A 44249-nucleotide genomic window follows, 5' to 3' on the forward strand; every position below is an offset into this window, starting at 1 on the left:
AAAATTAATAAATCGGGTCTATTAATTAAAATAATGGCTAATGATAAACGCTTTTTTTGCCCTCCAGATAATTTTTTTACTTTTAGTTTTAAATCGTCAAGTTTTAATTTTGATAAAATTTGTTTGTATTGTGTTTCAAAATCCCAAGCATTAAAGCGGTCCATATCGTCAAATGCTTTTTGATACTTTTCTTCGTCTTCCGGATTTTCTAATGCCTTTTCGTAGTTTCTAATTACCTGTAAAACCTCATTATCAGATGCAAAAATGCTTTCTTCAATAGTTAATTCGTCTTGTAAATTAAAATTCTGACTCAAAAACGCCATTTTAATGCCTTTTCTAATCACTACTTGTCCATTATCAGGTTCATCAAAACCATTAATAATGTTCATAATGGTAGTTTTTCCTGAACCGTTTTTAGCGATAAAAGCTATTTTTTGGTCTTTATTAATACCAAAAGAAATGTCTTTAAAAAGGACACGTTCGCCGTAAGATTTTGATATATTTTCTACTGAAAGGTAATTCATTTTTTAATTTGTCAATTAGACAATGTGGCAAAACGCCAATTGTTTTGCAAAAGTAGACTTATTATTTGAGATTTAAAATTTAGATTTTTGCATTTCATAAATAAAAATTGCAACTTTGACCTATCAACCAATTGGCACATTGACTAATTGAAAATTGACACATTAAAACAAAATGCAACTATCCGTAATAATCCTTAATTATAATGTGCGCTATTTTTTAGAGCAATGTGTGCGTAGTGTTCAAAAAGCACTGGAAAACTTAGATGCTGAAATTATTGTTGTGGATAATAATTCTTCAGATGCTAGTTGTTTGATGATGAAACAACTGTTTCCACAAATTACGCTTATCGAAAATAAAGAGAATTTAGGTTTTCCAAAAGGAAATAATATTGCTGTACAACAGGCTAAAGGCGAATATATTTGTATTTTAAATCCAGATACGGTTGTTGCTGAAGATACTTTTGAGAAAATTTTAAATTTTAAATTCCAAATTCCAAATTCCCAACTCGGAATAATTGGCTGTAAGTTAATTGACGGCACCGGAAATTTTCTTCCAGAAAGTAAGCGCGGACTTCCAACACCTTATGTGGCAACTACTAAGATTCTTGGTTTATATAAAATCTCTAATTTTTTTGGAAAATATTATGCGCAACATTTGTCTGAAAATCAATCTGGAAAAGTAGATGTTTTAGTCGGAGCTTTTATGATGATGAAACGGGATTTGTACATAAAAGTCGGTGGTTTTGATGAAAATTGTTTTATGTATTCAGATGATATCGATTTGAGTTACATGATTCAGAAATTAGGAATGGAAAATTTCTATTTTCACGAAACATCAGTAATACATTATAAAGGAGAAAGTACGGTTAGAGACGAAAAATATTTAGAACGTTTCCGAGAAGCGATGCAGTTTTTTTATAAAAAGCATTTTAAAAAATCTTGGTTTTTTGATAAGTTTCTTCAATTTGGAATGCGATTTTTAAACAAAAACAACCACAAAAATTAGTAAGAAAAATTGATAAGTATATTGTGTTTTCAAATAATAATATTCAATTAAAATTAAGTAAACCAATTGAATATTTTACTGATTTTGAACAATTTAAAAACACTAATAATATTAACTTCGAGTTGATATTTGACACCAATTCGTTTTCTTTTGCTGAAATAATTTATTTTATGGAAAAGCATAAATCGAAAAATATAACTTTTAAGAACTATATTTCGCAATCAAATTACTTAATTGGTAGTAATAATTCAACTGATAGAGGTGAAGTGCTAATTTTTTGATTTTTTGATTATTTCGTGATAAAACATCAAAATATTTATTAATTTTGCAGTAATAATTAAAGAACTCAACATTACAATAATAATATGGCAAGATTTGAATTGAAACTTCCAAAAATGGGAGAGAGTGTAGCAGAAGCAACCATTACAAATTGGTTAAAAAAAGTGGGTGAACATATTGATATGGATGAAGCGGTTTTAGAAATTGCTACAGACAAAGTCGATAGTGAAGTACCTTCTGAAGTTTCTGGTACTTTAGTTGAAATTTTGTTTCAAGTTGATGATGTAGTTCAAGTAGGGCAAACTATAGCTATTATTGAAACAGAAGGCGGAGCTATTGCTACAACCCCTGAAGTTAAGTTGGAAGTTCCAGTTGCGGTTGCAGAAGTTGCTAAAACGGTTGAGGTTGCTATTGAAGCAAGTGCTCCTGCAGATTTTTCAGGTTCAGATAAATTCTTTTCGCCATTAGTAAAAAATATGGCAAAAACAGAAGGTATTTCGTTAACAGAATTGGAATCTATTTCAGGTTCTGGCAAAGATGGTCGTGTAAATAAAGAAGATATTTTAAAATATATAGAAACTCGCAAGTCGCAAGTTACAAGTTCAAATGTTGTTGCGCCTGCAACTTCAACCCTACAGCCTAAAACCCAAAATCCTGCTCCAGTTTCAGTAAATGGTGGCGACGAAATTGTGGAAATGGACAGAATGCGTAAGTTAATTTCGGGTTATATGGTAGCTTCGATTCAAACTTCAGCACACGTGCAGTCCTTTATTGAAGTGGATGTTACTAATATTGTAAAATGGAGAGATAAAGTAAAAGCAGCTTTTGAAAAACGCGAAGGAGAAAAACTTACGTTTACACCAATCATGATGGAAGCGGTAGCAAAAGCCTTAAAAGATTTTCCAGGAATGAATATTTCTGTTGATGGCGATTTTATTATTAAACGTAAAAACATCAATTTAGGAATGGCAGCAGCTTTACCAAATGGAAACTTAATTGTTCCTGTAATTAAAAATGCAGACCAGTTAAATTTGGTTGGTATGGCAAAAGCAGTAAACGATTTAGGAGGTCGTGCGAAAGCGGGAAAATTAAAACCAGACGATACGCAAGGCGGAACTTATACAGTAACAAATGTAGGAACATTTGGGTCCGTTTTTGGAACACCAATTATCAATCAACCACAAGTGGGTATTTTAGCTTTAGGTGCCATAAGAAAAGTACCAGCTGTTATTGAAACTCCAGAAGGGGATTTTATTGGTATACGTCAGAAAATGTTTTTATCTCACTCTTATGATCACAGAGTTGTAGATGGTGCTTTAGGTGGAAGTTTCGTAAAACGAGTAGCTGAATACCTTGAAGCATTTGATATAAATAGAGATTTTTAAGAAAAAATAAATAAATAATAACTCACCCAATAGTTCATTTACTATTGGGTTTTTTTAACTTTGTACTTTAAAATATAAAAATGGAACTTAAACTCACAAGACCAATCTGTTTCTTTGATTTAGAAACTACCGGAATAGATGTTGGAAAAGATAGAATCGTTGAAATATCAATATTCAAGGTGTTTCCAAACGGAAATAAAGAAAGTAAAACTTGGTTAGTAAACCCAACCATTCCAATTCCGCCTCAGACTACAGCAGTACACGGCATTACAAACGAAAAAGTAGCAAATGAGCCTACTTTTTCTGAATTGTCTTCCCAAATTTATACTATGATAAAAGATTCTGATTTGGCAGGTTATAATTCGGACCGATTTGATATTCCGTTATTAGCAGAAGAAATGCTTCGTGCAGGTGTAGATTTTGATATGAAAAATCGTGTTTCAGTAGATGTACAAACTATTTTTCATAAAAAAGAAGAACGCACTTTGTCTGCAGCCTTGAAATTTTATTGTGGGAAAACATTAGAAAATGCACATACAGCCGAAGCTGATACTATGGCTACCTATGAAATTTTATTGGGACAATTGGAAAGATATCCTGATTTGCAAAATGATATGAAAGTATTATCAGAATTTACTACTCGTAAAAAATCTGTTGATTTTGCAGGTATGATTGTTATTAATGATAAAGGACAAGAAATGTTTAGCTTTGGAAAATATAAAAATGTTTTAGTAGATGAGGTTTTTGATAAAGATCCAGGTTATTTCGGTTGGATTCAAAACGCCGATTTTCCACTTTATACAAAAAAAGTGTTAACAGGTTTGAAATTAAGAAGATTAAATACAAAATAGTGACTTCGAGCACCTCAGTCACCATTTAGCTCAAGTTTTCTAAGTTAAGGGTTAGTTGAGGCTCTCGAAGCAAACTAAAAACAGAGATAAATTATACATATGAAAATCATTTGCATCGGAAGAAATTATGCTGATCATATTTCTGAATTACATAACGAACGACCATCTGAGCCGGTTATCTTTATGAAGCCAGATACGGCTATTTTGCCTAAAAAAACACCATTCGTAATACCAGAATTTAGTAATGATGTGCATCACGAAGTGGAAGTTTTGGTAAAAATTTGTAAAGTAGGGAAATATATTAGTCCAAAATTTGCTCATAAATATTACGATGAAATTGGTTTAGGAATTGATTTTACAGCTCGAGATGTGCAAACTACACTAAAAGAAAAAGGGTTACCTTGGGAAAAAGCGAAGGCATTTGACCATTCAGCGATTATTGGTGACTTTTTACCGAAAATACATTTTCCTTCTCTAGAAAATATTAACTTTGAATTAAGAAAAAATAATGAAATCGTTCAGCAAGGAACTACTTCAATGATGTTGTGGAATATTGATGAGATTGTTTCTTATGTTTCGCAGTTTTTTACATTAAAAAAAGGAGACATCATTTTTACAGGAACTCCAAAAGGAGTTGCAGCTGTGAAAGAAAATGATGTGTTAGAAGGTTTTTTAGAAGGCAAGCAAATGTTTAAAATACAAGTAAAATAATGGCTTTACAGTATAATTTATCAAAAGTATATGAAATTTCTGAAAATGATAACGAATTTGCGCTTCAAATTGCTTCTTTGTTTTTAGAAGAAGTTCCTTTCGAAATTCAGGAAATGAAAAATGCAATTGAACTAAAAGATTATTCGAAAACCTATGCATCTGCACACAAAATCAAACCAACATTAGATTTATTAGGAATGGATATGGCATACGAAGACGTGGTGTTCATTATGGATTGGACTCAAGAAGAAGGCAAGCGAAAAGAAATTAAAGAAGTGTTTAGAACGCTTAAAGCAAGAATAGTTGCTGCTGCCGATGAAATAAAAAAAGATTTTAAGTTATAAGAGTTACTTTTAATACATGTTTAGCCACGCCTTTAGCGTGGTTTTCTTATTTTTACAAAAATATTTAAAAATGAAAGCAGCAATTATTACAATAGGAGATGAAATATTGATAGGTCAAATTATAGATACAAATTCGTCTTACATTGCAAAAGCATTAGATAAAATCGGAATTGCAACTTATGAAATGCTTTCAATTTCTGATGATAAAAACCATATAGTAAAAACGTTACGAGAAGTTCAAAATAATTTTGATGTTGTTCTGATTACAGGCGGTTTAGGCCCAACAAAAGATGATATTACTAAAAAAACATTTTGTGAGTATTTTGATGATGTTTTAGTAAAAAACGATGCTGTTTTTGACCAAGTGAAAAGCATTATTGAAGGCATTCATAAAAAACCCATTACCCAATTAAATATAGACCAAGCATTTGTTCCTTCTAAATCAAAAGTACTTTTTAATAAAATGGGAACCGCTCCAGGAATGCTTATGGAACATCAAAACACTGTGTTTATTTCTTTGCCTGGCGTTCCCTATGAAATGAAGTATTTAATTGATAATGAAGTAATTCCGTATTTGGTAGAAAAATTTGAGCGTCCTTATATTGTTCATAAAACACTTATGACTTATGGTCGAGGAGAGAGTTTAATTGCAGAACAAATTGAAGATTGGGAAACTAATTTGCCAAGTTTTATCAAATTAGCATATTTACCAAGTCCAGGAAAAGTTAGATTACGATTAACAGCTAGGGGTCTAGACGAAGCAATATTAAAAGATTCTGTTTTAAATGAAATCGAAAAATTAAAACCTTTAATTGGTGATATTATTGTTGGCTACGATGAGGAGGAAACTATAGAAGTGGTTTTAACAAGAACATTATCCGAAAAGCACCTTACTTTGGCAACTGCCGAAAGTTGTACAGGAGGAAAAATCGCACAACTAATTTCATCTGTTCCTGGTGCTTCCACTTGTTTTAATGGTGGGATAGTGGCGTATTCTAATCAAATTAAAATAGATGTGTTAAAAGTAAATTCAGATACTATTCGTCAATTTTCTGTGGTTAGTAATGAAGTGGCCAAAGAAATGGCTTTAAATTGTAAGTCAATTTTCAATACAGATTATGCTATTGCAACAACGGGAAATGCAGGCCCTACAAAAGGAAATAGCGAAGCAGAAATCGGAACAGTTTTTATAGCAATAGCTACTCCAAATGAAGTTTTTGTTGAAGAATTTAATTTTGGTCAACCGCGCGAAAAGGTTATAGATAGGGCGGTTAACAAAGCATTAGAATGGTTGAATAAAGAAATTTCAAAAAACTAATTAAAAATAGTTGCATAGTAAAGTAAAAATTCTTTTCTTTGCACCCTTATTTAGAATAACGATATAAAAGTTTAGAATAATGTCAAGAGTTTGTGAACTAACAGGAAAAAGAGCAATGGTTGGAAACAACGTTTCTCACGCGATGAATAAAACTAAGAGAAAATTCTCAGTTAACTTAGTGAAAAAACGTTTTTACATTGCAGAAGAAGATAGATGGGTGAGCCTAAAAATATCTACAGCAGCATTAAAAACAATTAACAAAAATGGTATTGCCGCAGTTTTGAAAAAAGCTAAAGCTGATGGATTTGTAAAATCTGTTTAATCATTTAAAAATATATCAAAATGGCAAAGAAAGGTAATAGAATCCAAGTAATTTTAGAGTGTACTGAACACAAAGAATCTGGTCAACCAGGAACTTCTCGTTATATCACTACTAAAAACAAAAAAAACACACCAGATAGAATGGAAATCAAAAAATTCAATCCTATCTTGAAAAGAGTAACTGTTCACAAAGAAATTAAATAATTAGAAGCTTAATTCAAGTTTCAAATAAAACATACTAAGTCATGGCAAAGAAAACCGTAGCAACTTTACAAACATCTTCTAAAAGATTGACTAAAGCCATAAAAATGGTGAAGTCTCCTAAAACTGGTGCTTATACTTTTGTAGAATCAGTAATGACTCCTGAAGAAGTAGATGCGTTCTTAAAAAAGAAATAATCTAAAATTTTAGATATTAAAAAAGCTATTTTCATTTGAAAGTAGCTTTTTTTATTTTATTTTTGTTCCAATAATAATGAAAATCATATCATTATACATCAAATTCAATGAGCTTCTTTAAAAAAATATTTTCCTCTAACAAAAGCGAGCCTGTAATTACAGAACAGGAAAAGCAACAATTAGACAAAGGATTAGAGAAAACAAAATCTTCTTTTTTTTCTAAACTAACAAAAGCCGTTGCCGGAAAATCTAAAGTAGATGACGAGGTTTTAGATAATTTAGAAGAAGTACTTATTTCTTCCGATGTGGGTGTAAATACCACTTTAAAAATTATTCAACGCATTGAAAAAAGAGTCTCTCAAGATAAATATTTAGGTACAGATGAGTTAAATATTATATTGAGAGAAGAAATTGGTTCATTATTATCTGAAACCAATTCTGGAAACGAATCCGAATTCACAATTCCCAAAGATGTTAAACCATATGTAATTATGGTTGTTGGTGTAAATGGTGTAGGAAAAACAACTACCATAGGTAAATTAGCTTACCAATTTAAAAAAGCCGGATTTAAGGTTGTTTTAGGTGCTGCAGACACATTTAGAGCGGCTGCTATCGATCAATTGCAAATTTGGGCAGATAGAGTCGATGTGCCAATGGTAAGGCAGCAAATGGGTTCCGATCCAGCTTCTGTTGCTTTTGATACGTTACAATCTGCTGTAGCGCAAAATGCCGATATTGTTATTATTGACACAGCAGGACGTTTGCACAACAAAGTAGGTTTAATGCACGAATTGACCAAAGTAAAAAATGTAATGCAAAAAGTAGTTCCAAATACACCAAATGATGTAATGTTGGTACTTGATGGTTCTACTGGACAAAACGCTTTTGAACAAGCCAAACAGTTTACAGCTGCTACAGAAGTTTCTTGTTTAGCAGTTACAAAATTAGACGGTACCGCTAAAGGTGGAGTAGTAATCGGTATTTCAGATCAATTTCAAATTCCAGTTAAATATATTGGAGTAGGTGAAGGTATTGAAGATTTACAGGTCTTTAATAAAACAGAGTTTGTGGATTCTTTCTTTAATTAATTTTTTACATTATGATGGATTTTTTTAAAAATATGACCAATTCTAAATTGTTATTTATTGCTTTAATTTCTGCTGTTTTAGCGTTTCCTTTTGATTTAAAATTTTTAGGATTTATGCAAAGTGAAAGTATTTTTATGTCATTACGACTACTTTCTTTTGTATTGTTTATGTATGTAGCTATTAAAGTGATTAATGGTAAGACAAAAAAACCAACGGGAAAGAAATAGTTTTAATTTGGATAACATTTTGATACTTTATATAATAATTATTATATAAAATATCTATAAATTAAAAGCCCAATTTCATTTGAAATTGGGCTTTTAAATTTATCTAATTTAGAGTTTACTTCGCAATATTTACCGCTCGAGTTTCTCTAATTACTGTTACTTTAACTTGACCTGGATAGGTCATTTCTGTTTGAATTTTATGTGAAATTTCAAATGATAATGTAGCAGCTAAATCGTCTGAAACTTTCTCACTTTCAACTAAAACACGTAATTCTCTACCTGCTTGAATAGCATAAGCGTTTTTAACACCAGGGAAGCTATAAGCTACTTCTTCTAAGTCTTTTAAACGTTGGATATAAGAATCTAAAACTTGACGACGCGCGCCTGGTCTTGCCCCAGAAATTGCATCACACACTTGAATAATCGGTGAAATTAAATATTTCATTTCAATTTCATCGTGGTGGGCTCCAATAGCATTACATACTTCTTCTTTTTCACCATATTTCTCAGCCCATTGCATTCCTAAAATAGCGTGAGGTAATTCACTTTCAGTATCTGGTACTTTACCAATATCGTGTAATAAACCAGCTCTTTTCGCTAATTTTACGTTTAGCCCTAATTCTGCAGCCATTAAACCACATAATTTAGAAACTTCTCTGGAGTGTTGTAATAGGTTTTGTCCGTATGAAGAACGGTATTTCATTCTACCTACAATTTTAATCAATTCTGGGTGTAAACCGTGAATTCCTAAATCGATAACGGTACGTTTTCCTACTTCAATAATTTCTTCTTCAATTTGTTTTTTCGTTTTTTCAACCACTTCTTCAATACGAGCTGGGTGAATACGACCATCCGTAACTAATTTATGAAGTGCTAAACGAGCAATTTCTCTTCTTACAGGGTCAAAACAAGATAAGATAATCGCTTCTGGTGTATCGTCTACAATAATTTCTACTCCTGTTGCAGCTTCAATAGCTCTAATGTTTCTTCCTTCTCTACCAATAATTCTACCTTTTACATCGTCTGATTCAATATTAAATACAGAAACACAATTTTCAACTGCTTCTTCTGTTCCAACTCGCTGAATCGTACTAATAATGATTTTTTTAGCTTCTTGTTGCGCTTGCATTTTGGCTTCTTCAATAGTTTCTTGAATGTGCGCCATTGCATTGGTTTTAGCTTCTGCTTTTAAACTTTCAACCAATTGATTTCTTGCATCGTCTGCAGATAAACCAGAAATAACCTCAAGTTGTTCAATTTGACTTTTGTGTAATTTGTCAACTTCTTGTGATTTTTTCTCTAAGTTTTCAATTTTGTTTGTGTATTCTACAATTTTAGCTTCTGCATCATCGTTTATTTTCTTAGCTTTTGCCAATTCACTCGAAACTTGAGATTCTTTATCTCGTGTTCTTTTTTCGGCTTCAGCCATTTTTTTGTCTTTTGACAAAATTTCGTTTTCGTGTTCTAATTTTAATTCTAAAAATCGCTCTTTAGCTTGTAACAGCTTATTTCTTTTTTCAGTTTCAGCTTCTGCTTTCGCATCTCTTAAAATTGAACCCGCCTCTTTTTTAGCGTTTTTAATAAGATTTGAAACATTGCTTTTTTCTAAAAATTTAGCAATTGCAAATCCTATAGCCAATCCGACGATTCCAATTAGTATACTTGTTAATTCCATAGTTAGGTTTTGTTTAATAAAAAAGCCCACATTAGGTGTTTGAATAAACTCGATTCAGACAGGATTTGAGCTAAAACGATGTTCAAGGATTTCCGATAAATCGGAACGTGCTTTAGTATCGCAAATTCACTCATTTAATAGTTAGTGTTGAGTTTATCAAATATTTACTAATGTGGGCAGTACTTTAGTGTTTTGTATGAACGTTTTTTCTTATTTTGAAAGTAAACCTTCTATTTTTTCGTCGAGTTTTTTTAATCTCTCAAATGCTTCTACGGTATCTGTAGAAGTATCAATTTGGGTTTGTTCTATTTGAGAAGCAAATTGTAAGGCACACATTGCCAATACATCTTGTTTATCTCTTACTGCATAGTTGGCTTCAAATTTTTTAATTGTGGCATCAATTTTTTTTGATGCGGTTCGTAGACCTTCCTCCTGAGTAGTTTCCACTGTTAATGGGTATACTCGGTCTGCAATTGAAATTTTTATTTTTAACTTTTCTGTCATAATTATTCAGAAAGTTGTGCTATACAATAGTCGATTTCTCTAATCAACGAATTTATTTTCAGTTTTGTTTCTTTCTTGTATTCTTCACTGCCCAGAAGAGAATTTGTTATTTTTAAGCTTTCCAACTCTTGTCTTAAAGAGGTGATGTGCTTATTTTCTTGTTGAGCGTTTTGTTTTAAAGCACTTAATTCGTTAGATAAACTTTCGTTTAATTGCTCTAAATTCTCTATTTTTTTAGATAATTTAAAGAATTTTACTTCTAAGGAATCAATAATTTTCGACAATTCACTCATTACAACTCAATTCTTTTCTTGATTTTACAAATTTAAAACTTCAATCTCGAAATCCAATACTTTTTTTCAAAAAAAAATAAAGTTTTTTTCTTTCATTACTAATATTTAGATTTCTTCAAGCTTTTTACTCTTAATGAAATCTAAAATTAGTGTTGCAATTAATTTTCCAGTTAAATGATTATTGTTCGATACGTCTAAATCAGGTGCCCCTTCACAAATATGTAAATAACTGGCAAGTTCTTCTCTTCCAGCTAAATGAATAAAATGCCTGGCTTTTTCAACACTAAATCCGCTAAGTGTCATAGCGCTACTATGAATGTTGGGTAGTGCATCCAAATCAAGTTCTACACCAAATGGTGTATTGGAAATAAATTTTATTGCTTGGTTGATTTCTGTAGTAAAACTTTTGGTTTTTCGTACCGCTATTTCTTCATAGGTTACATATTTTACTCTTTCTTCAATAGTTTTTAAGGTATTAAAGACACTTTTTGATACAAAATTTTCGTGTAATCCGAATATAAAATATTTTTTTAAGAAGCCTTCTTCAAATGCATAGGTAAAGCCATTTCCACTATGACGACCTTCCATTATTCTGAAATCGGTATGCGCATCAAAATTAATAGCATTTACTGGCATTCCTTTTGCTAACGCTAATCCTTTTATGTTTCCGTATGCGTTATTATGTCCACCTCCAATAATTATTGGGATTTTATTCGCTTTAATAATTGTGCTAATTACATAAGAAACATCTTTATCTATATTTTCTACTATTTGAAATAGTTTTTTTCGATCTTCTTTGTTTTGAGTGTCTAAATTTTTGGAAATTTCCATTTCTTTAGAAAAATTTATTTCACCTAAAACAAGTAATTCGTTGCCTTTGCAAAATTTATTATGTTGAAAGTTTACTAAGCTTTTTAACGTGCTTTCAAAAGCTGAAGCAGCACCGGTTCTGCCTAAATTAGCCTTTATTCCGATGTCTTCGGGTAAACCAATTAAAACAAATTTCGCTTCTGATTGGGTGATAAATGAAATCCAATTTTCATCACTTGGAACCGTAATTATCTTTTCGCCAAACTTTATTTCGCCACTTCGATGTTGCGTAATTTTGGCTATATCTCTAGAACTGAATACGTTTAATTTATCCATTTTGTGTTTTAAAAGTGTTTTCAAATATAATATTTTAAAGATACATTACGTTATATAGTAATAGAAATAAATAAAATTTTATTTTTGTGTGAAATTTAAATAAAATCAAATTAAAAATGGAGTTAAATCAATCAAATTCTAGAAATTCAGGATTAAAAGTTGTTGTATTAATCTTAGTCTTATTGTTAATGGGAACATTAGCTTATGTATACAAATTACAACAAGATAAAGATGCAGTGGATTCAAGTTTGTCTAAAACACTTACTGAAAAAGAAAAATTTCAAGCCGAGTTGGAATCAAAAATAACGGAGTATGATATAGCAATTGCTGACAATACTGCCTTAAAAGGAGAATTGGAAGAAGAACAAGCTAAAATAATGGAATTGTTGGAGAAAATTAAAAAATCTGACGGAAGTGTAGCTGAATTGTTTAAATATAAAACGCAATACGTAAAACTAAAACGCGAAATGGATAATTTAATTGCCGAAAACAATGTATTGAAAGCGAACAATAGCAAATTGACAAAAAACTTAGATAGTACGAATGTTGTTTTAACAAATGCAAAAACAGCAAATGATACGTTAGCAGCCAAAAATGAAAATTTGTCTAAAACAGTTGAAAAAGCACAACGATTATCAGTATTAAATTTAACTACTTTGGCGGTAAAACAAAAAAGTTCTGGAAAACAAATCAATACAGATAAAGCCAGTAAAGCAGATGTATTAAAAATAGGGTTTACTATTGCTGAAAATCAGGTTGCAAAAACGGGTGATAGAACGTATTATGTTCAAGTAATTGATAGCAAAAACAATGTTTTAGGTGAAAAGAAAACAGAAACATTTGGAACAACTTATTTGCCTTATAGTTTTCAGAAAACTATTAAATATGAAAACAAAACTGTACAAGTTCAAGAAGATTTATCAGTAAAAAATATTACATCAGGTACTTATTTTGTTAATGTTTTTGATAAAAAAGGAGAATTGGTTTCAAAAAGCAGTTTTCAATTAAAGTAATAGAAATTAGTTTTTAGTAAAATACTTAAATCAAATTTATAAAAAAAACGCTTCAATGTATTTTGAAGCGTTTTTTTTATTCAGAAGCTACTGAGGAATCTTTGAATTTTTCATTTACTTTTTTCCAGTTAATAACATTAAAAAACGCATTAACATAGTCTTTTCTTTTGTTTTGATATTTAATATAGTAGGCGTGTTCCCATACATCAAGAGCTAAAATAGGTGTACCTTTTTTTTCTGCATTTGGCATTAGCGGATTGTCTTGATTAGCTGTTGTTGTGATGACTAATTTCCCTGAATTGTCTTTTATAAGCCAAACCCAACCTGAGCCAAATAATTTTGTAGCACTTTCTGAAAATTCATTTTTAAACGATTCAAAGGATCCAAAATCTTTGTTTATGGCTTCTAAAACTTCGTCAGTTGCATCGCCATTGTTAACGCTTAATATTTCAAAAAATAAATTGTGATTGTAATATCCACCTGCATTGTTTCTGATGTCGGATTTACTTGTATCTAATTTTTTTAGAATTTCTTCTATAGATTTTGAAGCCAAATCGGTTTCCTTTATAGCGGCATTCAGTTTGTTGCAATATGCCAAATGATGTTTCGAGTAGTGTAGCTCCATTGTAGCAGCGTCAATAAAGGGTTCTAAACTATTGTAAGAATAGGTTAGGCCATTCATTTGAAATGCTCCTTCTTCATCTTCAGCTTGCACATCAGACGGATTTCCTAAAGTGGTTTTTTCAACTTTTTCTGGTTCAGGGATGGTAACTTCAATTAGTTCTTTTTCCTTTTTACAACCAGTACTTAAAATAGAAATTAGTAGTAATACGACGATTTTATTTTTCATTTTTTAGGATTTTTAGGTTTTGCAAAAATAAAAAAAGATACACATTACTGTCTATCTTTTAGCATTTGATTTATTATTTCAATGTATTTTTCTTTGGCTTCATTGGCAGATAAATGTCTAACTTGCATCCAAGCGTTTTGTTTAAAAGCGGTAATAACTTCATCCGATTCATAGCCGTGATGACTATAGCTTATGTTCTCGGAAAGCGCTTGTTTGTAATAGGCATAGAGCACTAATTGCACGTCTTGCGGTACAGAAGTTTTAGGAATTTTTTCATTGGCATTTTGAATCGCTTCCTTGAATCTTTCATCTAAAGATAATTCGCTCATTTATTTTTTCGAAATTATAGTTTTGTTTCCAATGGCTTTGTCTCCTAATTTAACATTGATAGGCGTTCCAATCGGAAAATATAAATCTACTCTTGAACCAAATTTAATAAAACCAGCATCATCACCTTGAATCACAGTCATACCTACTTCGGCATAGTTTACAATTCTTTTAGCTAATGCGCCAGCAATTTGACGATATAAAATATCTCCATATACTTTATTTTCAATAACTATAGTAGTTCGTTCGTTCTCTTCACTTGCTTTAGGATGCCATGCCACTAAGAATTTCCCAGGGTGATATTTACTATATTTCACTATTCCGTTAACAGCATATCTAGTTACATGCACATTAATGGGCGACATAAAAATTGAAACCATTAATCGTTTGTCTTTAAAATATTCCGATTCGAATACTTCTTCAATCACCACAACTTTTCCATCAACGGGTGCCAATACATGATTATCACTAATAGCAGCAATTCGAGTTGGATTTCTAAAAAACTGAAGAATAAGTACTAAAAATCCTAAAAGAATTACTTGTAAGATTTTGCAAACTATAATATTGCTTTCATGAAATAAATAATCAACACCAAAAATACCTATAACGGTAATTAACGTTGAAATCAATATAATTTTAGCACCTTCTGGATGAAACTTAAGCATAATAGAAATAAATTAAATAAAATATATATAAAAATGGAATAACAAAAATAGCACTATCTAATCGGTCTAAAATACCACCGTGTCCGGGCATAATATTTCCACTGTCTTTAACACCGGCTTCTCTTTTGAATTTAGATTCAACTAAATCGCCAAGTGTACCAAATATTGAAATAATTAAAGCGCTAATAATCCACAAAGTTACACTAAAAAAAGTATAAAATTGACTAATTAGTATCGAAGCTAGTAGAGTAAAAACGATTCCGCCTATAAAACCTTCAATTGTTTTTTTAGGAGAAACTCGTTCAAGTAATTTATGTTTTCCAATTGATTTTCCTACCAAATAAGCAAAGGTGTCGTTACACCAAATCATAATAAACATGGCTAAAACAATTTCGTATTTAGCTGAATTTGTAAAATTAGGTAAGGATAGTAATAATATAAAAGGTAAGGTTATGTAAAGAAAAAAATGACTGTGTTTTTTGTGGTATTTATGAAACGAAATGTTTTTAAATAAATTAATCAAAAGTAAAATATTGAAAACTACACATCCAAAGGCCAAATAAATTAAATTTACTGGTGGCAACTTACTCAAAAAGAAAAGTACTGAAATTAAAATACCACCAATAGCAAATAAATAATATGATTTGTAGTGTGTCATTTTAGAAAATTCATAAATACTTAAACACATAAAAACAGTGAATAATATATGAAATGTTATTGGTGAAAATAACGTACAGAAAACAAGTAATGCAATGTAGACAGCACCACTGATAGCTCTTGTTACATTTTCGGTCATTTTATAAATCTTCTAGTAGAATTAAGTATAAGTTTTTATGGCAACTTCCATAATGAAGAAAATCTTCTTCTTTTGTTTTTTCAAAATACTTAATGGCAGTAATGTTTGTAGGGTACTCTTTGTCGTACTTTGTTTTGATGTTTCTTAAGCCATCGCCTTTTGTCATTAGCAGTTGGCTGGTTGAAGCATAAACAATAATGTTGGTAGGTAATTCGTCTATTTTGAATTGTTTTAATTGTTTTGATGAAAATAAAATAGATCCTTCATCAGCAATTAAGTTTTCGCAAGCAGTAAAAAAGAATGATGGGTTTGTTGCGTTTTTGTATTCTAATCGGTTCTCGTCAAGAAAATTAAATAATCTTGAATCAAAACATTGTACTTCATTTTCAAACCAATCGTTTTCTTCTAAAATATTTTCAAAGTTCTCGTGAGCTTCTTCCATATTAGAACAATAAATAAATTTTCCGCCATTATTTTTAAAATTAATGGTGAATAATTCATCTACAGGTGTATTTATGTCTGGTGCATATTGGCTTTTTTCGACGTTATTCTCCTGATTATCAGCTACGTCTTGATTGCCAAATATCTTTTTGAAAATATTCATTTTATATCTGTAACAATTCTTAAACATCAAATATAAAAAAATCTTAACTTAAAATCACTTTCAAGTTAAGATTTTTTATACAAAATATTGTTAATAACTTATTCGGTTACGATTTCTTCGTCGGTTTCGGCAATAATTTCCGACATTGTTTCTGGTTTTTCATCTTCAATATCGAAAGGTCTTTTTCCAAAAATAGTTTCTAAATCATCTTTAAAAATAACTTCTTTATCGATTAAAACGGCTGCAAGAGCTTCCAATTTTGTTCTGTTTTCTGTTAAAATAGAGATTGCTCTTTGATATTGTTCTTCTATTAAACCTGAAATCTCAGTATCAATTACTTTTGCTGTATCATCTGAATAAGGTTTCGAAAAATTATAATCCGATTGTCCAGATGAATCGTAATACGTAATATTTCCAATTTTATCATTCAGACCATAAACAGTAACCATGGCACGAGCTTGTTTGGTAACTTTTTCTAAATCTGAAAGTGCCCCTGTTGAAATTTTATCGAAAACAACTTTCTCAGCGGCTCTTCCTCCCATTGTAGCACACATTTCGTCTAACATTTGTTCTGTTCTAACGATTTGTCTCTCTTCAGGTAAATACCATGCCGCACCTAAACTTTGACCACGAGGTACGATAGTTACTTTTACTAATGGCGCCGCGTGTTGTAACATCCAACTTACGGTAGCGTGACCTGCTTCATGAATGGCAATGGCGTGTTTTTCTTCTTTAGTAATAATTTTATTTTTCTTTTCTAAACCGCCAACTATTCTATCAACTGCGTCTAAAAAGTCTTGTTTGTCAACTGCTTTTTTGTTTTTTCTTGCTGCAACCAAAGCTGCTTCATTACAAACATTAGCAATATCGGCACCAGAAAATCCAGGAGTTTGTTTTGCTAAAAATTCAGTATCTAAAGTTTCTGCTTTTGTAATTGGTTTTAAATGTACTTCAAATATTTCCTTACGTTCTCTAATATCTGGTAAGTCCACATAAATTTGTCTGTCAAAACGTCCAGCACGCATTAAAGCTTTGTCTAAAACATCTGCTCTGTTTGTAGCTGCTAATACAATTACATTTGAATTGGTTCCAAAACCGTCCATTTCAGTTAGTAATTGATTTAGTGTATTTTCTCTCTCGTCGTTTCCGCCAGACATATTGTTTTTACCACGGGCTCTACCAACTGCATCAATTTCATCAATAAAAATGATTGCAGGCGCTTTTTCTTTGGCTTGTTTAAATAAATCTCTAACACGTGACGCTCCAACTCCTACAAACATTTCTACAAAATCAGAACCTGATAACGAGAAGAAAGGCACGTTAGCTTCACCTGCAACGGCTTTTGCAAGTAAGGTTTTTCCTGTTCCTGGAGGTCCTACTAATAAGGCACCTTTTGGAATTTTACCACCAATACTTGTGAATTTTTCAGGCGTTTTAAGGAATTCTACAATTTCTTGAATTTCTTCTTTAGCTCCTTCTAAACCTGCTACATTTTCAAATGTAACTTTTACATCATTTTTTTCATCAAATAACTTAGCTTTAGATTTTCCAATGCTAAATATTTGTCCACCACCACCAGGACCTCCAGCCATTCTTTTAGAAATGAAATAGAAAAATCCGATGAAAATTAAGGTAGGTAATAACAATCCAATCCACTCACTCCAATTACTTGTTGGTTTTAAGTCGAAATCAGAAATTAATTTATTGGTTTTAGCTTCTTCTAATCTTTTTTGAAAAAGTTCCAAACTACCCACGTCTTTTACTAAATAATGCGGACCTTTCTCTTTGGTTAGTTTTTTTAATTCTTCATCTTTAGAAGCTTTGTAAGCGCCTTTTTTCAATGTTACTTCCGCTGTATTGCCAGATGTACTTGTTAAAATATCTACTTTTTCAATTTGGTTTTTACTTAACAAATCATAAAAAGAAGAAATAGAGGTCGATTTCGGATAATTCATATCGAAACCACCATTAAAAAAGTTAATTAATAATATTACAGAAATGGCTAAAATTGGAAAAAACCAAGGGCCAAGCTTTACTACCTTAATAATAGGTTTGTTTTTATTTTCGTTTTCTGACATAATGGGTTTAAAATTTATTTTCTATTGAAGTAATTTTAGCATCACCCCAAAGACTCTCAATGTTATAATATTCTCTAATGTGTTTTTGAAATACGTGTACTACAATGCTTACATAATCCATTAATACCCATTCGCCAACATCTGTTCCTTCTATATGCCAAGGTTTGTCTTTTAGTTCTTTAGACACGCCTTTTTGTACCGAACCTACAATTGCATTTACTTGCGTATTTGAATTTCCATTGCAAATTACAAAATAATCACAAACGCTATTGTCAATCCCTCTTAAATCAAGAATATTAATATCTAATCCTTTTACATCTTCAATTCCTTTGATGATACTTGATAGTAAATCATCTGTGCTAATATTTTTCGTCATCTATTATTTATTCGTTTTATGCAAAGGTATCATTTTTTGTCTTTATTTTTGTAACTTAAATTAAGTAATAATTAAATTTCTTATATGCATATTATCAAACTCAATGCCATTGATTCTACAAATAGTTATTTAAAAGAATTATCTGCCAAACAAATGGTTGCTAATTTTACAGTTGTGGTAGCAGAAAATCAAACTAATGGGCGAGGACAGCGTGGTGCAAATTGGGAAGTTGAAAAGGGTAAAAACCTAACATTCAGTGTCTTGATTAAAGATGTTTTGGTAAGTGCAGAGGAGGTTTTTAACTTAAATGTACTCGTTGCAGTAACTTTGTTTCAAACGTTTTTGAACTTAAAAATTGAAAACTTAGCCATTAAATGGGCAAACGACATTTTGGCAGATAAAAAGAAAATTTGTGGTATTTTAATTGAAAATCAATTTAAAAGTGCTTCGGAGATACTTTCTATTGTTGGGATTGGCATAAATGTAAATCAAGAACATTTTATTAATTTACCTCAAGCCAGTTCTCTAAAAAATAGTTCAGGTAAAGAATTTAATAAGGAAGAAGTATTGATGTTGTTTTTATCCCAATTTCAAAGTAATCTTGCTTTATATAAAAATGAGGCCGGTTCTTATTTTTGGAATTTGTATCACGAAAAATTATTTAAAAAAGATATTCCAATGGCTTTTGAAAACGCAGATAAAGTTAAATTTATGGGAATTATCAAACAAGTGATGCCAAATGGTTTGTTGGAAATAGAATTAGAAGATGATACATTGCAGTTGTTTGATATAAAAGAACTGAAAATGTTGTATTAGATTACTCCAAACAGGTATTAAATTTTGTTAAAATAGCACCAGTTTATTTCTTATTCTGTACATTTGCACCACTTATAAAAAGACTATATTTTATGTTACAAAAATTGCTTTCCGCACTATATTCTACACGCCTAATGGCACTTTTATTTGTTGGTTTCGCAGCAGCAATGGCAGCAGGAACGTTTATTGAAGACGCCTATAATACTGAAACCGCACGAATTTGGGTTTATAACGCGTGGTGGTTTGAGGCCATTATGGTGTTTTTTGTAATCAATTTTTTCGGAAATATAAAACGATATCAATTGTATAAAAAAGAAAAATGGGCCACTTTATTGCTACACTTGTCTTGGATTTTTATAATTGTGGGTGCTTTTGTTACCCGATATATTAGTTATGAAGGATTAATGCCAATTCGTGAAGGAGCTGTTTCTAATACGGTTTATTCAGATATGCCATATTTAACTACTTTCGTTGATGGTGATTATAAAGGTGAAATGAAACGTAAGACATTGGAAAACCAGTTATTACTTTCACAAGCAACAAATAATTCATTCCAACTTTCTGATAAATTTTCAGATATTCCTTATAAAATTGAATTGCAAGAATTTATTATGAATGCTTCTGAAACATTTAAGCCAAATGCAAAAGGCGAGTTATATATAAAATTGGTAGAAGCTATTGGCGGAAGTAGAAAAGAACATTTTCTTAGAGAAGGCGAAGTGAAAAATATTAGTAATGTATTGTTTGCTTTTAATAAGTTTACACAGGGTGCTATTAATATTACAAAATCTGCTGAAAATTATACCATTCAAACACCTTTTGACGGAAACTTTATGCGAATGGCAGATAAAATGCAAGGCACAATTACAAAAGATAAGACAAGCGAGTTGATGTTCCGTTCACTATATAATGCAGGTGGAAGTCAGTTTGTTTTTCCTGAATTGGCTCAAAAAGGAGAAGTTGTTTTAGCATCAAATAACGATTATAAAGATAAAAAAACGGACGATGCCATAGTGGTTAAAGTCACGTCTCAAAATAAAGAAGAAACCGTTACTCTAATGGGTTCAAAAGGAAAACAAGGCGAACCTAAAAGTTTTAAAATCGGAAAATTAGATTTCACATTAATGTATGGAAGTAAAGTTCATACCTTACCTTTTTCAATTAAATTGAATGATTTCGTAGCCGAAAAATATCCTGGAACTGAAAAAAGTTATTCGGCTTTTAAGAGTAAAATTGAAATTCAAGATAAAGAAAAATCGAAAACATTTACCGATAGCGTTTTTATGAATCATATTTTAGATTATAGAGAATTTCGTTTTTTTCAAGCCAGTTTTGATGAGGATGAAAAAGGAACCGTTCTTTCTGTAAATCACGATTTCTGGGGGACTTGGATTACTTACATCGGTTATTTTTTATTGTACTTTGCTATGATGGTTATTTTGTTTGATAAAAACACCAGATTTAATGATTTGAAATTGAAGTTGGATAAAATTCGAGCTAAAAAAGCCACTTTGGTAGCTATTTTATTCTTTTTTGGAATGTTTGGTTTTGCCCAAGATAATCATAACAATCACGAAGGACATAATCACGGAACCGACCCACATCAAAATGAAACTTCCCCGGAAAAGCCAAAAATGCCAACCGCTGCTGAATCATTAAAAGAGATAAAAAAATATATGGTTTCTGCGGAACATGCAGAAAAATTTGGGCGACTTGTTATTCAAGATGCAAACGGCCGAATGAAACCAGTAAACACATTTTCGTCTGAATTATTACGAAAAGTTTCTAAAAATGATACTTTTGAAGGATTTACTTCAGATCAGGTTTTGATTTCAATGAATCAGTTTCCTGAGTTTTGGTATCAAATTCCGATTGTGCATTTAACGAGAGGAAACGATAGTATTCGTAAAATTATTGGTGTAGATGAGAAAGCAAAATATGCGCCATTAATTAGTTTTTTCGATGATTTTGGAAATTATAAACTGCAAAAACAAACGGATGAAGCGTATAAAGAAGCAGTTCCAAACCAATTTCAAAAAGACTTTTTAGATGCTGATAAAAAAGTAAATTTATTGTATTCAGCAATTAGTGGACAAATTTTACGATTTTTTCCGCTTCCAAAAGATGCCAATAATAAATGGGCTTCGTATTTAGAATTGCAACATCCAACGAAAACCAATTTAGATGTCGTAAAAAATATTATTCCGTTTTATTTTAGTGAAGCGGCAAAAGCCTCACAATCTAAAGACTATAAAAATGCAGAAAGTTTATTAAAGGGCTTATCCGATTATCAAAAGAAATTTGGTGGAAAAGTAATGCTTTCTGAAGATAAATTAGAAGCAGAAATTCAGTATAACAAATACGATATTTTTAAGAAATTATATACGTATTACGCTTTAGTAGGAATACTAATGTTTATTTTTGTAATTGTTCAAATTTTCAATAAAAAGAAATGGATAAATTATGTGGTGAAATTTTTCCACGGGAGTATTATTTTGCTGTTTCTTATCCATCTTGGAGGATTAATTTTACGTTGGTATATTTCAGGACACGCACCTTGGTCTGATGCCTATGAAAGTATGATTTATGTTGGTTGGGCTACTATGTTTTTTGGTGTAGCATTCGGTAGAAAATCGGAATTAACACTTGCGGCTACAACTTTTGTTGCTGCAATTATCTTATGGGTGGCGCATCTAAATTATATGGATCCAGCAATTGCAAATTTACAACCTGTTTTAAATTCGTATTGGTTAATGATTCACGTTGCAGTTATTGTGGCGAGTTACGGACCCTTTACATTGGGAATGATTTTGGGATTGGTAGCCTTGTTTTTAATGATTTTTACCAACAAAAACAACAAAGCCAAAATGGAATTTAGCATAAAAGAAATTACTTATATTAATGAATTGGCTTTAACGGTTGGTTTAGTGATGTTAACCATTGGAAACTTTTTGGGTGGACAATGGGCAAACGAAAGTTGGGGACGCTATTGGGGTTGGGATCCAAAAGAAACGTGGGCTTTAATTAGTATTATGGTTTATGCATTTGTAATTCACGCCCGTTTTGTTCCTGCTTTACGTGGTTTGTTTGCCTATAACTTTATGTCGGTTTTAGCTTTTGCAAGTATTTTAATGACGTATTTTGGAGTTAATTTTCACTTAAGCGGCAAGCATTCATATGCATCTGGAGAATCTCAAAGTGTGGTATATTATTTATATGCCTTAGCAATTGTTTTAGTAATTTCTGTCATAGCGTTTATTCAATATAAGAAATTGTATAAGAAAAAATAAAATAAAGAATTTACATATTTTACAAGACCTAACAGCTTTTTTGCCTGTTAGGTTTTTTTATTTAACCCAACATTAACTTTTGTTTTCTGTATCTTTTCATATATTTGATTTTAAATAAATTGTTATGAAACTATTTCACACGTTCACAGGCGCAGTATTAATTTTATTGGCTTGTAATACTAAATCAGAAGAAAAAAAATCAGAAAACTGGGAACATTTTGTAGAAAATACTAACGAAAATGTTTCAGTAGAAACTCCAAAAACAAACACAATGGAACAAGGTTCAATTTATACTTTTAAAGTAAAAGATTTATCAGGAAACGAATTTGATTTTGCTTCTCTTAAAGGGAAAAAAATCTTAATTGTAAATACGGCTTCTGAATGTGGATTAACACCTCAATATGAGCAATTACAAGCTGTTTATGAAAAATATAAAAACAGTAATTTTGTAATTGTTGGTTTTCCTGCAAATAATTTTGGCGCACAAGAACCAGGTACAAATGCTGAAATTGGTGCCTTTTGTAAAAAGAATTACGGCGTAACTTTTCCTATGATGGAAAAAATATCTGTAAAAGGTAGCGATATGCACATTTTGTATCAGTTTTTAACTCAAAAAAGTAAAAATGGTTTAAAAGACAGCGAAGTGGAATGGAATTTTCAAAAATATTTAATTGATGAAAAAGGACATTTAGCAGCGGTTATGTCGCCAAGAGTTTTACCAAATGATACTTCAATTACCAATTGGATTGAAGGGAAATAAATAAATAACTTTCAATTTTTAAATTCCAAATTCCAATTTATTACATTTTTGGAATTTGGAATTTTTTATTGGAATTTTCCTAAAGTATCTTTTGCATAAAAACAGAATGCAACCAGCGGTCAAATTTAAAACCAGATTCTTTAATGAAGCCTGCTTTTTCAAATCCAAATTTTTCGTGAAAAGCAATACTACTTTCATTTTCCGAATCAATAACGCCAATCATCGTATGTAGATTTTGCTTTTTTGCCAATTTGATTAATTCAGTAAGTAATAATTTTCCTATTCCTTTTCCGATATAGTTTTTCTTTGCATACACTGAATGTTCTACTGTAAATTTATAGGCTTCTCTAAATCGAAATTCGCTGTAATAGCCAAATCCAAGAATTTCACCAGCTGCTTTTGCTACTATAATTGGGAAACCTTTTTGTAATTTATCGTCAAAAATAGCCAATTGTTGCGCTAAAGTTCGAGGTTGATAATCGTATAAAGCGGTACCAGTCAAAATTTGATCGTTAATAATTTCAAGTATAGCTGGACAATCTTCCGATTGATACGTTTGAATTGATGGGTTCATTTTAGTATTTATTTATGATATAAAAATATAAAAAAATGTGTATTTATTAGTAAATTTGTCACTAAGAATATTTTAAAAACATATAGGCACATAGTTTTATTTGTATTGCCACGAATTAACGAATTTAAAAAATAGTTGACATAGTTTGTATTATTCGTCTTTGACGAAAAATTCGAATTAAATCTAATCCCTTTTACATTAGTGAATTCGTGGCAAAATAATGATAAATTTGATTTGAAACATTCTTTTTGCTTTGTGTTCTATTTTGAGCGAAGCGACTTTTTCATCTTAAATACTTAAGTTTCTATGTGTTTATTAATTTTTTAACTAGTAAAATTGAAAGCCAACTTATATCCAAAAATACCTTTAGCGCAAGCAGTTATTGAAATTTTTCGTCAAAAAGAAATTCAGCATATTGTAATTTCTCCAGGATCGAGAAACGCCCCTTTGACTATGGGATTTACCAATCAGGAAGGTTTTATCTGTTATAGCATTGCTGACGAACGTTGTGCGGCTTTTTTTGCCTTAGGTTTGGCACAACAATTACTAAAACCTGTGGCAGTGGTTTGTACATCAGGTTCAGCAGTATTAAATTATTATCCCGCTGTTGCGGAAGCATTTTATAGTCAAATTCCTTTACTAATAGTTTCGGCTGACAGACCAAAAAGTAAAATTGATATTGGTGACGGACAAACCATTCGTCAAGAAAATGTGTTTGCTAATCATATTGTTTTTTCTGCGAATTTAACTGAAAATGCTTCTGAGCATAATGATAGTCTTATTGTTTCAGCAATCGAAACAGCCATTTCTCAAAAAGGTCCAGCTCACATAAATGTTCCGTTTGAAGAACCTTTATATGAAACACTTTTGGAACCAACTTATGTTCCAAAAGTCACTACTTCTGCTATTGAAGAAGCTGAGTTTACTTTAGATACCAAGTTCATTTCAGAATGGCAGTTGGCTAAAAAGAAATTAATTTTAGTAGGCGAGTTGTTACCAAATGCTATCGAACAAAAATATATTGATTCCTTAGCGGTAGACAAAAGTGTATTAGTGCTTTTGGAAAAAACATCTAATTTGCATCATCCTTCATTTATTGATAGAATTGATACTTTAGTTTCCACGTTTTCTGAAGAAGAAAAGCTTAATTTTCAACCCGATATTTTGCTTACTTTTGGTGGTATGGTAGTTTCTAAACGAATAAAATCGTTGTTACGAAATTATCAACCAACCCAACATTGGCATATTGATGAAATTAGGGCTTATGATACATTTGGTTGTTTGTCGCAACATTTTAAAACAAATAGTACAAGTTTTTTAAGTCAATTATTGGCTGAAAATAATGTTGTAGAATCAAAGTACCAACACGATTTTCAATCCATTTGGCAAGACAGATTAGTAAAGCACCAGAAGTATATGTCTGAAATTCCATTTTCAGATTTTAAAGTTTTCGATTTCTTAAGTCGAAATTTACCTAAAAATATTCAGTTACAAGTTAGTAATAGTTCACCAATACGTTATTTACAGTTGGTACCTTGCAAAAAATCAATTGAGGTATTTTGTAATCGTGGTACAAGTGGTATTGATGGAAGTACATCAACGGCAATTGGTGCGGCAGTAGCAAATAAAAAACCTACAATCTTTATTACAGGCGACATAAGTTTTCTATACGACAGTAATGCGTTATGGAACAATTATATTCCAAAGAATTTCAAAATTATTTTGATAAATAATAGTGGAGGAGGGATTTTTAGAATTTTACCAGGGCATCAAGAAACGGAAACGTTCAATACTTTTTTCGAAACGTCTCATCAATTAACAGCAGAACATTTAGCAAAAATGTTTGCATTTGAATATACTTCAGTTCAAAACGAATCCGAATTGTATTCTGTTTGGGATTCTTTTATTTCGAATCAAAACACACCTTCAATTTTAGAGATTTTTACCCCAGAAAAAATAAATGATATTGTTTTATTAGATTACTTTAGGAAGTTGTAATTCAGATTCTTATAAAAACAATAAATAAAAAATCCTCAATACTATTGAGGATTTGCTTTTATTTTTTTCCGTCTTTAAATTTAAATTTTTCAACTGGATTTTGTTTGGCTGGTTTTTTATCGTTGCCAAATTTATTTTTCCCAAATGCAGGCTTTTTATCTGAATTTTCACCTGTTTTTGGTTTAAACTCCTTTTTGTCGCCAGTTCTTGGTTTAAATTGTGTTTTACTATCCGTTTTATTATATGGTTTTTTCGGTTCGTAAATGGTTTTATCTGTTCGTTCTGTTTGTGTTTCGTAATCTTTGTGCGACTTAATTACTTCACGTGGATTTTTTGGGTTTTCCTTTGTCCCACGTAAATGAATAATTAATCCGTTTAAGAAATTACGTAGAACTTGATCGCCACACTCCATAAAATTAGCGTGGTCTTCCGCACGGAAAATATCACCTAATTCGCCTTTCGACATTTTAAAATCGACTAAATTTAAAATTTCTACTATTTGGTCGTCACGTAATTGTAAAGCCACACGTAGTTTTTTGAAGATATCGTTGTTATTCATTTTATAGTTTGTTGTTTGTTATTCGTAATTCGTAATTCGTAAATCAATTTTATCAGAAAAGCCAAAGATACGCTTTTGCAAATGCATTTCGCCATAATTTTTCGTTATGTTCGCCCTCTTTAACGATTACTGATTTATTTAGTTTTTTGCATTCACAGCGTTTTGAATTGATTAGTGTTTCCATTTCTTTCATATCAGAAACCATTGCGCCGCTATCTTCTTTATCGCCACAAAGCAAATAAATTTTGGTAGTAAATTTTGGTGTGTCCTCCATTTTCTGAAAAATTTCTTTTTTGTTAATCCAAAAAGCAGGCGAGAAGCAACCTACTTTCCCAAAAACCTCTGGATATTGCAAAGCTGCGTAAAAAGAAACCAATCCACCAAGGGAACTGCCCCAAATACCCGTGTTTTTTGCATTGGTTTTGGTTCTGTAGGTTGAATCAATATGAGGTTTTATTGTTTTTACAATAAATTCTAAATAGGCATTTGCATTTCCTCCACCTCGTTTTTCGTTTTTATACGGAGTAAGTTCGTCTATACGTTTTTCATTTCCGTGCTCTATACCAATCACAATGACTTTCGCTTTTAGGCTATCTAAGGTTTCGTCAATGTTCCATTCTCCTGCATAAGAAGCTGCTTCATCAAATAAATTTTGGGCATCGTGCATATAAATTACAGGATATTTTTTATTGGATTTTTCGTAATTTATAGGTAAATATACCCAAATTTTCTTTTTAGTTTGTAGTTGAGGCGCGTCTATTTCAAAGGTTGAAAATCGCTTTTGTGCTTCTGTTTTTGTAATTGAAAACAAAAAAAAGAATAGAAATAGTCTTAAAAATTGCTGCATTTTTTTATATTTGAAGAATAGTATAAAAGTAATAATTTTGATGGAAACTACTCAAGAAAAAATTAGTTTGTTGCAAGAAATGATTTCGTTTGCTTTAATTGACGGCGAATTACACGATAAAGAATATGATTTTATTGAAATTGTAGCCTATGAATTGCAAATTGATAAAGAAACTTTATTGAAATTATATGAAAATAAAGGTGAAGTTAAAGTAATAAAAGACGAAATAAATAGAATTTGTCAGTTTTATCGTTTGGCTTTATTAATGCGTTGTGATAATGTTTTACACGAACGTGAAATAATAAAAATTAATGAAATTGGTATTCTTATGGGACTAAATCCCTTTGCGATGAAACGCGTATTAAAGTTAATTGAAGAATCGCCAAATCATATTGTTGACGCACACACTTTAATTGCTATTTTCAGTGAGCAACTGAATTAGGTTTTCTTTTGGTTAAAGGCAAAAGGTATAAGTAAAAAGGTTTAGAGTTTACTTTTATACAGGTTCTGCATACAAATCAAATTCTGTAGCGTCTATTATTTTTAAATTTACGAAATCTCCAGTTTTTAAGTAAAATTTTGAAGCGTCAATTAATACTTCATTATCCACGTCTGGACTGTCAAACTCTGTTCTTCCAACTAAATGTTCACCTTCTTTTCTGTCGATGACACATTTATATGTTTGTCCAATTTTTTCTTGATTTAATTCCCAAGAAATCTGTGCTTGGATATCCATAATTTGTGCCGCACGGTCTTGTTTTACTTCTTCAGGAACATCGTCTTCTAATAAATAGGCGTGTGTGTTTTCCTCGTGAGAATAGGTAAAGCAGCCTAAGCGTTCGAAACGCATTTTTTCTACCCAATTTTTAAGTATATTGAAATCTTCTTCAGTTTCGCCAGGATAACCCACAATTAAAGTCGTTCTAATAGTCATTTCAGGAACTAACGCTCTAAATTCTTTAATTAAATTCGTCGTTTTTTCTTGAGTCGTTCCACGACGCATCGATTTTAAAATGCTATCTGAAATATGTTGTAATGGAATATCTAAATAGTTGCAAATTTTTGGTTCGCGTTTCATTAATTCTAAAACGTCCATTGGAAAACCAGTAGGGAAGGCATAATGTAATCGAATCCATTCAATTCCTTCTACTTTTACCAAAGCTTCTAAAAGTTCGGCTAAATTTCTTTTTTTGTATAAATCTAAACCGTAATAGGTTAAATCTTGTGCAATTAAAATTAATTCTTTTACGCCATTTTTTGCTAATTTCTCAGCTTCAATCACCAAATGTTCAATAGGAGTAGATTTGTGTTTTCCTCTCATTAAAGGAATGGCACAAAAACTACAAGGTCTATCGCATCCTTCGGCAATTTTTAAATAGGCGTAATTTTTTGGCGTTGTGGTTAAACGTTCTCCAATTAATTCGTGTTTATAATCGGCACCCAATGCTTTTAATAATAAAGGTAATTCAGTAGTGCCAAAAAACTGGTCTATATTTGGAATTTCTTTTTCTAAATCGGGTCTGTATCGTTCAGATAAACAACCTGTAACAAAAACTTTATCTACTAAACCCTGTTCTTTCTTTTCGGCATATTCTAGAATCGTATTTACCGATTCTTCTTTCGCATTATCAATAAAACCACACGTATTAATTACTATGATGTTTCCTTCGTCTTTTGTGGCTTCGTGTGTTACTTCTTTTCCGTTGGCACGAAGTTGTCCCATTAAAACTTCACTATCATATACGTTTTTAGAACAACCTAAGGTAATGACGTTGATTTTATTTTTCTTTAAAGACTTGGTTCTCATAGTATTTGTTTTGTTTCAGGGTGCAAAATTAATAAAAAAATGTCGCTAAACTTGAAGTAAAGCGACATTTGTGTAATATTTGTGTGTGATTTAGAAATTCACCACATACGTTAAAGTAACATTATTGTTTTTATTTCTAATTCTTGCTGTATCATTTAAGCCAGAAGTTAATAAGGCTTCTGTTCTGGCACGATGTTCATTAGTGTACGAAATATCTAGTTTAGAATTTCCAAAATTATACCCTAAACCACTAGAATAACTTGTTAAATCACCAAAAGCGAGGTCAACTTTATAAGGACTTTGTTCGAAACGATACCCACCTCTAACACTCCATTGTTTTATTTTGTACTCACCACCAATTCGTAGTTCGTAACTATCTTGAAGTTCGTTTTTAATTTGCGTGTTTAAAGTACTAAAGATAATTTCGCTATTAGGTTTAAATTGTGTTTTTGCAAAGTTTTTTGAAATATAATCCACACTTAACAATCCTTTTTTACCAAATAAAACAGTAGCACTGCTTGTTAATATACTCGGTGTTTGAATTTTATAGGTTGGATATACATTAACAGCATTTGGATTTACGAATGCCTGATTCATAGTTGTATTTGTAGCATTGTAATAATTGGTAGAAATGCTTTGTGTTAATTCATCATTTAAGCGATACCAAGTTGGTGTTTCGTATGCCAATCCTAATCTGATGTTTTGATTCGCTTTATAAATTGCACCAAAGTTCATAGAAAATCCAGAACCGTATGTATACAATTCGTTGTTGAAACGTGCAGTGTCAATACTGAATCCAGTAGTATAAAAAGCATTTAAATTGCTTTCGTACAATGAGGAAGATCTTAAATAATCTGTAAAATGAAAATTCATATTCATACCTACATATAATCTATCTTCGTAAGCGCCAGAAAAGTTCATAGTAAATTTCCCATTATAACCCTTGGCTTGTATGGTGTTTTTATGAAAATATTTTCCTCCACCTGGTACATTGGTATAATAATTATCAGTTGCGGAGTCATAATCAATCAGATACGAATCGTAACCTAAAAGGGCTTGTTGGTCAATGAAATCTAAATCTTCATAATAATTTCCTCCAATATTCCCTGTTCTGGCATTTGCAAATCGTAAGAAATAACTGTCCATTGAGTTAAACGGATTTGTACCTTCACTTACAATAAAGTCATCAAAATTATTAGCGTTTTCATAATTCAACCCTAAAGCAAATTTTTTCCATCCACTTTTTGCTTGATTATCATTAAAAACAAATACTGCACCCAATTGATTAATGTCTAAAGAATTATCGTTTGATTTAGTATTTGTTCCAAAATAATTAGCTGTATTGCTTTTGTTAAAGCTAGAAAGTGATATGGTAGCTTGATTGTAATTAAAAATTGAAGAACCTGCTGGGTTACTATTTATAGCTGACAAATCACCTCCAACAGCACCAAATGCGCCACCCATTGCACGATATCTGGCAGTACCATTTAAATTTTGTATGCCGTAACGTAATGCATCAGACATAGTAGTTTCTTGTGCGCTAACAGTAAAAGCACTTCCTATTAATAAAGAAAATAGTATCTTTTTCATATGTATAAAATTATATTTTTAACCTGCCTGAAAGTTTCAAGCAGGTATTTTTTAGACTTGTTTATTATCTTCCTCCACGACCACCGCCGCCAGATCTTCCACCTCCACCAGTAGAGCCGCCTCCGCCAAATCCTCCTGAACTTCTTCCGCCACCAAAGTCGGAACTTCTTGGTGTAGATATTGTTCTAGGTGCTTCGTTTCTAGGTGAGTCATTTCTTGGAGTATATGTTCTAGGTTCTGAGGTTTGTGTTCTCGGAGTTCCAGTATTGGTGTTTCCTCTTGGATTATAGGTTCTTGGATCAGAAATAGGTGCTCTAGGCGTTCCTGTATTTGTGTTTCCTCTTGGAGTAAAAGTTCTCGGTTCTGAAGTTTGAGTTCTAGGTGTACCGATTGAATTTCCTCTAGTTTGACCAATTTGAGTTCTAGGGCTTCCAATACTATTTCCAACTCTTCCAGAAGTTAGTCTTCCAGAATTACCATTATTATTTATATAGCCACCACGAGGTCCGTTATTGATTACCACATTTCTGCCGCCACCATACCAACCATTCCAGCCCCAACCGTTCATTCCCCAGTTATTGCCATACCAGCCATTCCAACCCCAACCATTCATTCCCCAGTTGTTACCATACCAGCCATTCCAACCCCATCCGTTCATTCCCCAGTTGTTACCATACCAGCCATTCCATCCCCAACCGTTCATTCCCCAGTTATTGCCATACCAGCCATTCCAACCCCATCCATTCATTCCCCATCCATTCATTCCCCAGTTGTTCCAACCCCAATTATCATTTACAATTACAATATTATTGTTGGTTGGGTTTTCACCCCATCCACCATATCTAGTTCCATTTTCTTGAACATATACCGTGTCGGGTGCTGATTTATAGTTGTCTACATCAGTCAATACTTCTGTAGGTCCAAACTCTTCTTTCATACTTTTAAATTGTTGAGCATAGGCATTGCTATAAGAACCTGAACTGGTTTCGTTTTGTACCACTCGTTTTGCTTTATCTGAATTATCAGGACCATACACGCCATCATCATCATAATACGACGAATTTTGATACGAACCACAACTTACTACTGTGATAGTACCTACAATTAGACTTAAAAATCTAAGTGTTTTTAGCTGAAAAATGCGATTTGTTTTCATATATATTAATTTTTATTGTTGGTCTTTACAAAATTAAGTAGTTTTGTACCACTAAATTAATACAAATTAAACAAATTTTGTGCCAATATTATAAAAATGAGTAAAAATTTAACAACTAGAAGCGAAGATTATTCTGCTTGGTATAACGAATTGGTCGTAAAGGCTGATTTAGCTGAGAATTCAGGGGTGAGAGGTTGTATGGTAATTAAACCATACGGGTATGCAATTTGGGAAAAAATGCAGGCTGAATTAGATAAAATGTTTAAAGAAACCGGTCATAGTAATGCATATTTTCCATTATTTGTGCCAAAAAGTATGTTTGAAGCGGAAGAAAAAAACGCAGAAGGCTTTGCAAAAGAATGTGCTATTGTAACTCATTATAGATTAAAAAACGATCCAGATAAACCAGGTAAATTAATGGTTGATCCCAATGCTAAGTTAGAAGAAGAACTAATTGTCCGACCAACATCTGAAGCTATTATCTGGAGTACTTATAAAGGATGGGTGCAATCTTATAGAGATTTACCTTTATTAATTAACCAATGGGCAAATGTAGTGCGTTGGGAAATGAGAACGCGTTTGTTTTTAAGAACTGCAGAATTTTTATGGCAAGAAGGGCATACCGCACACGCTACAAAAGAAGAGGCATTAGAAGAATCAGAAAAAATGATGCACGTTTATGCTGATTTTGCTGAAAATTTTATGGCTATTCCAGTTGTAAAAGGATTAAAAACGGAAACAGAACGTTTTGCTGGAGCAGATGAAACGTATTGTATAGAGGCTTTAATGCAAGATGGAAAGGCATTACAAGCCGGAACTTCGCACTTTTTAGGTCAAAATTTTGCCAAAGCATTTGATGTGAAATTCACCAATCAAGAAGGAAAACAAGAATATGTTTGGGGAACATCTTGGGGTGTTTCAACTCGTTTAATGGGTGCTTTAGTAATGACACATTCGGATGATAATGGACTGGTTTTACCACCAAACGTAGCGCCAATTCAAGTAGTTGTCGTTCCGATTTTTAGAACTGACGAAGAATTTGAACGTATTTCTGAAGTAGCAAATGGTTTAGTTGCACAATTCAAAAAACTTAATATTTCTGTAAAATTTGATAACAGAACCACTCAAAAACCAGGATTTAAATTTGCAGAATGGGAACTAAAAGGCGTACCTGTTCGTATTGCTATTGGTCCTAAAGATTTAGAAAACGGAACTTTTGAAGTGGCACGAAGAGATACTTTAAGTAAAGAAGTAAAACCAGCTGATGGAATTGTAGTCTATATTCAAGATTTATTAGAGCAAATTCAGAATGATTTATTTAATAAAGCTATAGATTATAGAAACGAACATACTACAGAAGTGAATTCGTATGCTGAATTTAAAGATGTTTTAGAACATAAAACAGGTTTTGTTTCTGCGCATTGGGATGGAACCGCTGCAACCGAAGAGAAAATAAAAGAGGAAACCAAAGCAACGATTAGATGTATTCCTTTAGATAGAGTAGAAGAGACTGGAGTTTGTATTTTCTCTGGAGCACCATCAAAAGGAAGGGTTTTATTCGCAAAAGCTTATTAATGTGTTAATTAGATAATTAGATAATTAGACAATGTGTCAATTAGCAATTTGAAGTTTTGTAATTTGGAAATTGGAATTTGAGATTTGGAAATTGAGATTTTGAATTTCTATTTTCAATAAATGTCTTATAAATAGAGCATTAAACGAAGGTTTTCAAAAAAACTGAAAATTTTCACATTAGGTATTGCACAAATAAAAAATAGTTGTATTTTTGCACTCGCATTACGGAAATGTAATGGTCCGTTCGTCTATCGGTTAGGACGCCAGGTTTTCATCCTGGTAAGAGGGGTTCGATTCCCCTACGGACTACATTGTTTTTTACTGAAACATTAAATCAGTTACTGGTCCGTTCGTCTATCGGTTAGGACGCCAGGTTTTCATCCTGGTAAGAGGGGTTCGATTCCCCTACGGACTACAAATTAGTTTTGAAATGGTTTTATGAAATGGGTTTTGGTGTCTCCTTTACTTGTTTTGTTAGTTAAAACTGAAGTGATTGATTTTAAAATCAATTGTGGGAGGCTTTTCTTATTTTTCTACTAATGCATAAAATAGTTATTTACATTTAAAATATAAAAAAATGGCAAATCATAAGTCAGCTTTAAAAAGAATTAGAAGCAACGAGAAAAGAAGAGTATTGAATAAATACCAACACAAAACGACACGTAATGCAATTAAAGCAATTCGTTTAGCAACTGTAAAAGCAGAAGCTGCAGCGAAATTACCTGTAGTTATTTCAATGATTGACAAATTAGCTAAGAAAAACATTATTCATGCTAACAAAGCGTCAAACTTAAAATCTAAGTTAACAAGATTAGTTGCTAAATTATAATAGTAACTTAAGATAATTTAAAAGTCCTGATGAAAATCAGGACTTTTTTTGTTTATTATCTTTTTTCAATCTGTTGCCTGAGGTTCTCGAAGGCAACGTAATTATAAATTATAACATAATATGTTGAGGTTAGTATATTGAAAATGAAACATTTTACTTCAAAATTTATTAAAATGTAAACTAAATGAATAGTTGTTTGAATATCAAGATAATAAACGTACCTTTGCACTTTCAAAAAAAGAATATATGTCATCTATTAGAAACATTGCAATTATTGCCCACGTTGACCACGGTAAAACTACATTGGTTGATAAAATTATGTATCACTGTCAATTGTTCCGTGATAACGAAAATACTGGAGATTTAATCTTAGATAATAACGACTTAGAGCGTGAAAGAGGTATTACAATTACTTCTAAAAATGTTTCTGTTTCTTATAAAGGAACTAAAATTAACATTATTGATACGCCTGGTCACGCCGATTTTGGTGGAGAAGTAGAACGTGTATTAAACATGGCCGATGGTGTATGTTTGTTAGTAGATGCTTTTGAAGGACCAATGCCACAAACGCGTTTCGTATTACAAAAAGCAATCGATTTAGGTTTAAAACCTTGCGTAGTAATTAATAAAGTAGATAAAGAAAACTGTACGCCAGAAGAAGTTCATGAAAAAGTATTCGACTTAATGTTCGAATTAGGCGCTACAGAAGCACAATTAGATTTTCCAACAGTTTATGGTTCAGCTAAAAATAACTGGATGTCGGATCATTGGGAAAATGTAACAGATAATGTTGAAGCATTATTAGATATGGTTATCGAGCATGTACCAGCTCCAAATGTTGGACAAGGAACACCTCAAATGTTAATTACATCTTTAGATTTCTCAGCATTTACTGGTCGTATCGCGATTGGTAGATTAGAAAGAGGCGAATTAAAAGAAGGAATGAACATTTCGTTGGTAAAACGTGATGGTACTATTACAAAATCAAAAATTAAAGAGTTGCACACTTTTGAAGGTTTAGGTCGTAAGAAAGTAGAAAGTGTAATTGCTGGAGATATCTGTGCGATTATTGGTGTTGAAGGTTTTGAAATTGGGGATACTATTGCAGATTTTGAAAATCCGGAAGCCTTAACTTCAATTGCAATTGACGAGCCAACAATGAGTATGTTATTTACAATTAACGATTCACCATTTTTTGGTAAAGAGGGTAAGTTTGTAACTTCTCGTCATATTAGAGAAAGATTAGAAAAAGAATTAGAAAAAAACTTAGCGATGAAAATGGCTGAGACGGATTCCGCAGATAAATTTATGGTTTTTGGTCGTGGTGTATTACACTTATCGGTTTTAATCGAAACCATGAGAAGAGAAGGCTATGAAGTTCAAATTGGACAACCACAAGTAATCATTAAAGAGATTAATGGTCAAAAATGTGAGCCAATTGAAGAATTAACTATCGATTTACCAGAAAGTTTATCAGGTAGAGCGGTAGAGTTTGTAACTTTACGTAAAGGTGAAATGTTAAGTATGGAAACTAAAGGGGAACGTATGATTATAAAATTCAATATTCCATCTCGTGGAATTATTGGATTACGTAACCAATTACTTACTGCTACTGCAGGTGAAGCTATTATGGCTCACCGTTTTATAGGATATGAACCGTATAAAGGAGAAATTTCTGGACGTAACAAAGGTTCGTTAATTTCTATGGAAAAAGGAAAAGCAATACCTTATTCTATTGATAAATTACAAGATAGAGGTAAGTTTTTCGTGGAACCAAATGCTGAAATTTACGAAGGTCAAGTTATTGGTGAAAACTCTCGTGGTGATGATATGTGTGTAAACGTAACGAAAGAGAAAAAACAATCTAACGTTCGTTCATCTGGAAATGATGAAAAAGCAAGAATTATTCCTCCAGTGATTTTCTCATTAGAAGAAGCTTTAGAATACATTCAAAAAGACGAATATGTGGAGTGTACACCAAAATCGATTCGTTTAAGAAAAATTTATTTGACGGAAACGGAAAGAAAACGTACCAAAATATAATTAGATTTTATATAAATATACTAAACCACGAATTTCATTTGATTTTCGTGGTTTTTTTATATTATTTTACCACAGATTCACAGATTTTATCTAAACAGATAATCTGCGAATCTGCGGTGAAAAGTATTAATTTAGAAATTATTTGCAAATTCAATATTTAAAAACCCTAACTTTGTTAGTATAAAACCTAAAACCATGGAAATTAAATTAAAAAACGGAATTGATAGATTAGAATTTGGCATGACTCCAAAATACGTAGAAGCGTTATACGGAAAACCAAATAAAACGTTTACAGACGACGAAAACAATACGATTTATGTGTATAACAAAGAACGTATGAAGTTGACGTTTTATATTGAGGAAGATATGAAATTGGGCTATATTACGACTACACATCCAGACATTAAATTATTTGGGACTACTATTATAAATAAAGTATGGGATTTAGTAAATGGCGATTTAGCACTAAACAAAATCACCAAGTTTGAAAAAGATTCAGAAGAAGGGATTGATATTTATTTTAACGAAGACAATTGGTTGTTTTTTCACGTCGATTATGACGAAGTAGTTGAGGTTGAAATTGGTGCCATTATCAACGATAAAGACGAATTTGAATGGAAGTTTAAAGCATAAGTTTAAAAACTATTTTCAATTTTGTCATTTCGACGAAGGAGAAATCTCATAATTCAACACGCCATATGAAAAAATCAAGTTGTTTAGTTTTTTTATTGATCAGTAGTTTCTTTTTTTCTTGTAAGAAGACTGAAAATAATAGTAAATTATCGAATTCCGAAATAAAAATAACAAAAGATACTTTGTATACTCTTCTTGATAAAGGAATTGATTTTGATACATTGGAGTTTGACAATTGGCAACCCTTTCTATTTTTTAAGTCTGGGAATTTATTATCGAATAAAGAAAAAAATGCAATACTTATAAGTTGCCCAAATGATAAAACGTATAAAATTGAAATTTACACTCAAGTTGGAAAAAAATGGATCAAGAACGATGAGTTAAATTTGATTGATGCTAATCCAACTCAATTTTATTTAGATTTTAAAGACTATGATTTTGATGGTCAGAAAGATATTTATTTGCAACGAAGTGCTTCAAATGGTTGGTCACTTTCTCGTGGATGTTTAATTATAGTTAATCCCCAAACAAAAAAATTAATGGAGCATAAAGAAGCGAATAGTTTAGCAAATATGAATCCTGATTTTGAAAATAAAATTGTTTATACAGATGAAATCGACTATGACAGTAATGGTCGAAAGGTAAATCGAAGAATAAATAAATGGAAGAAAGATGTTTTAATTTCTTATGAAATTGATAAATCTAAAGAAATTAAATTCTAAATAAAAAAAAGGCAAACATCTAATTTAGAGTTTGCCTTTTTTTATTTCTGTATAATTGTATTAAATAATAGTTTTCTTTTGTGAAGCATAAATGAAATAGAATCCCAAAACAATAAAAGGAATACTCAACCATTGCCCAGTAGATAAGGCATTGAACATTGGGTATTCTTCAAAGCCACCTTGACTGTCTTTTACAAATTCAACAAAGAAACGAACCGACCAAAGTAACACTAAAAACGTTCCAAATAATAAACCTGGTTTGTTTCTGGCATCTGTTTTCCAATACATATAAAATAAGATAAAGAAAACAGGAATGTATAATAAGGCTTCAAATAATTGAGCTGGATATCTGTAAGGAATTTTGTCTAAAATACCTTTAAACTGAACATCATTTGCAATCGCATTATACGCTTGCGTTCCGTCAGGGATATTTGTTAATTGCGAGGCTACTTGCGGCGGCAAATTATCTTCACCTTTTACAAATTTCATAGCCATAAAACTATCATTTGTAGTTACTTTTCCAAAAATTTCAGAATTCATAAAATTCCCTAAACGTATAAAAACGGCTCCTGAGGCCACAGGAATTACAATTCTATCTAAAATCCATAATAACGGACGTTGTAGTACTTTTGTTTTGATGTAATACATCGTAACAATAATTGCTATTGCCGCACCATGACTGGCTAATCCACTAAAACCTGTAAAATGTAATTCTGGTTTTGTGCTTATTGGTAATAAAACACTTAAAGGATCTTGTGAGAATAATTCTGGTTGATAAAAAATCACATGCCCCAAGCGCGCCCCAAGCATTGTAGCTACTATGGTGTATACAAATAAATTATCTAATTTTTCTACAGATTCATTTTCTCTTTGGAAGATAAATTTAGTAATATACCAGCCCAAAGCAAAAGCAGTTACCCACGTTAAGCTGTAAAAACGAATCATGAAAAAACCTAAATCGATACCTTCTGTTGGATTCCAAATCATATTAATTTTTGTTTATAAGTTTATAAGTTTAAAAGTTTAAAAGGATTATCGAATCTTCTTTTTTATTTTTATTTATGTTGCTTTTGAGAGTCTCAAGCAACGGTAACTTTCGAGATTTTTAAGCAGCGGTGACTGAGGCACTCGAAGTCACTTTTTAAGGAACTGGATCGTAACCGCTTTTTCCCCATGGGTGGCAACTTGTAATTCTTTTTATAGCGAGCCAACTTCCTTTTAAAATACCATATTTTTCTAATGCTTCTTTACTGTAACTCGAACAAGTAGGAGCAAACCTACAAGTTGCCGGCGTTAAAGGCGAAATTACAATTTGATAAAATCGAATAATTACTATAAATGGAAAAATGAATAGTTTCTTCATAATTTTTATTTTCTAAATCGTAAATCCCAATTCGTAAATCCGAAATTACAACGTAAAACTCGTTCCTTCTTTTCCGTCTTTTAACTGAATGTCTAATACGGCTAATTTATCTCTAATTTCATCAGATAAAGCCCAATTTTTATTGGCTCTTGCTTCCATTCTCATTTCAATTAGCATTTCGATAACACTTCCTAATTTATTGTTATTTCCTTCAGCTTTTTTATTTGTTAATCCTAAAACATCAAAAACAAAACTTTCTAATGTGGTTTTTAATTCTGTTAAATCCGTTTCAGAAATTGTTTCTTTTTTGTCGTTTAATAGATTTATGATTCTAACCGCTTCAAATAATTGAGCCATTAAAATAGTGGTATTAAAATCGTCATTCATGGCATCGTAACACGCTTTTTTCCAAGATGCAATATCTACTGAAGAAGTAGTGTTAATTTCAATTTTTGATAACAATGTTATGGCTTCTATCAAACGATTATACCCTTTTTCGCTGGCCAGCATAGCTTCATTTGAAATATCTAAAACACCTCGATAATGCGCTTGCATAAAACAAAATCGTACCACACTTGGGTTAAATTCTTTTTCGAAGAAATCGTTTTTACCTTCTAATAACTCCATTGGTAAAATGTAATTTCCAGTACTTTTGCTCATACGTAAACCGTTCATAGTTAACATATTGGCGTGCATCCAATACTTTACTGGCGCTACGCCGTTACAAGCAGTACCTTGTGCTACTTCACATTCGTGATGTGGAAATTTTAAATCTAAACCGCCACCGTGAATGTCAAAAGTTTCACCTAAATATTTGGTGCTCATAGCCGTACACTCTAAGTGCCAGCCAGGAAAACCAGCTCCCCAAGGTGAGTTCCAACGCATAATATGAGCTGGAGAGGCATTTTTCCAAAGTGCAAAATCTTGAGGGTTTTTCTTTTCAGTTTGTCCGTCTAAATCTCTGGTATTGGCAAATAATTCTTCAATATTTCTATTGCTTAATTCACCGTAATTTAAACCACGTTTGTTATATTCTAACACATCAAAATAAACAGAACCATTGCTTTCATAGGCAAAACCGGTTTCAATTAATTTTTGAGTTAATTCTATTTGTTCTATAATATGACCCGTTGCTGTCGGTTCAATAGTAGGAGGTAGTAAATTAAACGTTTCTAAAACGTGATGAAAATCGACAGTATATTTCTGTACAATTTCCATAGGTTCTAATTTTTCTAAACGTGATTGTTTTACAAATCTATCATTTTCAACATCGCCATCATCTGTTAAATGGCCCGCATCCGTAATATTTCGCACATAGCGCACTTTGTAGCCTAAATGTAATAAATAACGATAAATCATGTCAAAACTCATAAAAGTTCTTACATTTCCTAAATGCACATTGCTGTAAACTGTTGGTCCACAAACATACATACCAATTTGACCTTCGTGAATCGATTTAAAATTTTCTTTTTTTCCCGATAAAGAATTATACACTTGAAGTGGATTGGTTTCGTAAAGTGGCATTTTGTTTAATTTATGTTTTTTATATTTTTTTGAAGCTATTCCTGCTTTCCGTTACAATCTTTTTAAAATGTTGCCTTCGAGAACCTCAGTCAACAATTTAAAAAGGATTTTCACTGCAATCAGGGCTAATTAAAATCGTGTATCTAATTTAATATAGTCTAAAAATTCTCTTTTTACTTTTTCATCTTTAAATTTCCCACCAAACTCAGAAGTCACGGTGCTGCTTTCAATATCTTTTATACCTCTAGAGTTCACGCACATGTGTTTGGCATCAATAACACAAGCCACATCTTCTGTATTTAAAACACTTTGTAATTCTTTTACAATTTGAATCGTTAAACGTTCCTGAACTTGAGGTCGTTTTGCATAATATTCTACAATTCGATTCATTTTTGATAAACCAACAACTGTTCCGTTTGAAATATAAGCAATATGCGCTCTTCCGTAAATTGGTAATAAATGATGTTCGCAAGTTGAATATACTACAATGTTTTTTTCAACAAGCATTTCACCATATTTGTATTTATTTTCAAATGTAGAGGCACTTGGTTTTTTATCTGGATGCAAGCCGCCAAAAATTTCTTTTACAAACATTTTGGCTACTCGGTTTGGTGTACCTTTTAAACTATCATCTGTTAAGTCCATTCCAAGTGTAAGAAGAATATTCTCTACATCTTTTTTGATTCTTGTAATTTTTTCTTCGTCAGAAATTTCAAAAGCATCTAATCGTATTGGATTTTGTGTATTTGTAGCAATATGATTGTTGCCAATTTCATCGTTATGTTCTTCGTTGTTAATCATCATACCTATTATTTTCATCTAACTGCAAATATATGCATTTATAAATAAATTAGTTTTATAAATTTTTAAAGTTATTTATAAAATAACAGCTCTTATGTTTAATTAAACAACTGTTAAATCTGATGAAAAGCTGATTATTCCGACGTAAAGCAAATAATATTGTTAAATTGTTTATTTATTAAAGAAAAGTTAATTTTTTTTTTATTTTTGCTAATCAGTACTCTTAACTTCATTAATATTTACATATTTAAAATGAAAAAATTTCTTATACTTTTTTTTACTTTTTTAAGCATTAATTTTATCTATTCGCAAGCAACTTGTGCTACAACAGCACCTATTTGTTCTGGAAATATTTCACCACAGCAAAGTTTAATTGGAATACCTAGTTTAGGCTCTCCTGGTTGTTTGGGTAGTGCGCCAAATCCTAATTGGTATACTTTTCAGACGGGTTTTTCAGGTACTTTAGTATTTAATTTACAACAAGGAAATAATCCACCCTTGTTTAATAATACGGACATTGATTATATTTGTTGGGGTCCTTTTACAGATGCTCAAATGCAATCTGGTGCTGCCTGTAATTTGTTATTTGATTTACCTAGTTTAACTATACCTAATAATATTGTAGCGTGTAGTTTTTCAGCTGCTGCCGTTGAAACGATTACCATACCAAATGCTAATCCTGGTTCTAACTATATATTATTAATAACTAATTTTTCAAATCAAGTGGGACAGTTTATTATGTCCCAAACTAATGCAACTACTCCAGGTGCTGGTTCTACAAACTGTGATGTGGTTTGTGGGATTGATTTGGGGTCTACAGCAACATCTACTTTTCCAGATCCACCAGAAATTAATACTATCTCAATTTGCGATGCTTCGGTAAACTCTTATACCTTGCATTGTAATTTTGAAAATCCGCCTGCGAATCAAAACTCATTAGCATACCAATGGTTTTTAGATGGCGCTTTACAAGCAACTTATAATGGTCAAAAGTTTATTACTATCGATCAATCTGGTTTATGGAAAGTTAAGGTAACACATCCTAACTGCGGAATCGTTTCAGAAGATTCAGTAAATATATTTTTCGGTTCTACACCAGTAGTTAATCCTGTACCTACTCAGTTAGGGCCTTTAGGGGATTGTAACCCAACATTTGATTTAACTGCTTTAATTCCTACTTTACTAGCACCATTAAACCCTTCAGATTTTACTGTTTCGTTTTTTACCGAATCAAATTACGGTGCATCATTAGTTTATACTTTTCCGGTAACAGGTAATATTCCTAACCCTTCTGCTTTTCAGCCTGGAGTAGATACTACAATTTATGTTCGCGCTAGAAATAATACCTCTCCAGAATGTGTAGATTCAGAAGAGATTTCATTTTTGTTAGATGTAAGATGTATAAATAATGCTACTGCAGTAGGAAATACTATTTGTACAAACAATACTGGACAATTAACTTTTACAGGTCCGCCAAATGCTGTTGTAACTTTTACTCAAGGTGCGAATACATATAATGTGACTATACCTGCTTCAGGCCCTTTTATTTGGAATACACCGACACAATTAACTGCAACAACTATTTATACATTGACTAATGTTGCAGTTGGGTCTGTTAATACGCCTTTAACTGCTAATACAGGAACAATCACGGTTAATCAGCAACCAACCGTAACTAGTTTCACGGGTACTACATCTATTTGTTCAGGAAGTTCAACAAATTTAACTTTTATTGGAACCCCTAATTCAATAATCACTTATTCTGACGGAGTAACTTTTCCCAATCCAACAGTGACATTACCTACTTCTGGTATTGCAATTGTATCGGTATCGCCTTCTTCAACAACCACATATAATTTGGTTAGTATTGCTTCTTCGGGTATTCCAGTATGTTCTAATATTGCTACAGGTGTTGTTGAGATTACGGTTAATAATCCACCAATTGCAGGTACAGATGGAGGTACTACGGTTTGTGAGACCAGCACATCAACAATTGATTTGTTTAGTTTAATCACTGGCGAACAATCAGGTGGTGTTTGGACGCAAACATCAGGTTCAGGAGGTGTTTTTAATTCAGTTTTAGGAACATTTACACCAGCAATAGGAGCAATTACAAGTACTTTTACTTATACCTTATCAGGAACGTTACCATGTATTGATGATTCAAGTTTGGCAACAGTAAACATAAATGCACAACCTGATGCAGGTACAGATGGATCTACTACAGTTTGTGAGACCAGTACAGCAACAATTGATTTGTTTAGTTTAATCACTGGCGAACAATCAGGTGGTGTTTGGACGCAAACATCAGGTTCAGGCGGTGTTTTTAATTCAGTTTTAGGAACATTTACACCAGCTACAGGAGCAATTACAAGCATATTTACATACACATCTACATCAGCTCCATGTTTACCCGATAGTAGTTTAGCAACAGTAAATATAATTTCACAACCTGATGCAGGTACAGATGGAGGTACTACGGTTTGTGAGACCAGCACATCAACAATTGATTTGTTTAGTTTAATCACTGGCGAACAATCAGGTGGTGTTTGGACGCAAACATCAGGTTCAGGAGGTGTTTTT

Annotated in this window: 44 protein-coding genes, 2 tRNA genes and 1 pseudogene (1 of these 47 only partly in view); 25 read left to right on the forward strand and 22 right to left on the reverse strand. The window is 31.8% G+C overall.

Going from position 1 to position 44249, the window contains the following annotated elements; genetic code table 11:
- A protein-coding gene (locus ACIQ16_RS03835) for an ABC-F family ATP-binding cassette domain-containing protein (protein ID WP_396148801.1) crosses the window boundary here: on the reverse strand, positions 1 to 524 show its beginning. Its footprint begins 1339 nt before the window's first position; the window shows 524 of its 1863 coding nt (coding positions 1–524); it begins with the start codon at positions 522 to 524; its stop codon lies off the left edge, out of view.
- Positions 525 to 696: 172 nt separating this feature from the next.
- Here ACIQ16_RS03835 and ACIQ16_RS03840 point away from each other — a divergent pair, with 172 nt between their 5' ends.
- The 11 genes from ACIQ16_RS03840 (at position 697) to ACIQ16_RS03890 (ending at position 8452) form a co-directional block, all read left to right on the forward strand.
- Positions 697 to 1530: a glycosyltransferase family 2 protein gene (locus ACIQ16_RS03840; protein ID WP_396148803.1), complete on the forward strand. Its 834-nt coding sequence runs from the start codon at positions 697 to 699 to the stop codon at positions 1528 to 1530.
- Positions 1531 to 1895: 365 nt separating this feature from the next.
- On the forward strand, positions 1896 to 3194 hold the full coding sequence (locus tag ACIQ16_RS03845) for a dihydrolipoamide acetyltransferase family protein (RefSeq protein ID WP_396148805.1): 1299 nt from the start codon (positions 1896 to 1898) through the stop codon (positions 3192 to 3194).
- Positions 3195 to 3274: 80 nt separating this feature from the next.
- A complete protein-coding gene (locus ACIQ16_RS03850; protein ID WP_396148807.1) occupies positions 3275 to 4045 on the forward strand; it encodes an exonuclease domain-containing protein in 771 nt (256 codons plus the stop codon).
- Between the two features lie 99 nt (positions 4046 to 4144).
- Positions 4145 to 4756 (forward strand): fumarylacetoacetate hydrolase family protein, encoded by a 612-nt coding sequence (locus ACIQ16_RS03855; RefSeq protein WP_396148809.1) that lies wholly within the window; start codon positions 4145 to 4147, stop codon positions 4754 to 4756.
- Positions 4756 to 5100, forward strand: coding sequence for a histidine kinase (locus ACIQ16_RS03860; protein ID WP_396148811.1), 345 nt, complete (start codon positions 4756 to 4758; stop codon positions 5098 to 5100). The genes ACIQ16_RS03855 and ACIQ16_RS03860 overlap by 1 nt, the downstream gene beginning before the upstream one ends.
- A gap of 70 nt (positions 5101 to 5170) precedes the next feature.
- Positions 5171 to 6418, forward strand: coding sequence for a CinA family nicotinamide mononucleotide deamidase-related protein (locus ACIQ16_RS03865; RefSeq protein WP_396148813.1), 1248 nt, complete (start codon positions 5171 to 5173; stop codon positions 6416 to 6418).
- Positions 6419 to 6497: 79 nt separating this feature from the next.
- Positions 6498 to 6740 (forward strand): 50S ribosomal protein L28, encoded by a 243-nt coding sequence (rpmB, locus tag ACIQ16_RS03870; RefSeq protein ID WP_166076029.1) that lies wholly within the window; start codon positions 6498 to 6500, stop codon positions 6738 to 6740.
- A gap of 20 nt (positions 6741 to 6760) precedes the next feature.
- Positions 6761 to 6943: a 50S ribosomal protein L33 gene (gene rpmG, locus ACIQ16_RS03875; RefSeq protein ID WP_091308983.1), complete on the forward strand. Its 183-nt coding sequence runs from the start codon at positions 6761 to 6763 to the stop codon at positions 6941 to 6943.
- Between the two features lie 41 nt (positions 6944 to 6984).
- Positions 6985 to 7137 (forward strand): DUF4295 domain-containing protein, encoded by a 153-nt coding sequence (locus ACIQ16_RS03880; protein WP_396148815.1) that lies wholly within the window; start codon positions 6985 to 6987, stop codon positions 7135 to 7137.
- 107 nt (positions 7138 to 7244) lie between these two features.
- On the forward strand, positions 7245 to 8225 hold the full coding sequence (gene ftsY / locus ACIQ16_RS03885; protein ID WP_396148817.1) for a signal recognition particle-docking protein FtsY: 981 nt from the start codon (positions 7245 to 7247) through the stop codon (positions 8223 to 8225).
- Positions 8226 to 8257: 32 nt separating this feature from the next.
- The gene (locus ACIQ16_RS03890) at positions 8258 to 8452 is read left to right on the forward strand and encodes a hypothetical protein (RefSeq protein WP_396148819.1); all 195 of its coding nucleotides are present in this window, start codon (positions 8258 to 8260) and stop codon (positions 8450 to 8452) included.
- Between the two features lie 115 nt (positions 8453 to 8567).
- Here ACIQ16_RS03890 and rny read toward each other — a convergent pair whose 3' ends face one another.
- From rny to ACIQ16_RS03910, 4 genes are all read right to left on the reverse strand, one after another.
- Positions 8568 to 10127, reverse strand: coding sequence for a ribonuclease Y (gene rny / locus ACIQ16_RS03895; protein WP_396148821.1), 1560 nt, complete (start codon positions 10125 to 10127; stop codon positions 8568 to 8570).
- A 210-nt stretch (positions 10128 to 10337) separates the two neighbouring features.
- Positions 10338 to 10631, reverse strand: a complete 294-nt coding sequence (locus ACIQ16_RS03900; RefSeq protein ID WP_291241095.1) for a cell division protein ZapA — start codon at positions 10629 to 10631, stop codon at positions 10338 to 10340.
- 2 nt (positions 10632 to 10633) lie between these two features.
- Positions 10634 to 10924, reverse strand: coding sequence for a hypothetical protein (locus ACIQ16_RS03905; RefSeq protein ID WP_396148823.1), 291 nt, complete (start codon positions 10922 to 10924; stop codon positions 10634 to 10636).
- 105 nt (positions 10925 to 11029) lie between these two features.
- Positions 11030 to 12070: a formimidoylglutamase gene (locus ACIQ16_RS03910; RefSeq protein ID WP_396148883.1), complete on the reverse strand. Its 1041-nt coding sequence runs from the start codon at positions 12068 to 12070 to the stop codon at positions 11030 to 11032.
- A gap of 116 nt (positions 12071 to 12186) precedes the next feature.
- Between ACIQ16_RS03910 and ACIQ16_RS03915 the strand changes: the two genes are divergently transcribed.
- Positions 12187 to 13083: a hypothetical protein gene (locus ACIQ16_RS03915; protein WP_396148825.1), complete on the forward strand. Its 897-nt coding sequence runs from the start codon at positions 12187 to 12189 to the stop codon at positions 13081 to 13083.
- A gap of 76 nt (positions 13084 to 13159) precedes the next feature.
- On the opposite strand, the gene ACIQ16_RS03920 is transcribed toward ACIQ16_RS03915, so the two are convergent.
- The 7 genes from ACIQ16_RS03920 to rsfS form a co-directional block, all read right to left on the reverse strand.
- Entirely contained in the window at positions 13160 to 13933 is a 774-nt protein-coding gene (locus ACIQ16_RS03920) for a superoxide dismutase (protein ID WP_396148827.1), read from the reverse strand.
- A gap of 44 nt (positions 13934 to 13977) precedes the next feature.
- Positions 13978 to 14262, reverse strand: a complete 285-nt coding sequence (locus tag ACIQ16_RS03925) for an acyl-CoA-binding protein (RefSeq protein WP_396148829.1) — start codon at positions 14260 to 14262, stop codon at positions 13978 to 13980.
- Entirely contained in the window at positions 14263 to 14925 is a 663-nt protein-coding gene (locus tag ACIQ16_RS03930) for a phosphatidylserine decarboxylase family protein (protein WP_396148831.1), read from the reverse strand.
- Entirely contained in the window at positions 14918 to 15721 is an 804-nt protein-coding gene (locus ACIQ16_RS03935; protein ID WP_396148833.1) for a phosphatidate cytidylyltransferase, read from the reverse strand. Before ACIQ16_RS03935 ends, ACIQ16_RS03930 begins: the two co-directional genes overlap by 8 nt.
- Position 15722: 1 nt before the next feature.
- A complete protein-coding gene (locus ACIQ16_RS03940; protein ID WP_396148835.1) occupies positions 15723 to 16325 on the reverse strand; it encodes a lactate utilization protein B/C in 603 nt (200 codons plus the stop codon).
- A gap of 98 nt (positions 16326 to 16423) precedes the next feature.
- Complete coding sequence (ftsH, locus tag ACIQ16_RS03945) at positions 16424 to 18403, reverse strand: ATP-dependent zinc metalloprotease FtsH (RefSeq protein ID WP_396148837.1); 1980 nt, start codon at positions 18401 to 18403, stop codon at positions 16424 to 16426.
- 7 nt (positions 18404 to 18410) lie between these two features.
- Positions 18411 to 18779: a ribosome silencing factor gene (gene rsfS, locus ACIQ16_RS03950; protein ID WP_396148839.1), complete on the reverse strand. Its 369-nt coding sequence runs from the start codon at positions 18777 to 18779 to the stop codon at positions 18411 to 18413.
- 84 nt (positions 18780 to 18863) lie between these two features.
- Here rsfS and ACIQ16_RS03955 point away from each other — a divergent pair, with 84 nt between their 5' ends.
- The 3 genes from ACIQ16_RS03955 (at position 18864) to ACIQ16_RS03965 (ending at position 23645) form a co-directional block, all read left to right on the forward strand.
- Entirely contained in the window at positions 18864 to 19595 is a 732-nt protein-coding gene (locus tag ACIQ16_RS03955; protein ID WP_396148841.1) for a biotin--[acetyl-CoA-carboxylase] ligase, read from the forward strand.
- 134 nt (positions 19596 to 19729) lie between these two features.
- Positions 19730 to 22885, forward strand: coding sequence for a cytochrome c biogenesis protein CcsA (gene ccsA / locus ACIQ16_RS03960; protein ID WP_396148843.1), 3156 nt, complete (start codon positions 19730 to 19732; stop codon positions 22883 to 22885).
- A gap of 124 nt (positions 22886 to 23009) precedes the next feature.
- Positions 23010 to 23645 (forward strand): glutathione peroxidase, encoded by a 636-nt coding sequence (locus ACIQ16_RS03965; protein WP_396148845.1) that lies wholly within the window; start codon positions 23010 to 23012, stop codon positions 23643 to 23645.
- 79 nt (positions 23646 to 23724) lie between these two features.
- Here ACIQ16_RS03965 and ACIQ16_RS03970 read toward each other — a convergent pair whose 3' ends face one another.
- A complete protein-coding gene (locus tag ACIQ16_RS03970; protein ID WP_396148847.1) occupies positions 23725 to 24219 on the reverse strand; it encodes a GNAT family N-acetyltransferase in 495 nt (164 codons plus the stop codon).
- Positions 24220 to 24555: 336 nt separating this feature from the next.
- Here ACIQ16_RS03970 and menD point away from each other — a divergent pair, with 336 nt between their 5' ends.
- On the forward strand, positions 24556 to 26217 hold the full coding sequence (menD, locus tag ACIQ16_RS03975; protein WP_396148849.1) for a 2-succinyl-5-enolpyruvyl-6-hydroxy-3-cyclohexene-1-carboxylic-acid synthase: 1662 nt from the start codon (positions 24556 to 24558) through the stop codon (positions 26215 to 26217).
- Between the two features lie 58 nt (positions 26218 to 26275).
- Here menD and ACIQ16_RS03980 read toward each other — a convergent pair whose 3' ends face one another.
- Together ACIQ16_RS03980 and ACIQ16_RS03985 are read right to left on the reverse strand one after the other, a co-directional pair.
- On the reverse strand, positions 26276 to 26776 hold the full coding sequence (locus tag ACIQ16_RS03980; protein ID WP_396148851.1) for a DUF1456 family protein: 501 nt from the start codon (positions 26774 to 26776) through the stop codon (positions 26276 to 26278).
- A 52-nt stretch (positions 26777 to 26828) separates the two neighbouring features.
- Positions 26829 to 27623, reverse strand: coding sequence for an alpha/beta hydrolase (locus ACIQ16_RS03985; protein WP_396148852.1), 795 nt, complete (start codon positions 27621 to 27623; stop codon positions 26829 to 26831).
- 40 nt (positions 27624 to 27663) lie between these two features.
- On the opposite strand from ACIQ16_RS03985, the gene ACIQ16_RS03990 reads away from it, so the two are divergent.
- Positions 27664 to 28065 carry an excinuclease ABC subunit B gene (locus tag ACIQ16_RS03990; protein WP_396148854.1) on the forward strand — a complete coding sequence of 134 codons (402 nt, stop codon included), beginning with the start codon at positions 27664 to 27666 and terminating at the stop codon, positions 28063 to 28065.
- Positions 28066 to 28119: 54 nt separating this feature from the next.
- Here the strand turns inward: ACIQ16_RS03990 and rimO are convergent, their stop codons facing one another.
- From rimO to ACIQ16_RS04005, 3 genes are all read right to left on the reverse strand, one after another.
- Positions 28120 to 29430 carry a 30S ribosomal protein S12 methylthiotransferase RimO gene (gene rimO / locus ACIQ16_RS03995; RefSeq protein WP_396148856.1) on the reverse strand — a complete coding sequence of 437 codons (1311 nt, stop codon included), beginning with the start codon at positions 29428 to 29430 and terminating at the stop codon, positions 28120 to 28122.
- Between the two features lie 90 nt (positions 29431 to 29520).
- On the reverse strand, positions 29521 to 31020 hold the full coding sequence (locus tag ACIQ16_RS04000; RefSeq protein ID WP_396148858.1) for an OmpP1/FadL family transporter: 1500 nt from the start codon (positions 31018 to 31020) through the stop codon (positions 29521 to 29523).
- Between the two features lie 64 nt (positions 31021 to 31084).
- Positions 31085 to 32176 carry a hypothetical protein gene (locus tag ACIQ16_RS04005; RefSeq protein WP_396148860.1) on the reverse strand — a complete coding sequence of 364 codons (1092 nt, stop codon included), beginning with the start codon at positions 32174 to 32176 and terminating at the stop codon, positions 31085 to 31087.
- Between the two features lie 96 nt (positions 32177 to 32272).
- Here ACIQ16_RS04005 and proS point away from each other — a divergent pair, with 96 nt between their 5' ends.
- The 7 genes from proS (at position 32273) to ACIQ16_RS04040 (ending at position 37978) form a co-directional block, all read left to right on the forward strand.
- Positions 32273 to 33751 (forward strand): proline--tRNA ligase, encoded by a 1479-nt coding sequence (proS, locus tag ACIQ16_RS04010; RefSeq protein ID WP_396148862.1) that lies wholly within the window; start codon positions 32273 to 32275, stop codon positions 33749 to 33751.
- Positions 33752 to 33988: 237 nt separating this feature from the next.
- A tRNA-Glu gene (locus ACIQ16_RS04015) sits at positions 33989 to 34060 on the forward strand.
- Between the two features lie 34 nt (positions 34061 to 34094).
- Positions 34095 to 34166, forward strand: a tRNA-Glu gene (locus tag ACIQ16_RS04020).
- Between the two features lie 162 nt (positions 34167 to 34328).
- Positions 34329 to 34580: a 30S ribosomal protein S20 gene (gene rpsT, locus ACIQ16_RS04025; protein ID WP_353079327.1), complete on the forward strand. Its 252-nt coding sequence runs from the start codon at positions 34329 to 34331 to the stop codon at positions 34578 to 34580.
- Positions 34581 to 34826: 246 nt separating this feature from the next.
- Complete coding sequence (typA, locus tag ACIQ16_RS04030) at positions 34827 to 36623, forward strand: translational GTPase TypA (RefSeq protein WP_396148865.1); 1797 nt, start codon at positions 34827 to 34829, stop codon at positions 36621 to 36623.
- Positions 36624 to 36818: 195 nt separating this feature from the next.
- Complete coding sequence (locus ACIQ16_RS04035) at positions 36819 to 37256, forward strand: hypothetical protein (protein ID WP_396148867.1); 438 nt, start codon at positions 36819 to 36821, stop codon at positions 37254 to 37256.
- Positions 37257 to 37438: 182 nt separating this feature from the next.
- Entirely contained in the window at positions 37439 to 37978 is a 540-nt protein-coding gene (locus ACIQ16_RS04040) for a hypothetical protein (RefSeq protein ID WP_396148869.1), read from the forward strand.
- 60 nt (positions 37979 to 38038) lie between these two features.
- Here ACIQ16_RS04040 and lgt read toward each other — a convergent pair whose 3' ends face one another.
- The 4 genes from lgt to folE form a co-directional block, all read right to left on the reverse strand.
- Positions 38039 to 38965: a prolipoprotein diacylglyceryl transferase gene (gene lgt, locus ACIQ16_RS04045; protein WP_396148871.1), complete on the reverse strand. Its 927-nt coding sequence runs from the start codon at positions 38963 to 38965 to the stop codon at positions 38039 to 38041.
- A gap of 154 nt (positions 38966 to 39119) precedes the next feature.
- A complete protein-coding gene (yidD, locus tag ACIQ16_RS04050) occupies positions 39120 to 39341 on the reverse strand; it encodes a membrane protein insertion efficiency factor YidD (RefSeq protein WP_396148873.1) in 222 nt (73 codons plus the stop codon).
- Between the two features lie 45 nt (positions 39342 to 39386).
- Entirely contained in the window at positions 39387 to 40865 is a 1479-nt protein-coding gene (gene cysS, locus ACIQ16_RS04055) for a cysteine--tRNA ligase (RefSeq protein ID WP_396148875.1), read from the reverse strand.
- Positions 40866 to 40994: 129 nt separating this feature from the next.
- Positions 40995 to 41666 (reverse strand): GTP cyclohydrolase I FolE, encoded by a 672-nt coding sequence (gene folE, locus ACIQ16_RS04060; RefSeq protein ID WP_396148885.1) that lies wholly within the window; start codon positions 41664 to 41666, stop codon positions 40995 to 40997.
- Between the two features lie 252 nt (positions 41667 to 41918).
- Here folE and ACIQ16_RS04065 point away from each other — a divergent pair.
- Positions 41919 to 44249, forward strand: a pseudogene (locus ACIQ16_RS04065) (hypothetical protein); the annotation flags it as partial.

The organism is Flavobacterium sp. (assembly GCF_044360715.1).
Taxonomy (GTDB): domain Bacteria; phylum Bacteroidota; class Bacteroidia; order Flavobacteriales; family Flavobacteriaceae; genus Flavobacterium.

Excerpts from the sequence above, each read along its gene's own strand:
- proS (WP_396148862.1), top strand. The coding sequence starts at position 32,273 with ATGAGTAAAAATTTAACAACTAGAAGCGAAGATTATTCTGCTTGGTAT.
- rpsT (WP_353079327.1), top strand. The coding sequence starts at position 34,329 with ATGGCAAATCATAAGTCAGCTTTAAAAAGAATTAGAAGCAACGAGAAA.
- ACIQ16_RS04035 (WP_396148867.1), top strand. The coding sequence starts at position 36,819 with ATGGAAATTAAATTAAAAAACGGAATTGATAGATTAGAATTTGGCATG.
- ACIQ16_RS04005 (WP_396148860.1), bottom strand. The coding sequence starts at position 32,176 with ATGAAAACAAATCGCATTTTTCAGCTAAAAACACTTAGATTTTTAAGT.
- ACIQ16_RS03900 (WP_291241095.1), bottom strand. The coding sequence starts at position 10,631 with ATGACAGAAAAGTTAAAAATAAAAATTTCAATTGCAGACCGAGTATAC.
- ACIQ16_RS03840 (WP_396148803.1), top strand. The coding sequence starts at position 697 with ATGCAACTATCCGTAATAATCCTTAATTATAATGTGCGCTATTTTTTA.
- folE (WP_396148885.1), bottom strand. The coding sequence starts at position 41,666 with ATGATTAACAACGAAGAACATAACGATGAAATTGGCAACAATCATATT.
- ACIQ16_RS03845 (WP_396148805.1), top strand. The coding sequence starts at position 1,896 with ATGGCAAGATTTGAATTGAAACTTCCAAAAATGGGAGAGAGTGTAGCA.
- ACIQ16_RS03930 (WP_396148831.1), bottom strand. The coding sequence starts at position 14,925 with ATGCTTAAGTTTCATCCAGAAGGTGCTAAAATTATATTGATTTCAACG.
- rsfS (WP_396148839.1), bottom strand. The coding sequence starts at position 18,779 with ATGACGAAAAATATTAGCACAGATGATTTACTATCAAGTATCATCAAA.
- ACIQ16_RS03860 (WP_396148811.1), top strand. The coding sequence starts at position 4,756 with ATGGCTTTACAGTATAATTTATCAAAAGTATATGAAATTTCTGAAAAT.
- ACIQ16_RS03910 (WP_396148883.1), bottom strand. The coding sequence starts at position 12,070 with ATGGATAAATTAAACGTATTCAGTTCTAGAGATATAGCCAAAATTACG.
- ACIQ16_RS03890 (WP_396148819.1), top strand. The coding sequence starts at position 8,258 with ATGACCAATTCTAAATTGTTATTTATTGCTTTAATTTCTGCTGTTTTA.
- rpmB (WP_166076029.1), top strand. The coding sequence starts at position 6,498 with ATGTCAAGAGTTTGTGAACTAACAGGAAAAAGAGCAATGGTTGGAAAC.
- ACIQ16_RS03940 (WP_396148835.1), bottom strand. The coding sequence starts at position 16,325 with ATGAATATTTTCAAAAAGATATTTGGCAATCAAGACGTAGCTGATAAT.
- ccsA (WP_396148843.1), top strand. The coding sequence starts at position 19,730 with ATGGCACTTTTATTTGTTGGTTTCGCAGCAGCAATGGCAGCAGGAACG.
- ftsY (WP_396148817.1), top strand. The coding sequence starts at position 7,245 with ATGAGCTTCTTTAAAAAAATATTTTCCTCTAACAAAAGCGAGCCTGTA.
- lgt (WP_396148871.1), bottom strand. The coding sequence starts at position 38,965 with ATGATTTGGAATCCAACAGAAGGTATCGATTTAGGTTTTTTCATGATT.
- ACIQ16_RS03880 (WP_396148815.1), top strand. The coding sequence starts at position 6,985 with ATGGCAAAGAAAACCGTAGCAACTTTACAAACATCTTCTAAAAGATTG.
- ACIQ16_RS03965 (WP_396148845.1), top strand. The coding sequence starts at position 23,010 with ATGAAACTATTTCACACGTTCACAGGCGCAGTATTAATTTTATTGGCT.
- ACIQ16_RS03985 (WP_396148852.1), bottom strand. The coding sequence starts at position 27,623 with ATGCAGCAATTTTTAAGACTATTTCTATTCTTTTTTTTGTTTTCAATT.
- ftsH (WP_396148837.1), bottom strand. The coding sequence starts at position 18,403 with ATGTCAGAAAACGAAAATAAAAACAAACCTATTATTAAGGTAGTAAAG.
- yidD (WP_396148873.1), bottom strand. The coding sequence starts at position 39,341 with ATGAAGAAACTATTCATTTTTCCATTTATAGTAATTATTCGATTTTAT.
- ACIQ16_RS03865 (WP_396148813.1), top strand. The coding sequence starts at position 5,171 with ATGAAAGCAGCAATTATTACAATAGGAGATGAAATATTGATAGGTCAA.
- rimO (WP_396148856.1), bottom strand. The coding sequence starts at position 29,430 with ATGAGAACCAAGTCTTTAAAGAAAAATAAAATCAACGTCATTACCTTA.
- cysS (WP_396148875.1), bottom strand. The coding sequence starts at position 40,865 with ATGCCACTTTACGAAACCAATCCACTTCAAGTGTATAATTCTTTATCG.
- ACIQ16_RS03855 (WP_396148809.1), top strand. The coding sequence starts at position 4,145 with ATGAAAATCATTTGCATCGGAAGAAATTATGCTGATCATATTTCTGAA.
- ACIQ16_RS03905 (WP_396148823.1), bottom strand. The coding sequence starts at position 10,924 with ATGAGTGAATTGTCGAAAATTATTGATTCCTTAGAAGTAAAATTCTTT.
- ACIQ16_RS03955 (WP_396148841.1), top strand. The coding sequence starts at position 18,864 with ATGCATATTATCAAACTCAATGCCATTGATTCTACAAATAGTTATTTA.
- ACIQ16_RS03935 (WP_396148833.1), bottom strand. The coding sequence starts at position 15,721 with ATGACCGAAAATGTAACAAGAGCTATCAGTGGTGCTGTCTACATTGCA.
- ACIQ16_RS03850 (WP_396148807.1), top strand. The coding sequence starts at position 3,275 with ATGGAACTTAAACTCACAAGACCAATCTGTTTCTTTGATTTAGAAACT.
- rny (WP_396148821.1), bottom strand. The coding sequence starts at position 10,127 with ATGGAATTAACAAGTATACTAATTGGAATCGTCGGATTGGCTATAGGA.
- ACIQ16_RS03925 (WP_396148829.1), bottom strand. The coding sequence starts at position 14,262 with ATGAGCGAATTATCTTTAGATGAAAGATTCAAGGAAGCGATTCAAAAT.
- ACIQ16_RS04000 (WP_396148858.1), bottom strand. The coding sequence starts at position 31,020 with ATGAAAAAGATACTATTTTCTTTATTAATAGGAAGTGCTTTTACTGTT.
- ACIQ16_RS03970 (WP_396148847.1), bottom strand. The coding sequence starts at position 24,219 with ATGAACCCATCAATTCAAACGTATCAATCGGAAGATTGTCCAGCTATA.
- ACIQ16_RS03980 (WP_396148851.1), bottom strand. The coding sequence starts at position 26,776 with ATGAATAACAACGATATCTTCAAAAAACTACGTGTGGCTTTACAATTA.
- typA (WP_396148865.1), top strand. The coding sequence starts at position 34,827 with ATGTCATCTATTAGAAACATTGCAATTATTGCCCACGTTGACCACGGT.
- ACIQ16_RS03915 (WP_396148825.1), top strand. The coding sequence starts at position 12,187 with ATGGAGTTAAATCAATCAAATTCTAGAAATTCAGGATTAAAAGTTGTT.
- ACIQ16_RS03990 (WP_396148854.1), top strand. The coding sequence starts at position 27,664 with ATGGAAACTACTCAAGAAAAAATTAGTTTGTTGCAAGAAATGATTTCG.
- rpmG (WP_091308983.1), top strand. The coding sequence starts at position 6,761 with ATGGCAAAGAAAGGTAATAGAATCCAAGTAATTTTAGAGTGTACTGAA.
- ACIQ16_RS03920 (WP_396148827.1), bottom strand. The coding sequence starts at position 13,933 with ATGAAAAATAAAATCGTCGTATTACTACTAATTTCTATTTTAAGTACT.